Origin of the sequence: Jeotgalibacillus terrae, assembly GCF_016908195.1 — a bacterium.
GTDB classification, from domain to species: Bacteria; Bacillota; Bacilli; order Bacillales; family Jeotgalibacillaceae; genus Jeotgalibacillus; species Jeotgalibacillus terrae.
This window is the reverse complement of record NZ_JAFBDK010000001.1, coordinates 173015-230685: the sequence shown is the minus strand read 5'-3', so window position 1 is coordinate 230685 and position 57671 is coordinate 173015. Positions and strand designations below refer to the sequence as shown.

General features: G+C 40.6%; 68 protein-coding genes and 2 riboswitches (2 of these 70 running past the window's edge). Of the genes, 58 read left to right on the top strand and 10 right to left on the bottom strand.

Going from position 1 to position 57671, the window contains the following annotated elements; genetic code table 11:
- The 6 genes from JOD21_RS01270 to phoU form a co-directional block, all read left to right on the top strand.
- On the top strand, positions 1-490 hold the end of the coding sequence (locus JOD21_RS01270) for a peptidoglycan D,D-transpeptidase FtsI family protein (RefSeq protein ID WP_239581242.1). The gene continues 1694 nt to the left of window position 1, outside the view; 490 of the gene's 2184 nt are visible here — the last part of the coding sequence; its start codon lies off the left edge, out of view; it ends in the stop codon at positions 488-490.
- A 151-nt stretch (positions 491-641) separates the two neighbouring features.
- A complete protein-coding gene (locus JOD21_RS01265) occupies positions 642-1610 on the top strand; it encodes a PstS family phosphate ABC transporter substrate-binding protein (RefSeq protein WP_204727837.1) in 969 nt (322 codons plus the stop codon).
- A gap of 76 nt (positions 1611-1686) precedes the next feature.
- The gene (gene pstC / locus JOD21_RS01260) at positions 1687-2631 is read left to right on the top strand and encodes a phosphate ABC transporter permease subunit PstC (RefSeq protein ID WP_204727836.1); all 945 of its coding nucleotides are present in this window, start codon (positions 1687-1689) and stop codon (positions 2629-2631) included.
- Position 2632: 1 nt separating this feature from the next.
- Positions 2633-3511, top strand: a complete 879-nt coding sequence (pstA, locus tag JOD21_RS01255) for a phosphate ABC transporter permease PstA (RefSeq protein WP_204727835.1) — start codon at positions 2633-2635, stop codon at positions 3509-3511.
- A gap of 220 nt (positions 3512-3731) precedes the next feature.
- Positions 3732-4547, top strand: coding sequence for a phosphate ABC transporter ATP-binding protein PstB (pstB, locus tag JOD21_RS01250; RefSeq protein WP_204727834.1), 816 nt, complete (start codon positions 3732-3734; stop codon positions 4545-4547).
- Between the two features lie 12 nt (positions 4548-4559).
- Positions 4560-5219: a phosphate signaling complex protein PhoU gene (gene phoU / locus JOD21_RS01245; RefSeq protein ID WP_204727833.1), complete on the top strand. Its 660-nt coding sequence runs from the start codon at positions 4560-4562 to the stop codon at positions 5217-5219.
- A 25-nt stretch (positions 5220-5244) separates the two neighbouring features.
- Here phoU and JOD21_RS01240 read toward each other — a convergent pair whose 3' ends face one another.
- Both JOD21_RS01240 and JOD21_RS01235 read right to left on the bottom strand, forming a co-directional pair.
- Positions 5245-5715, bottom strand: a complete 471-nt coding sequence (locus JOD21_RS01240; RefSeq protein WP_204727832.1) for an endolytic transglycosylase MltG — start codon at positions 5713-5715, stop codon at positions 5245-5247.
- Between the two features lie 9 nt (positions 5716-5724).
- On the bottom strand, positions 5725-6069 hold the full coding sequence (locus tag JOD21_RS01235; RefSeq protein ID WP_204727831.1) for a hypothetical protein: 345 nt from the start codon (positions 6067-6069) through the stop codon (positions 5725-5727).
- Between the two features lie 167 nt (positions 6070-6236).
- On the opposite strand from JOD21_RS01235, the gene rpmG reads away from it, so the two are divergent.
- From rpmG to JOD21_RS01205, 6 genes are all read left to right on the top strand, one after another.
- Entirely contained in the window at positions 6237-6386 is a 150-nt protein-coding gene (gene rpmG / locus JOD21_RS01230) for a 50S ribosomal protein L33 (protein ID WP_039809691.1), read from the top strand.
- Between the two features lie 66 nt (positions 6387-6452).
- The gene (locus tag JOD21_RS01225; protein ID WP_204727830.1) at positions 6453-6995 is read left to right on the top strand and encodes a 5-formyltetrahydrofolate cyclo-ligase; all 543 of its coding nucleotides are present in this window, start codon (positions 6453-6455) and stop codon (positions 6993-6995) included.
- 32 nt (positions 6996-7027) lie between these two features.
- On the top strand, positions 7028-7234 hold the full coding sequence (locus JOD21_RS01220) for a YqgQ family protein (RefSeq protein WP_204727829.1): 207 nt from the start codon (positions 7028-7030) through the stop codon (positions 7232-7234).
- A 4-nt stretch (positions 7235-7238) separates the two neighbouring features.
- A complete protein-coding gene (locus JOD21_RS01215; RefSeq protein ID WP_204727828.1) occupies positions 7239-8207 on the top strand; it encodes an ROK family glucokinase in 969 nt (322 codons plus the stop codon).
- 335 nt (positions 8208-8542) lie between these two features.
- A complete protein-coding gene (locus JOD21_RS01210) occupies positions 8543-10450 on the top strand; it encodes an LTA synthase family protein (protein WP_204727827.1) in 1908 nt (635 codons plus the stop codon).
- A 58-nt stretch (positions 10451-10508) separates the two neighbouring features.
- Positions 10509-10835, top strand: coding sequence for an MTH1187 family thiamine-binding protein (locus JOD21_RS01205; RefSeq protein ID WP_204727826.1), 327 nt, complete (start codon positions 10509-10511; stop codon positions 10833-10835).
- An 18-nt stretch (positions 10836-10853) separates the two neighbouring features.
- On the opposite strand, the gene JOD21_RS01200 is transcribed toward JOD21_RS01205, so the two are convergent.
- On the bottom strand, positions 10854-11024 hold the full coding sequence (locus JOD21_RS01200) for a DUF2759 domain-containing protein (protein ID WP_204727825.1): 171 nt from the start codon (positions 11022-11024) through the stop codon (positions 10854-10856).
- Positions 11025-11202: 178 nt separating this feature from the next.
- Between JOD21_RS01200 and JOD21_RS01195 the strand changes: the two genes are divergently transcribed.
- Complete coding sequence (locus JOD21_RS01195) at positions 11203-11829, top strand: MBL fold metallo-hydrolase (protein WP_204727824.1); 627 nt, start codon at positions 11203-11205, stop codon at positions 11827-11829.
- 79 nt (positions 11830-11908) lie between these two features.
- Here the strand turns inward: JOD21_RS01195 and JOD21_RS01190 are convergent, their stop codons facing one another.
- On the bottom strand, positions 11909-12151 hold the full coding sequence (locus JOD21_RS01190; RefSeq protein ID WP_041122869.1) for a DUF2626 domain-containing protein: 243 nt from the start codon (positions 12149-12151) through the stop codon (positions 11909-11911).
- A gap of 366 nt (positions 12152-12517) precedes the next feature.
- Here JOD21_RS01190 and JOD21_RS01185 point away from each other — a divergent pair, with 366 nt between their 5' ends.
- The 9 genes from JOD21_RS01185 (at position 12518) to JOD21_RS01145 (ending at position 17271) form a co-directional block, all read left to right on the top strand.
- On the top strand, positions 12518-12898 hold the full coding sequence (locus tag JOD21_RS01185; RefSeq protein ID WP_204727823.1) for a Spx/MgsR family RNA polymerase-binding regulatory protein: 381 nt from the start codon (positions 12518-12520) through the stop codon (positions 12896-12898).
- Positions 12899-13057: 159 nt separating this feature from the next.
- Positions 13058-14125 (top strand): competence type IV pilus ATPase ComGA, encoded by a 1068-nt coding sequence (comGA, locus tag JOD21_RS01180; protein WP_204727822.1) that lies wholly within the window; start codon positions 13058-13060, stop codon positions 14123-14125.
- A complete protein-coding gene (comGB, locus tag JOD21_RS01175) occupies positions 14034-15092 on the top strand; it encodes a competence type IV pilus assembly protein ComGB (RefSeq protein WP_204727821.1) in 1059 nt (352 codons plus the stop codon). Before comGA ends, comGB begins: the two co-directional genes overlap by 92 nt.
- Before the next feature lie 17 nt (positions 15093-15109).
- Entirely contained in the window at positions 15110-15445 is a 336-nt protein-coding gene (gene comGC / locus JOD21_RS01170; RefSeq protein WP_204727820.1) for a competence type IV pilus major pilin ComGC, read from the top strand.
- Positions 15432-15878: a GspH/FimT family pseudopilin gene (locus JOD21_RS01165; RefSeq protein ID WP_380269827.1), complete on the top strand. Its 447-nt coding sequence runs from the start codon at positions 15432-15434 to the stop codon at positions 15876-15878. Before comGC ends, JOD21_RS01165 begins: the two co-directional genes overlap by 14 nt.
- A complete protein-coding gene (locus JOD21_RS01160; protein WP_204727818.1) occupies positions 15862-16158 on the top strand; it encodes a type II secretion system protein in 297 nt (98 codons plus the stop codon). The genes JOD21_RS01165 and JOD21_RS01160 overlap by 17 nt, the downstream gene beginning before the upstream one ends.
- Positions 16115-16567 (top strand): competence type IV pilus minor pilin ComGF, encoded by a 453-nt coding sequence (gene comGF / locus JOD21_RS01155; protein ID WP_338032844.1) that lies wholly within the window; start codon positions 16115-16117, stop codon positions 16565-16567. Before JOD21_RS01160 ends, comGF begins: the two co-directional genes overlap by 44 nt.
- Positions 16521-16742 carry a hypothetical protein gene (locus tag JOD21_RS01150; protein ID WP_204727817.1) on the top strand — a complete coding sequence of 74 codons (222 nt, stop codon included), beginning with the start codon at positions 16521-16523 and terminating at the stop codon, positions 16740-16742. The genes comGF and JOD21_RS01150 overlap by 47 nt, the downstream gene beginning before the upstream one ends.
- Positions 16743-16779: 37 nt before the next feature.
- Entirely contained in the window at positions 16780-17271 is a 492-nt protein-coding gene (locus JOD21_RS01145) for a shikimate kinase (RefSeq protein WP_204727816.1), read from the top strand.
- On the opposite strand, the gene JOD21_RS01140 is transcribed toward JOD21_RS01145, so the two are convergent.
- Positions 17255-17908: a YqhG family protein gene (locus JOD21_RS01140; RefSeq protein ID WP_204727815.1), complete on the bottom strand. Its 654-nt coding sequence runs from the start codon at positions 17906-17908 to the stop codon at positions 17255-17257. The two genes, JOD21_RS01145 and JOD21_RS01140, sit on opposite strands and share 17 nt — an antisense overlap.
- Positions 17877-19514: an SNF2-related protein gene (locus JOD21_RS01135; protein ID WP_204727814.1), complete on the bottom strand. Its 1638-nt coding sequence runs from the start codon at positions 19512-19514 to the stop codon at positions 17877-17879. Before JOD21_RS01135 ends, JOD21_RS01140 begins: the two co-directional genes overlap by 32 nt.
- Before the next feature lie 140 nt (positions 19515-19654).
- Positions 19655-19744: riboswitch (glycine riboswitch) on the top strand.
- A 3-nt stretch (positions 19745-19747) separates the two neighbouring features.
- A riboswitch (glycine riboswitch) is annotated at positions 19748-19823 on the top strand.
- A gap of 71 nt (positions 19824-19894) precedes the next feature.
- On the opposite strand from JOD21_RS01135, the gene gcvT reads away from it, so the two are divergent.
- The 3 genes from gcvT to gcvPB are packed head-to-tail and all read left to right on the top strand — an operon-like array spanning position 19895 to position 23824.
- A complete protein-coding gene (gcvT, locus tag JOD21_RS01130) occupies positions 19895-20992 on the top strand; it encodes a glycine cleavage system aminomethyltransferase GcvT (protein WP_204727813.1) in 1098 nt (365 codons plus the stop codon).
- Between the two features lie 20 nt (positions 20993-21012).
- Positions 21013-22356, top strand: coding sequence for an aminomethyl-transferring glycine dehydrogenase subunit GcvPA (gcvPA, locus tag JOD21_RS01125; protein WP_204727812.1), 1344 nt, complete (start codon positions 21013-21015; stop codon positions 22354-22356).
- Positions 22349-23824, top strand: coding sequence for an aminomethyl-transferring glycine dehydrogenase subunit GcvPB (gene gcvPB, locus JOD21_RS01120; RefSeq protein ID WP_204727811.1), 1476 nt, complete (start codon positions 22349-22351; stop codon positions 23822-23824). The genes gcvPA and gcvPB overlap by 8 nt, the downstream gene beginning before the upstream one ends.
- Before the next feature lie 48 nt (positions 23825-23872).
- Here gcvPB and JOD21_RS01115 read toward each other — a convergent pair whose 3' ends face one another.
- Positions 23873-24253, bottom strand: coding sequence for a rhodanese-like domain-containing protein (locus JOD21_RS01115; protein ID WP_204727810.1), 381 nt, complete (start codon positions 24251-24253; stop codon positions 23873-23875).
- Positions 24254-24637: 384 nt separating this feature from the next.
- Between JOD21_RS01115 and JOD21_RS01110 the strand changes: the two genes are divergently transcribed.
- Complete coding sequence (locus JOD21_RS01110) at positions 24638-27187, top strand: vitamin B12-dependent ribonucleotide reductase (RefSeq protein ID WP_204727969.1); 2550 nt, start codon at positions 24638-24640, stop codon at positions 27185-27187.
- A gap of 113 nt (positions 27188-27300) precedes the next feature.
- Here the strand turns inward: JOD21_RS01110 and JOD21_RS01105 are convergent, their stop codons facing one another.
- Positions 27301-27684, bottom strand: coding sequence for an SA1362 family protein (locus JOD21_RS01105; RefSeq protein WP_204727809.1), 384 nt, complete (start codon positions 27682-27684; stop codon positions 27301-27303).
- 35 nt (positions 27685-27719) lie between these two features.
- On the bottom strand, positions 27720-28664 hold the full coding sequence (locus JOD21_RS01100; RefSeq protein WP_204727808.1) for a DUF1385 domain-containing protein: 945 nt from the start codon (positions 28662-28664) through the stop codon (positions 27720-27722).
- A 168-nt stretch (positions 28665-28832) separates the two neighbouring features.
- Between JOD21_RS01100 and JOD21_RS01095 the strand changes: the two genes are divergently transcribed.
- The 28 genes from JOD21_RS01095 to JOD21_RS00960 all read left to right on the top strand — a co-directional run bounded on the left by JOD21_RS01095 (position 28833) and on the right by JOD21_RS00960 (position 52352).
- Complete coding sequence (locus JOD21_RS01095; protein ID WP_204727807.1) at positions 28833-29294, top strand: YqhR family membrane protein; 462 nt, start codon at positions 28833-28835, stop codon at positions 29292-29294.
- 62 nt (positions 29295-29356) lie between these two features.
- Positions 29357-29806, top strand: a complete 450-nt coding sequence (aroQ, locus tag JOD21_RS01090) for a type II 3-dehydroquinate dehydratase (RefSeq protein WP_204727806.1) — start codon at positions 29357-29359, stop codon at positions 29804-29806.
- Positions 29799-30857 (top strand): M24 family metallopeptidase, encoded by a 1059-nt coding sequence (locus JOD21_RS01085; protein ID WP_204727805.1) that lies wholly within the window; start codon positions 29799-29801, stop codon positions 30855-30857. Before aroQ ends, JOD21_RS01085 begins: the two co-directional genes overlap by 8 nt.
- A gap of 311 nt (positions 30858-31168) precedes the next feature.
- Entirely contained in the window at positions 31169-31729 is a 561-nt protein-coding gene (gene efp / locus JOD21_RS01080; protein WP_204727804.1) for an elongation factor P, read from the top strand.
- Between the two features lie 96 nt (positions 31730-31825).
- Entirely contained in the window at positions 31826-32695 is an 870-nt protein-coding gene (locus tag JOD21_RS01075) for an ATPase, T2SS/T4P/T4SS family (RefSeq protein WP_204727803.1), read from the top strand.
- Positions 32695-33198 (top strand): stage III sporulation protein AB, encoded by a 504-nt coding sequence (locus JOD21_RS01070; RefSeq protein ID WP_204727802.1) that lies wholly within the window; start codon positions 32695-32697, stop codon positions 33196-33198. Before JOD21_RS01075 ends, JOD21_RS01070 begins: the two co-directional genes overlap by 1 nt.
- Positions 33199-33216: 18 nt before the next feature.
- Positions 33217-33423 carry a stage III sporulation protein AC gene (gene spoIIIAC, locus JOD21_RS01065; protein WP_041122843.1) on the top strand — a complete coding sequence of 69 codons (207 nt, stop codon included), beginning with the start codon at positions 33217-33219 and terminating at the stop codon, positions 33421-33423.
- Positions 33424-33432: 9 nt separating this feature from the next.
- On the top strand, positions 33433-33846 hold the full coding sequence (locus tag JOD21_RS01060) for a stage III sporulation AC/AD family protein (protein ID WP_204727801.1): 414 nt from the start codon (positions 33433-33435) through the stop codon (positions 33844-33846).
- 1 nt (position 33847) lies between these two features.
- Positions 33848-34960 carry a stage III sporulation protein AE gene (locus JOD21_RS01055; protein WP_204727800.1) on the top strand — a complete coding sequence of 371 codons (1113 nt, stop codon included), beginning with the start codon at positions 33848-33850 and terminating at the stop codon, positions 34958-34960.
- A gap of 1 nt (position 34961) precedes the next feature.
- Positions 34962-35456, top strand: a complete 495-nt coding sequence (locus JOD21_RS01050) for a stage III sporulation protein AF (RefSeq protein ID WP_204727799.1) — start codon at positions 34962-34964, stop codon at positions 35454-35456.
- Positions 35457-35470: 14 nt separating this feature from the next.
- Complete coding sequence (locus JOD21_RS01045; protein ID WP_204727798.1) at positions 35471-36028, top strand: hypothetical protein; 558 nt, start codon at positions 35471-35473, stop codon at positions 36026-36028.
- 12 nt (positions 36029-36040) lie between these two features.
- Positions 36041-36583 (top strand): SpoIIIAH-like family protein, encoded by a 543-nt coding sequence (locus tag JOD21_RS01040; protein ID WP_204727797.1) that lies wholly within the window; start codon positions 36041-36043, stop codon positions 36581-36583.
- A gap of 217 nt (positions 36584-36800) precedes the next feature.
- Positions 36801-37298, top strand: coding sequence for an acetyl-CoA carboxylase biotin carboxyl carrier protein (gene accB / locus JOD21_RS01035; RefSeq protein ID WP_204727796.1), 498 nt, complete (start codon positions 36801-36803; stop codon positions 37296-37298).
- 16 nt (positions 37299-37314) lie between these two features.
- Entirely contained in the window at positions 37315-38673 is a 1359-nt protein-coding gene (gene accC / locus JOD21_RS01030; protein WP_204727795.1) for an acetyl-CoA carboxylase biotin carboxylase subunit, read from the top strand.
- Between the two features lie 16 nt (positions 38674-38689).
- Positions 38690-39109, top strand: a complete 420-nt coding sequence (locus JOD21_RS01025; protein WP_204727794.1) for an Asp23/Gls24 family envelope stress response protein — start codon at positions 38690-38692, stop codon at positions 39107-39109.
- 224 nt (positions 39110-39333) lie between these two features.
- Positions 39334-39735: a transcription antitermination factor NusB gene (gene nusB / locus JOD21_RS01020; RefSeq protein ID WP_204727793.1), complete on the top strand. Its 402-nt coding sequence runs from the start codon at positions 39334-39336 to the stop codon at positions 39733-39735.
- 20 nt (positions 39736-39755) lie between these two features.
- The gene (folD, locus tag JOD21_RS01015; protein WP_204727792.1) at positions 39756-40607 is read left to right on the top strand and encodes a bifunctional methylenetetrahydrofolate dehydrogenase/methenyltetrahydrofolate cyclohydrolase FolD; all 852 of its coding nucleotides are present in this window, start codon (positions 39756-39758) and stop codon (positions 40605-40607) included.
- A gap of 65 nt (positions 40608-40672) precedes the next feature.
- Positions 40673-42034 carry an exodeoxyribonuclease VII large subunit gene (gene xseA / locus JOD21_RS01010; RefSeq protein ID WP_204727791.1) on the top strand — a complete coding sequence of 454 codons (1362 nt, stop codon included), beginning with the start codon at positions 40673-40675 and terminating at the stop codon, positions 42032-42034.
- Positions 42021-42254, top strand: coding sequence for an exodeoxyribonuclease VII small subunit (gene xseB / locus JOD21_RS01005; RefSeq protein WP_204727790.1), 234 nt, complete (start codon positions 42021-42023; stop codon positions 42252-42254). Before xseA ends, xseB begins: the two co-directional genes overlap by 14 nt.
- Complete coding sequence (locus JOD21_RS01000; protein WP_204727789.1) at positions 42251-43129, top strand: polyprenyl synthetase family protein; 879 nt, start codon at positions 42251-42253, stop codon at positions 43127-43129. The genes xseB and JOD21_RS01000 overlap by 4 nt, the downstream gene beginning before the upstream one ends.
- Positions 43130-43784: 655 nt before the next feature.
- Complete coding sequence (locus JOD21_RS00995) at positions 43785-44378, top strand: hypothetical protein (protein WP_380269858.1); 594 nt, start codon at positions 43785-43787, stop codon at positions 44376-44378.
- 76 nt (positions 44379-44454) lie between these two features.
- Positions 44455-46344, top strand: coding sequence for a 1-deoxy-D-xylulose-5-phosphate synthase (dxs, locus tag JOD21_RS00990; RefSeq protein WP_204727787.1), 1890 nt, complete (start codon positions 44455-44457; stop codon positions 46342-46344).
- Between the two features lie 2 nt (positions 46345-46346).
- A complete protein-coding gene (locus tag JOD21_RS00985) occupies positions 46347-47189 on the top strand; it encodes a TlyA family RNA methyltransferase (protein ID WP_204727786.1) in 843 nt (280 codons plus the stop codon).
- Between the two features lie 122 nt (positions 47190-47311).
- On the top strand, positions 47312-47761 hold the full coding sequence (ahrC, locus tag JOD21_RS00980) for a transcriptional regulator AhrC/ArgR (RefSeq protein ID WP_041122826.1): 450 nt from the start codon (positions 47312-47314) through the stop codon (positions 47759-47761).
- Positions 47762-47777: 16 nt separating this feature from the next.
- Positions 47778-49472, top strand: a complete 1695-nt coding sequence (gene recN / locus JOD21_RS00975) for a DNA repair protein RecN (protein ID WP_204727785.1) — start codon at positions 47778-47780, stop codon at positions 49470-49472.
- Positions 49473-49568: 96 nt separating this feature from the next.
- The gene (gene spoIVB / locus JOD21_RS00970) at positions 49569-50564 is read left to right on the top strand and encodes a SpoIVB peptidase (protein ID WP_204727784.1); all 996 of its coding nucleotides are present in this window, start codon (positions 49569-49571) and stop codon (positions 50562-50564) included.
- Positions 50565-50789: 225 nt separating this feature from the next.
- Entirely contained in the window at positions 50790-51566 is a 777-nt protein-coding gene (gene spo0A / locus JOD21_RS00965; protein ID WP_204727783.1) for a sporulation transcription factor Spo0A, read from the top strand.
- Positions 51567-51635: 69 nt separating this feature from the next.
- Positions 51636-52352, top strand: a complete 717-nt coding sequence (locus JOD21_RS00960; protein ID WP_204727782.1) for a glycerophosphodiester phosphodiesterase family protein — start codon at positions 51636-51638, stop codon at positions 52350-52352.
- Between the two features lie 15 nt (positions 52353-52367).
- Here the strand turns inward: JOD21_RS00960 and JOD21_RS00955 are convergent, their stop codons facing one another.
- Positions 52368-52610: a DUF2627 domain-containing protein gene (locus JOD21_RS00955; protein ID WP_204727781.1), complete on the bottom strand. Its 243-nt coding sequence runs from the start codon at positions 52608-52610 to the stop codon at positions 52368-52370.
- A gap of 133 nt (positions 52611-52743) precedes the next feature.
- Here JOD21_RS00955 and JOD21_RS00950 point away from each other — a divergent pair, with 133 nt between their 5' ends.
- The 4 genes from JOD21_RS00950 to buk all read left to right on the top strand — a co-directional run.
- Positions 52744-54759 (top strand): sigma 54-interacting transcriptional regulator, encoded by a 2016-nt coding sequence (locus JOD21_RS00950; protein WP_204727780.1) that lies wholly within the window; start codon positions 52744-52746, stop codon positions 54757-54759.
- A 4-nt stretch (positions 54760-54763) separates the two neighbouring features.
- Entirely contained in the window at positions 54764-55663 is a 900-nt protein-coding gene (gene yqiS / locus JOD21_RS00945) for a phosphate butyryltransferase (RefSeq protein ID WP_338032854.1), read from the top strand.
- Positions 55664-55679: 16 nt separating this feature from the next.
- Positions 55680-56774, top strand: coding sequence for a branched-chain amino acid dehydrogenase (gene bcd, locus JOD21_RS00940; protein WP_041122792.1), 1095 nt, complete (start codon positions 55680-55682; stop codon positions 56772-56774).
- Between the two features lie 63 nt (positions 56775-56837).
- Positions 56838-57671, top strand: the 5' portion of a protein-coding gene (gene buk, locus JOD21_RS00935; protein WP_204727778.1) for a butyrate kinase. The gene runs 252 nt beyond the window's last position; the window shows 834 of its 1086 coding nt (coding positions 1-834); the start codon lies at positions 56838-56840; the stop codon falls past the right edge of the window.

Here is a 57671-nt window from a genome sequence, read left to right as displayed (position 1 = left end):
ATCACTTGGTCCACTCGTTAAGGCAATGAAACCGAGAGTACTTAACCGACTTGATAATACACAGGCAGAGCTTGATCATGTAAAAAAAGGCTTTTACCTTTCATTTAACGGCGCTGATGGAACAGGCCAGGACTTTAAAGGAAACGGATATGTTGCAGGCGGTAAAACTGGAACAGCCGAAGTTGTTTACTTCGGACCGAAGTATGACGAACTATATCGTTCTAAGGGAATTGCTCCACCTGAGACAACGAATTCTACTCTAGTCGGATTTGCGCCATATGATGAACCTGAAGTTGCGTTTTCTGTCATGGCGCCATGGGTATATCCAAACGTTGCAAACTCCCCTCTTCGTGAAGATGTCAATGAAAATCTGGGTACAGCAGCCCTTGATGTTTACTTTGATATTAGAGAAAAAAGAATGAATGAACAAAGTGCTGATCAGGAACAGCAGGTTGAAGTAACAGCAGAAGAAGCAGGGGAAGGACAATAAGAAATCTATCAAACTGAGTACTGCATATTGCAGTGCTCAGTTTTTTTATGGATTTACAAAACCTTTACACTTCATTTATATGAGATTAATAGAAGGGGTGTATTGTATTACCTGTAGGACAAATCACACAAACCACAGGGGGAATTACAGAATGAAAAGCGCAAAATTTTTAGCAATGTCAACCATCTTAGGATCAGCAGTATTTTTAGCTGCTTGCGGAGGAGAAGATGAAGCGAATGGTTCAGGTAATGAATCTGGAGGTTCAGGAGAAGAACTGAGCGGACAGGTTCAGGGCGACGGTTCATCAACTGTTGCACCTATTATGGAAGCAATTGTTGAAGAATATGCAGCTGCACAGCCGGGCGTTCAGGTATCATCTGGTGTATCCGGTACAGGTGGCGGCTTTGAAAAGTTTATTGCTGGAGAAACTTCATTCTCAAATGCATCCCGTCCAATTAAAGAAGAAGAAGCAGCTGGTCTTGAAGAGCAGGGTGTTGAATATACAGAAGTTGAACTTGGTTACGACGGATTATCAGTAGTAGTGAATCAGGAAAATGACTGGGTTGACTATCTGACAGTTGAAGAACTGAAAGAAATGTGGGTTGAAACAGGAGAAGAAAAGACATGGGCTGACATTCGTGAAGGTTGGCCTGAAGAGCCGATTGAATTCTACTCACCGGGAACTGATTCTGGAACTTACGATTACTTCAATGAAGTGATTCTTGAAGAAGAAGATATTGTACGTTCTGCAACACTTTCTGAAGATGACAACGTTCTAGTTCAGGGTGTAATGGGATCTCCTAACGCAATTGGATACTTCGGTTACGCTTATTACCTGGAAAATCAGGATAATATCAAGGTTGTTCCGATTGACAATGGAGAAGGTCCGGTTGAGCCGAACAATGAAACAATTGAGTCAGGTGAATATGCACCACTTTCACGTCCGCTATTCACATATGTAAGAAATGATGCAGTAGCTGAAGATCCGGCAGTAGCTGACTTTATGATGTTTGCGATTGAAAATGCAGGTGAACTTGCTGAAGCCGTTGGTTACGTAAGTGCACCACAGGAAGTATATGACGAAGATATGGCAACAATTAAAGAACTTGCAGGTGAATAAATAAACACAGCGGGAAGCGTGTTTGACACGCTTCTCGTATCATTATGTTCTTTGGATAAATGAGGAGGTTTTCATCATGGCAATGAATGAGCCACAGCAAATTTCGGTTCAGGAATTGATCGCCCAGAAAAGTAACAGGGGTCTTCTGGCGTTTACTGAAAAGCTGATACCAAAAATTTTATTTTTAATTGCATCGGTTTCAGTGCTTACTACAATTGGAATTGTTTTCACTTTAATTTTTGAGACAGTTACATTTTTTACTGAAGTAAATATTCTCAGCTTTTTAACAGGAACTGAGTGGTATCCTTTTGCGAATTCAACACCTGCCTACGGAATTCTTCCGCTGGTGGTAGGGACTTTGAAAATTACCGGAATAGCTATATTAGTGGCAGTTCCAATTGGAATCGCCACTGCCATTTTTTTGAGTGAGTATGCGAGTGACAGAGTAAGACGTTTTATCAAACCGATTCTTGAAGTTCTAGCAGGTGTGCCAACGATTGTGTACGGATTTTTTGCGTTAACGTTTGTTACACCGATTCTCCGCTCGATCTATCCGGACATTGCGATTTTTAATGCGCTCAGTCCGGGGATTGTTGTGGGGATCATGATTATTCCTATGATCGCTTCACTTTCAGAAGATGCAATGTCTTCTGTACCAAATGCTATGCGTGACGGTGCTTATGCACTTGGTGCAACTAAACTTGAAGTAGCTGTGAAAATTGTTCTGCCAGCTGCACTATCAGGTATTGTTGCTTCGACTGTACTTGCCATATCACGTGCAATTGGGGAGACAATGATCGTCGCAGTTGCAGCCGGTTCAACTCCTGGATTTAATTGGGATGTAACAGGCTCTATTCAGACAATGACAGCTTATATTGTACAGGTTACAACAGGTGATGCAGGATATGGTACGACGATTTATTACAGTATCTATGCTGTCGGTTTCACATTGTTCCTGTTTACACTTGCAATGAACATGCTGGCACAATTCATCTCTAAGCGTTTCAGGGAGGAATATTAATATGAAATACGTTAATCATGAGGAAGTGGCAGCAAAAACAAAAACCCGTTTAACTAAAAATACACTGTTAAAAGGCGTTTTTGCTGCTGCTACAGGGTTTGGTTTAATCGTTCTTGCGATTTTATTGTATCGTATTGTGACTCAAGGAAGTGACTATTTAAGCTTTGAATTTTTCACCAGCTTTGCATCCCGTATTCCGGAAAATTCAGGGATAAAGGCAGCAATTCTTGGCTCTGTCTATCTAATGCTTGTAGTAGCACCAGTATCAATGTTTCTTGGTGTGGGTACAGCGATTTATCTTGAGGAATACGCAAAGAGAAACAGATTTACAAATTTCATTAAAGTTAATATCTCAAATCTCGCGGGTGTTCCTTCAGTCGTATTTGGTCTGTTGGGTCTAACTATATTTGTCCGTTACTTTGATTTAGGTATTTCAATTCTGGCTGCAGGACTGACAATGAGTCTGCTGATCTTACCAATTATCATTGTTGCTTCTCAGGAAGCGATCCGTGCAGTGCCGAATGAACTGAGGGAAGCATCTTTTGCGATGGGAGCAACGAGATGGCAAACCATTTTAAGAGTTGTTCTTCCTGCGTCAATACCGGGAATTCTGACGGGTAGCATCCTGGCGTTATCCCGTGCGATTGGTGAAACAGCACCACTTGTCGTCATTGGTATTCCAACGATCTTAATGTTTACACCAGATGGAATCATGAGCACATTCACTGCGCTTCCTATGCAGATATTTGACTGGACGAAACGCCCTCAGGTTGAGTTTCATGATGTAGCAGCTGCGGGGATCATCGTTCTGATGGGGCTGCTGATTATTATGAATTCAATCGCTGTATTTATTAGAAATAAATACCAGAAGCGTTATTAATTTAACTTTGTTAAAAGACCATTGTTGTTTTAGCACAGCTGGTGATTGTAGCGGAAGGGGGACGACTCCAGCAGGAGAAGCGTGACAGTTGAGACCCCGCAGAAGCGTAGCTTCGAGGAGGCTCACCGCACGCCCTGCGGAAAGCGTTCCCCCTGCAGCGGAAATCAACAGCCGGATTTAACAGAGTCATTAATTTAAAGGATGAAGGGAGCTTTTCAACATGACAACGATTGTAAAGCCTGAAGTAAAAACAGCTGAAAAAGAAACAGTAAAAAAGAATAAATCATCAGTATACAAAACTGAACAGCTTAATCTATGGTATGGATCAAATCATGCGCTAAAAAACATCGACCTGGACATCAAAGAAAATGAAGTAACAGCCATTATTGGGCCTTCAGGTTGTGGTAAATCAACTTATATCAAAACGTTGAACAGAATGATCGAAACAATTCCATCGGTTAAAACATCGGGAGTCATAAATTACCGCGACAAAAATATATTTGATAAAGAATACCAGGTGGAAGAACTCCGGACTAAAGTCGGGATGGTATTCCAAAAGCCAAATCCATTTCCGAAGTCAATCTATGACAACATTGCTTATGGACCACGTATTCATGGCATTAAAAATAAAAAAATTCTTGATCAGATCGTAGAAAAAAGTCTTCGCGGAGCAGCAATCTGGGACGAAGTGAAAGACCGTCTTAGTGAAAATGCTTATGGACTTTCAGGCGGTCAGCAGCAGCGTATTTGTATCGCACGCTGTCTGGCAATTGAACCTGATGTTATTTTGATGGACGAACCTACTTCTGCACTTGACCCGATTTCTACGTTAAAGGTAGAAGAGCTTGTACAGGATCTGAAAAAAGATTACAGCATTATTATTGTCACACACAATATGCAGCAGGCAGCACGTATTTCAGATAAAACTGCTTTTTTCCTGAATGGGGAAGTAGTGGAGTTTGATGAGACGGATAAAATCTTTTCTAACCCGTCAGATGAAAGAACAGAGGATTATATCTCAGGAAGATTCGGATAAGGAGTGAAGAAATTGTCAGTAAGAGAGCGGTATGATACGGATTTAGCAACGTTGAATAATAAAATTGTGGAGCTCGGACAGTTTGCCCAGGCAGCGCTTAAAGATTCATTAACAGCACTTGATAATCGCGATATTGAAAAGTCATTGCTGATCATGGATGAGGATGTCAAAGCGAATAGAATCGAAGAGGAGATTAATGACCTGGCGATTTTATTAATCGCTAAGCAGCAGCCAGTCGCAACTGACCTGAGAAGAATTATTGTGGCGATTAAAATCGCTGCAGACCTTGAAAGAATTGCGGATTTCGCAGTCAACATTGCAAAGTCTACAATCAGAATCGGGAACGACAGCTTCGTCAGTTCAATTGATAATGTTCATAAAATGTATGACATTACAGAAGAGATGATTGAACTGGTCTTAGAAGCTTACAATGATGAAGATGTCGTAAAGGCAAAAAGAATTGCCGAACTTGACGATGGCGTAGATGAGCTATACGGTGAAACCATTAAGAATCTGCTTTCTTCAAGTGCATCACAGCCTGAAAAAATCGGGCAAATTACTCAACTTTCATTTGTCTGCCGTTATTTAGAACGTGCAGCAGACCATGTAACCAATATATCTGAAAACATCTTTTACCTAGTAAAAGGTAAGAGATATGATCTGAATAAATAAAAAAGGAGCCTTAAAGGCTTCTTTTTTAGTTCGTAATTAATTTTGCAATTTGTTCAACAGTCATCGTTGAATTAAGATCGTATTGCCCGATTTGAATTTTATCAGTAAGTGACTGTTCTGCAAGGTATTCATTAAAAGAGTCTTCATTATCAATTAAACCGTATGAGAATAATTGCTCACTGATCTCAGGCGACGTCATACCGGATTCTATCGTTAAAATCATACGGGTGATTTGTTCCCCTTCCTCATCCCCTTCATCTTCAGGCTCAGAAAGTTCTGCTGCTGCCTGCTCAAGTGAATTGACCCGTTCTTCCCATTCAAGCAGCTCCTGTTGCAGACTGTTATATTCCTCGGAAGAAAGTATGATTTCATTTCCGGTTGTATCAGTGGGTTCTGAGTGGGGAACACTATTGAAAAAATATCCAGCACTATATAAAACCAGTGCACTTGCCATCATTCCAAGACCGGTTGCCCGGACGGATCTTCGGTCGAACATAAGAATTCCTCACGATCTGTTTTTAATTAAATGCAATACATCACTTATATGTAATGAAGATAGATTTGATATCTGTTCAGGACTCATTCCCTGTTTATGAAGAGAAAGGACCTGATTGACCAGTATTTCATTGATCTGTTTTGGTTTAACCGGTTTATTTGAGGAAGATGAGTCAATCATCAGTTCTTCTTCAAGCAATTTTGTTCTTTTTTTAAGCTGTGAGAGTTCCTGATACAGGCTCATTGAAAGCTCCTGCAGCTCATCAGCTGTTTCGCTTGACCGGTCCTTTAAAAAGAAGGATATCATAAATAATATGAGTCCTGCCCCCCCAATTGCGAGCATAATCCAATCCATTTCTTCACCTCCTGTTTACTATGAATTATTGTATCACGTTCAATATAAGAAGAATCACAAACAGTTAAAAAAGATAGTAGATTTTTTTCTGTGTTAATGATATTATAAATAAGTCGTATGAATCGAAGTATGTAACAAACAGCATTTGAATGTTTGGAGGGATAAAGATGCGTGTAAACATTACTCTTGCTTGCACTGAAACTGGTGATCGTAACTACATCACTACTAAGAACAAGCGTAACAATCCAGATCGTATTGAACTTAAAAAATACAGTCCGCGCCTGAAGAAAGTGACGCTTCACCGCGAGACGAAATAATGTAAAAAAGGCCGAAAATGTATAGTGCATTTTCGGTTTTTTTATCATAAGGAGGGAGCATGTAAATTGAGAAAAAAAGAGATCCGGCAATTCATGCTTGAAAAGCTCATAAATCTTCCTGAAAAAAAGAAAATAGATTATACTGACAGCATACACAAAAAGCTCACTTCATCAGCAGAGTGGCAACAATCTGAAGTGATTGCGCTCACAATATCCAGAGGCGATGAAATTGATACCCATCATCTGATCAATCAGGCACTTTCTGATGGGAAAAAGGTATGCGTGCCAAGGTGTGAGCCTGAAGGTAAAAAACTAATTTTTCATTACATACAATCATTAAATGATGCAGTTCCTTCATTTTATGGTCTCCTTGAACCTGAGCCTCATTTACAGGTTGCACAGAAGAGTGAAATAGATCTGGTCATTGTACCAGGCCTGGCTTTTTCAAGTGAAGGATACCGGATAGGCTTCGGAGGAGGATATTATGACCGTTTTCTTGCAGATTACAGAGGAGACACCATCTCGATGGCTTACAGCTTTCAGTTGACTGCTGAAGAGTTTGAAGAGGAATATGATATTCCTGTTAAGAAAATTATGACTGAGCTTTAGGTTCAGCAGAATATATCAGGGAGTGGCATAAAATGGCCCTAAACAGTATGCATGATGTACAGCTGTTATTAAAGCGCTATGGCCAGTTTATTTACGGGCCCGGCAGACTGGCAACACTTGAATTAATGGAAATAGAAATAAAAGATTTGTATGAAGCCGGAATGATTGGCAGAGACGAATATTTACAGGCACTGCTTGTCTTAAAAGGTGAAATCAGAAAAGAAAGTAAAGGTGAATGAATTGATGAAGGCTGAATATATTTTCGGAGTAGATATTGGTGGAACGACAACTAAACTTGCGGTTATTACAGATGAAGGCCAGATTGTTCAAAAGTGGGAGATCCCGACGAATACCTCTAACCATGGTGTAAGTATTATTCCTGACATTGCTGCAGCTGTAAAACTGAAAATGACCCAGATGGAATTGACGAAAGAACAGGTGATCGGAATCGGCGTTGGTGCGCCCGGTCCGGTGAATATGCAGACTGGTATTTTATATACCGGCGTAAATATAGGCTGGGACAAGCCTGTCGCATTGAGGGATGAACTGTCAACACAGACTGGCTTACCTGTAGTCATTGAGAATGATGCGAATGCTGCTGCGCTTGGTGAAATGTGGAAAGGTGCCGGTGGTGGAGCAAGAGACGTAGTATGTGTAACACTTGGTACCGGCGTTGGCGGAGGCGTCATTGTGAACGGTGATATCGCCCACGGGATTAAAGGAGCAGCCGGTGAGATTGGTCATATAACAGCAGTACCTCAAGACGGATATCAGTGTAACTGCGGCAAAAAAGGCTGTCTTGAAACAGTGGCATCAGCAACAGGGGTAGTCAGGCTTGCAAAAGAAGAAATGGAACGTGCAGAAGGCCACACAGCTCTTCATAAAATAATGAATGAACACAATGCGATCACAGCAAAAGATGTATTTGATGAAGCGAAAAAAGGTGATTCAGCAGCTGTTTCTGCAGTAAATAGACTGACGTTTTATCTTGGACTGGCACTTGCAAACCTGGGTAGCGCACTGAATCCTGAAAGAATCGTAATAGGTGGAGGCGTTTCAAGAGCAGGTGATATATTACTTGATGGAATCAATGAAAGATTTAGAGAATTTGCATTTCCTACAGTTGCGGAATCTACTGAGATAAAGGTAGCAACACTTGGAAACGATGCAGGCGTGATCGGTGCTGCCTGGCTTATAAAATATAAACATTAAAACTTCGGGATTTCCTGTCTGACAGGAGATCTTTTTATTTTTTGTGCGAATTGTCGTGCTTTTACAATTTCGGGGTTTTTGCTTTACATTTCCCGTAAATACGTTAAAATTAAGGTTTAATCCAGCTTTTACTACGTGTGACTATAGGCTGATTTTTCATTAAAACACTAAAATCGGGAACTTTTCAGTGTTTAAAACGTCTATAAAGGTGGAATTGTAAATAAGATTTTAAAAGTGTAAATGACACGTTTGATTTTATTTACATTCAGGAGTATCATTATTTGAAGACATAACAATATCCACAAATTGTAATTGAAAGTGTAGGAGGAAATTTTATGAACAAAAAATGGTCAATGCCTAAGCTGTCGCTTGTCATTATTGCCATTGCGTTCCTTTGGATCAAAACGTTTATTGCATATCATGCAAGCTTTAATGTAGACACCGAAAACTTTATGCAGGATCTGATTCTATTTATTAACCCGCTCAGCTTCCTGTTATTAATATTTGGTGTGGGACTACTATTTAAAAAGGAAAAAACGCGGAACAACTATGTGATTATGACAAGTTTTATACTGACAGCCATATTGTTTGCCAACATGGTTTTCTATCGATTCTTTAATGATTTCATCACGCTTCCGGTTTTATTCCAGACAAATAACTTTGGTGATCTTGGCGGAAGCGCAATGGAAAATATTTATATGACAGATGCTTTATATTTTATTGATGTGCTGGTCCTGATTTTACTGGCAAAATATAAGCCGTCGTATATGTCGTTTAAAGCGCCTACTAAAGTCAGCAGAAGAGCTTTCTTTCTTGTGGCGATTGCAACGTTTTTCTTAAACCTCGGTCTGGCTGAGACAGAACGTCCTCAGCTTTTAACGAGAACGTTTGACCGTGAGATCCTGGTTAAAAATATCGGAATCAACAATTACCATCTCTATGATGTGTATTTGCAATCAAAACAGTCAGCTCAGCGTGCACTCGCTGATAGTGACGCACTCGTTGATGTAAGTAATTACGTACAGGCGAATAAAGCCGATGTGAACAATGAAATGCATGGAATTGGTGAAGGTAAAAATCTGATCGTTGTTAAGCTTGAATCTATGCAGAATTTCGTGATTAACAACGAAATGAATGGCGAAGTAATCACGCCGTTTTTAAATTCATTAACAGAAGATGAAAACACAGTATATATGGATAATTTCTATCATCAGACTGAACAGGGTAAAACATCAGATTCAGAGTTTCTGCTGGATAATTCCCTGTATCCACTAGGCCGTGGTGCTGTATTCTTTACACACAGCGGGAATGAATTCAATACACTTACGGACAGCTTGAATGAAGCCGGCTATTATACAAATGCGATGCATGCGAATAATAAAAGTTTCTGGAACCGTGATATTGTCTATAAAAACTTTGGCTATGACCGCTACTATTCACTGACAGATTACACAGTTGGGGAAGGTCAGGCAGTGAACTGGGGTATGAAAGATATTCCGTTCTTCGAACAGTCAGTTGAACATATGAAGGAAATGGAACAACCGTTTTATTCTAAAATGATCACACTGACAAATCACCACCCATTCTATCTGGATGAAGAAGATAAATTTATTAGTGAATTCGATTCGAATTCAGGAACACTTAACCGTTATTTCCAGACAGTCAGATATCAGGATGAAGCAATTGAACAATTTTTCACTTACCTGAAAGAAGCAGGGATCTATGAAAATTCTGTTATTGTGATGTATGGAGACCATTACGGAATTTCTGAAAATCACAATGCTGCTATGGCTCAATATCTGGAACAGGAAGAAATCACTGCGTTTGATTCAGCACAATTGCAGCGCGTTCCTATGTTTATCCATATCCCGGGTGAAAATATCGGTGATACAAATAGCAAGGTTGCTGGTCAAATTGACTTGAAGCCGACAATTCAAAACATTATGGGAATAGAAGGCAGCAACAGCATTCAGTTCGGTCAGGACATTTTCTCAGAAGAAAATGACAACACTGCGATTTTACGCGATGGCCGTGTCATTACTGAAGATCTTGTTTATGCCGGAGATACCTGCTGGGATAAAGAAACAGGTGAACCTGTTGAAAAAGAAAGCTGTCAGCCTATGATTGATAAAGCAACGGAAGAACTTGCATTTAATGACGAAATTATTTACGGGGATCTTCTCAGATTCTATGATTCAGAAACTGGTCGTCTCTTAGAAGACCCAAGCTTAAATAATGAATAAGATAAAAAGCTCCTGAGGGAGCTTTTTATCTTATCTTGAAACAAGTGGAGGGATAAAGATGGCAATTGCAGATATTACAATTATTCCAATCGGTACTGAGACACCCAGCGTCAGCAAGTATGTCGCGGGGATACAGGAGGTACTTGAAAAACGGTCAGTACAAGGTGACATTACCTATCAGTTAACGCCAATGAGTACTTTAATCGAAGGAGAACTTTCTGAGCTGTTTAATGTGATACAGGAGCTGCATGAATCTGTATTTTCAGAGGAGATACAAAGAGTGGCGACAAATATCAGAATTGATGAAAGAAGAGACAGGAAAGACCATTCTATGCAGAATAAGCTTGCTTCTGTTAAAAAACATTTATCCAATAAAAAAAGCTGACCGCGGTCAGCTTTTTTTTTAGTGAGGATACCCGTCAAATACAATTGTCATAACAGTAAACCAGCCGAAAACACCCAATGTAGCAATTGCAAAGAAAATACCCATAATGTTCTTTTCCTTAAAGGATGTGATCGTACCGATTACTGACAGAATCGTTACCAGTGCAAGGATAATTGTTAATCCATTCATTAAAAGCACCCCTTTCCATACGTCGGTTCATAAATAAAACGAGATTAGTGCATATATAAGCGTACTCTTAATATATTTTATAGTTAAATGTTAATAATGTCGAGTGTAATTCGTGACACTTTCGTGAGTATTCGTCTTTTATAATAATTCGTGCTAAACTTTGTCTGAGGTGATGATAATGGAATGGTTTCAGCTGCCGCTGGGTCCTATGCAAACAAATGCTTATATTTTATATAATGATCATAAGGAATGTTTGATCATCGATCCTGGCGAAGAGCCGGAAAAAATAAAGCAGTTTATTTCTAAAAAAGAACTTAATCCTGTTGCGATTTTACTTACACATGCTCACTTTGACCATATTGGGGCCTTGGAGGCAATAAGATCTCATTATAAAATCGATGTGTACATGCATATACAGGAAAAAAGCTGGCTGCAGGATCCTGATAAAAATGGTTCCGGTTTATTTCAGGGAATTACACCGATTACTGCTTCTCCTGCTGAAAATCTATGGGAGAGGGAAGAATCTTCACAGATCGGAAATTTTCGTTTTGAGCTGATGCACACGCCGGGACACTCACCGGGAAGTATCAGTTTTTACTTCAGGGAATCATCAATCCTGATATCCGGCGATGTACTGTTTAAGGGAAGTATAGGAAGAACAGATCTTCCGGGCGGAAATATGGATATACTCATGCAAAGTATTAAAAAATTACTTACACTTGATTCTCATACGTATGTGCTATCGGGACATGGACCGGTTACAACACTTTCTGATGAAAATCGTCAGAATCCATTTTTACAATAACAAAAGAGACGCTTCCTTCAAGGGAAGCGTCTCTTTTGTCAGTATCTGCTCATCATTCCTTCAGATAAAAAGAAGAGATTTAAAGCGGACCTTTAAGCGGCATCATAAATGTTGTCCAGTAAGTAAATCCAGCAAAGAAAATAGTTAAGTATACAAAGAATACATACACATACATGCGCTCAGATAATTTCATGTACCCTAAAAGGATGAAAAAGCCTGTCTGGGCCAGGAAAAGCAATGAAGTTTTTGGCATATGTCCCAAGTAAAATAATACAGAAAAAATTCCAGTCCAAAACCCCATAACGCGATACATTTTATCCATCCGAATCCCTCCTTTACGCAAACAATCCATCGAACCTATTATATAGGATACCATATTATAAAGTAAATATCCCATATGATTAAATGTGACGATTGAGTGATTTTTGTCATTGCAGTTATACAAGTATTAAACAGAGTCTGTTTTTCTGATGAAATAGAGTGATCAAACAGTTCATGTATTTTTCTACAATAATTAAATACCCTTATACCAGTCTACTATGAAACAAAATTGTGAACAATTAAAAATAATTTTATATTTACAAGTTTTATAGGTGTACAATTGTTATACACGTGGTATACAATAAATATAACTTATATGAAACCATTCCAAAAGTTAAACAAAATATAAACAAGTGGAGGTAATAACATGAACCAAATCACATTTTTCACTTATCCAAGTTGTACGTCTTGCAGAAAGACAAAAAAATGGTTGAAAGAAAATGAAGTAAATGTGAATGAGCGTCACATCTTCAGAGATACACCTGATTATGATGAGTTAATGAATCTGCTGTCTTTGACAACTGAAGGCTTAGATGAATTACTTGCTACAAGAAGTCAATCATTTAAAGCGCTGAACAAGGACGTTGAAGACATGCCATTATCTGAAGTGGTTAAGATGATTATTGAAGATCCAAAACTGTTAAAGCGTCCGATTCTGACTGATGGTAAATCACTGATCGTAGGATACAATCCTGAAGGCCTGAGAAGTCTTTCGAATAAAAAACAGATGTATAAAATGTCTGGCTGATCATTGTGATTATATTCATGTCGGTTCAGCAATCATTACACAAGTTGTAATGATTGCTGAACCGACATTTTTTGTAGATTCAAATGATTGAAAATATTTAAAGACATATATGGAAAAATGTTGTATAGTGAAAATAACTTTATGAAAGGATGTGAAAAAATGCCATATGGCACAGAATTGTTAGCACAAAATCTACTGAAAGAAGCATTCGAAAGCAAAGGGTCTGACATTCATTTCTTACCTGAATCGCAGCACGTTGTGGTTCATATCCGAGCACTTGGAGATCTGTCTATACTCAGGACCATATCATTAAATCAGGGTGAAAGACTGATATCGCACTTTAAGTATAGAGCTTCTCTAGATATCGGTGAAAAAAGAAAGCCTCAAAGCGGCGCCACAATGACCATCATTGATGGTGAGAAGATTTCCCTCAGAATTTCCACACTCCCTTCTTCAGAAGGAAAAGAAAGTCTTGTCATCAGACTTTTACCACAATCTTTTGCAGTACCCATTGAAAAACTATCATTATTTTCTAACTCCGCAAAAACATTGTCATCATTAGTACGTCAGCCACAGGGGTTGATCCTGTTTTCCGGACCAACCGGAAGCGGCAAATCCACCACACTCTATTCACTCATTCACTACTGCTCTACTGAACTTTATAGAAATATAATCACACTTGAAGACCCTGTCGAAAGAAATGAAGATCATGTGCTGCAGGTGCAGATTAATGAAAAAGCAGGGGTATCCTACGCACAAGGGTTAAAAGCTGTTCTCAGACATGACCCGGATATGATTATTATTGGAGAAATACGTGATGAAGAGACAGCGGATATTGCAGTAAAAGCTGCATTAAGCGGTCATCTTGTTCTATCCACGCTTCATGCTAAGGATTCGAAAGGAGCGATCAGAAGGATGATAGACCTCGGCATTCGAAAAGAAGACTTAAAACAGTCTTTAATAGGTGCTACGGGGCAAAGGCTTGTGAAAGTACAAATTAATGGTAAGGCGCAGTCGCGTACCTCAATCTATGAAATAATGACTTCTCAAGCGATCTGCGATTATCTGGATGAAATGCCTGTTCAGCCATACCAGACGCTTGAACAGCTATTCAGGAAAGGAGCGGCTCTAGGTTATGTATCTGCTCAGGAATATAACAGGTGGATCACACCGTCAACTTTATATCCCCAAAAAAGATCAGCCCGTTTTCCTTCACCGCTTAAGTGAACTGCGCGAGAATGGGTATCCGCTGGATCAATCCTTCAGTTTTTTATTTCTTCAATTTCCTTCACTCTCAGGAAGGGATGAACTTATAAAACTCCTGATAAATGGCTCTACTTTAAGTGAAACATTAAAATGCCTCGGTTATCCTTCTTACGTCTGTATGCATTTGTTTTTTGCAGAGCAGTCCGGCGAGACTGGACAAGCTCTCTCTGAAACTGCATCTTTGATGAAGCATCGGGAAAACCAGAAGAAAAAATTATTGACGATCCTTCAATACCCACTTTTTTTAATCCTTCTGTTTATTTTCGTATCTGCGATCTTAAACTTATACCTGCTGCCAAGAATGACGCGACTGTATGAAGCGGTAGGCAATGACCAGTCGGAGATGATTATGATTGCGCAATCTGCATTCAGGGTGATACCTGTATTAAGTTTAATCCTCATCGCTGTGATTTTCAGTGTCACCCTCATTACTTGTTTCATCCTCATGAAAAAGCAGCCGCTCGAGAGGTGGAAGGTGTTGTCCTCTCTACCCGGTGCGGGTTTTTACTTCAGACATTACCACAGTTATCTATTCTCAAGAGAAGCTTCAATGCTGCTAAAAAGCGGCTGTTCGTTTCAGCAAATGCTGCAGACATTTATTGAACAGCCTTATAGACCGCTCTTTAAAGAAATTGGCCGGTTTCTACATGATGAGCTTGAGAGGGGACAAAGTATTTATCACACGCTGCTTTTATTGCCGTATTTTACAGAAGACATGCTGCGGATTACGCAGCATGGTGAAATGAATGGAAACCTTGAAAAAGAGTGGGGATTTTACAGTAAATACTGTCTGACGGCTTTGGAAGAAAAATCAGGGAGGTATTTTAATTTTCTGCAGCCTGTAATTTTTACTTTTATTGGCCTCGCAGTAGTAGGCGCATACCTGATCATTTTATTACCTGTTTTTAATCTGCTGCAAAATATATAAATCATGGAGGAATTATAATGAGAAAAAAACTATTTAAAACGCTCAGGAACAACCAGGCTTTTACTCTGATTGAAATGGTCATCGTGTTATTGGTTATATCAGTATTGCTGATTGTCAGTCTTCCAAATATTTCTTCACAAAGTAAAGAAATTAACAGTAAAGGCTGTGAGGCTTTTGAGCAGATGGTACAAGCCCAGGTTGAGTCATTCAGAATGTCTGAAAAAAAGCTGCCCGCTGATATCAGTGAATTGCAGACAGGTGGTTATTTGAATCAGCATGAAACCACTTGTCCGGATGGAAGAGAACTGACGATCGGCGCCGATGGGCATGTGACGATTATTGAAGAGCCTTAAAAATAACAGTGGATTTACGATGATTGAAGTGATCATTGTGCTGTTAGTGCTTGGTATTCTAATTGCAATTTCTGTTTCGTTTTATCCCCGTTCAAAAGAAGCCTCAATCTCTTTCGAATCTCGCCTTATTCAAGATCTCCACAATGCCCAGTTAACCGCAGTATCAGGTAATAAGCAGGTAACCGTTTATTTTGATACCGGAAATCAATCTTACTCAATTGTCTCGGGTTACGTCCCTAATGAAAAGGTTTTGTCTGAAGTGAAGCTGCCTGAAAACGTGAAACTCCTGGGCAGCAGTTCACTGACGTTATTCAGATATAACCCTTCAGGAAACACGAATACTTTCGGAGTTGTAAAATTTGAGATTGATCAGGAACCGTTGAATATTCATTTTTATCTGGCAAGGGGCAGATTTTATGTTGAAAAACCATAGTGGGTTTACGCTGATTGAATCAATTATTGGGTTATATGTCTGTATTATTTTCTGTCTGTTTATTCTGCCTTTAGCCGTCACAATTGTGATAAAAGCAGATGAAGCCGAAGAACGTTACAGAATGTATGGTATTGCGTATGATCAGGTGAAGGTGTTTTATGCTAAAGAAACAATTGAACAGGATATTCACAAAGACGGGGGGAGATATTCAGTTGAGTTATCAGAGGACCGATTATGTGTGTCGAACGAAGAAAGCGACCGGATCTGTGTTACACCATAATCAAAAAGGGTTTACAATGCTCGAAGTCATTGTAAGTATCAGTGTTCTATCAATCATTGCTCCCCTGTTTGCGATGCTAATTTTCAGTTTTGAGCATTTGATGAATCAGCAGGAGCTGTCAAAAGAGTGGGATATATTTACGATACAATTTCAAAAGGAAGTTGAGCGGCTGAAGATTGAATCCTATTCATCTGAAACTGTTACATTAAAAAATGGAGAAGCATCAATTAAATTTTCGAGGCAAAGTTCTCTCCTGAGAAGAACAGTAGATGGGCAGGGCTATGAGATATTTCTGACCGGAATAGATACGATCAGATTTTCTGCAGAAGAAAACCTGATCTCACTGGAGGTGAAATTTTTAGATGGAATACAAAAAGAAGCAATCTTTTATACGTTATCTCCAAAATGAAAAAGGTTCAATTCTCTTACCCATTATATTATTTTTTATTTTACTCACTTCTTCAGCTGTTGTCATCACAACGCTGTCAATCGAGAAGGTCAGACACGCGGAGATGATGAGTGATTATTACTCAAAAGCAGCAAGTGAACTGTTTTCACTCGCGATCATACCTGACGAAGAGTAGAATAAGAATAAATGAAGCATTAAAGAGGGGATCTGCAATGAAAGTTTATTTAATCGGATTCATGGGAGCAGGTAAATCAACGGTTTCAAGACTGTTAAGCAGTAAAACTGGTGAATCCTACAGCGATCTAGACAGTCAGATCGAAGAAATAGCTGGTAAAAAAATCAGTGCAATCTTCAAGGAAGATGGAGAAGCTGCTTTCAGACAAATTGAAGTGTCAACACTTAAAGCAGCAGAGGCTTCAATCATTTCCACAGGTGGGGGAATTTTATATTTTGATGAAACAGGGCAATGGATGAGGCAGAATGGAATCGTTATTTATTTGCATGCTCCATTTAAAGAACTGTACAGCAGAATTAAAGGAGATCAGACAAGACCTGTTGCTGCAAAACCTTATAAGGAACTCGAAGCACTTTTTAACAAGAGAGATGCAGGATATGAAGAGGTAGCACATCACATGGTTTCAGTTTCTGACCGTACGCCGGAATCAACTGTAAAAGAGATTATATCGATTATTCGAAACTCCTGAGATAAATCAGTCCGGCAGAAATATGCTTAAAGCAAACTTGCACTGCCTGAACATCTTTTGTTTGATTTATAACTTCATTTTCGATCCCGTTATAAAGGATTGATATCGCTGTTGCAAACGGAAGTCTGTTAGGTTGAAGAATACTGCCATTTGGCCGTTTTTCGGAAAGTGACAGAGTGTCAGATGAAAGATTTGATGTGATATATTTTATTCCTGTTATTAATGAAATCCGGCTGTTGATCCTGATATCCGCTAAACCTGGAGGAGTAAATGAGGCCGTTAATTGAATAGTAATCCAGGGATAGAGCATACATGGTGTTTCAGACTTTTCAAATGCAGTGTAGAATTGATTTTCCTGTTGTGCTGATACCAATATACTTTGGAATATATGATGATCATAATGGATTGAGAGTAAATCATTTGCTTTTAGTTGCCCTGGTGTTTCCTGTACGATCAGGTGCATCGGATCTCCGGACTGATTCAGTGCATCCCTGTAATGCCAGTAAAAGGGCCTGTTCATAAATTTTCTGTCCAGCTGTTCAGTCAGCTGGACGACTGCTTTATTTGCAGATTCAGTCACAACGGCCCCATTACATTTCAAATATTCAATGACCAGCTTGTAAGCTTCCTTCATCATGATTTACGCCCTCATTTTCCAGATAATTTTCCAGTAAACTTAATTTTATCTTCATTTCTTCTTCGGATTTTGAGTTTAATAATGCATCTTTCAGATATTTTTCTGTTTCAGCTTTTACAGTCGACAACACCTGTTCATGTTCTCCGATAATTGTTTTAAATAAATGAACTTTACTCTCAAGCAGCTGCCAGATTCTTTCTTCAATTGTAGAGCGGTTTAATAAATAAATGATTTCAACATCTTTTTTCTGACCTAATCTGTGGACCCTGCCGATTCTCTGCTCTAATTTCATTGGGTTCCATGGTAAATCCGCGTGAATAATGCAGTGACAAAACTGAAGATTCAAGCCTTCTGAACCTGCTTCTGTAGCGATCATCACATCCGCTTGATCCCTGAATAGATCAGTCATCCATTTTTTCTTTCCTTTTTTAAAGCCTCCCCTGAACATAACTGATGAAATATTATGTTGCTTCAGATACCACTGCAAATACAGTTGCGTTGCACGGTATTGTGTGAAAATCAGAACTTTGTCTTTTCGTTCTCTGATGATTTTCAAAATTTCTTTCCCTTTTGAAGTCTCAAGGTGTTGTGGACTCACTTCAAGGATCGGTCCTAAAATATGACAGATATCCTGGTGCTGTTCCCTTCTTAGCGCTTTTAAGAGTGCAATGCTTGAACTACAGCCCTGCTTTAATAAAGTCAGATGAGTAAAGCGGTGAGTGTTTAATCTTTTCAGTTCTCTGAAAGCTTTCTCAACAGAAGTATACAGCTGCTTTTCGTAACCGGATTGATCAAGCCATCTGACGCTTATATTTCGTTTCGTCCATTTAATATCCGTTTCCTTTTTTCTCGTTCTGATCATGATTGAATGAATACGGTCATGAAATTCCTGACTATTTTCGCTTAGCATCTTCTTAAATTCTCTTTTATCTTTAAATAATGCAGGGTTAATCAATGTAGAAAGTATATACAGTTCTTCCGGTTTGTTCTGAACAGGTGTAGCAGTCAGCAGAAGTGTATAAGTTTTATTCAATGAAGAAACAAATTGATAGTTCAACGTTTTCGGGTTTGAGAGTCTGTGTGCTTCATCACTAATGACAAGATCAAATGAAAGGCTGTTGAACTGGGATTTCAATGGTTCTCTCTTTAAAAGATCAATAGATGCAATGATAACAGGGTGGTTTCTCCATTCTTTTTTTCCTCTGTGAATAATAGAAGGTATTCCAAGTTGAAATAACTCAGTCTGCCATTGTCCAGCGAGCGATGATGGAACGAGTATTAAAATCGAACGAGCCAGATGTCTGAGCTGAAGTTCTTTCATAATCATTGCAGCTTCAGCCGTTTTTCCAAGTCCAACTTCATCAGCAAGGATCGCAGAGCAGTTCATATCAAATACTGCTTTTTCTACTGCTTTGATCTGGTGTGCCAACGGTTTAAATGAAGGAAGAGCTTTAAGTGAAAGCAGCTCTCTGTGTGAAGCGGTAAAGCATGACTGTAATTGTTGCACACGCTGATTCAGGTGAAAACAGGAAGAATAATCGGAGTGAAGAGTTTGTAAAAATTTCTCTTTCCAATTTTCTTCTCCCGGTGCGACTGAAAATTTCACATTAATTCTCCCCTTCACTGTAATTAATGATTGTTGAAAAACAAAGATGATGGTACGATAAAGATGATTTTAGAATCAAGCTTTTTAGAAAATAGTAAACATATTGTTATTGTGTCCATTTATTAAACAAATATAAGCGAATGATAGCAGAGGGAGAGACTCTTTTATAAGAGCGCCGAAGGAGCAAACATATTTGTGAATCTCTCAGGCAAAAAGACTTCTGCTGGACGCAACTCTGGAGAGTGTTTCAATGATGAAACCACCAAAGGGGAAAGCCGTAAGGTAAACTTTCAGGTGAAAAGGACAGGGACCCGTTTTTAAAAAGGGGCTTCCCTGTCCTTTTTTGTGTGTAAATGGATGATTATAAGGAGGAAAGCCTGATGAATGACACTTTGAAAAAAACACCGCTTTATGACAGCTACAAAGCTTTAGGCGGAAAAGTAATTGATTTTGGCGGCTGGGCATTACCAGTGCAGTTTTCAAGTATCAAAGAAGAACATCACGCAGTCAGAAATCATGCAGGATTATTTGATGTTTCCCATATGGGTGAAGTGACTGTTAAAGGACCTTCAAGTCTTGCTTACCTTCAGAAGATGATGACAAATGATATTAGTAAAATTAAAACAGGTCAGGCTCAATATACAGCTATGTGTTATGAGAATGGCGGTACAGTTGATGATCTGCTCGTGTACAAAAAAGATGAAAATGATTATTTATTAGTGATTAATGCTTCAAATAATGACAAAGATACTGAATGGCTTTTAAGTCATCAAATGGATGGTGTGGAAATTGTAAATATTTCTGACCAGGTAGCGCAGCTTGCAATACAGGGACCGCGCGCTGAAAAAATTCTTCAAACATGTACAGAAGAAGATTTAAGCCTGATTACTTTTTTCAAGTTTAAAGATGATGTCAACATTAGCGGTTCATCCGTACTGGTATCAAGAACAGGATACACAGGAGAAGATGGGTTTGAGCTGTATTGCAGCCCTGAAGATGCCGAAAAATTATGGGCTAAATTACTTGAAGCTGGTAAAGAGGAAGGACTGCTTCCTTGTGGGCTTGGAGCACGTGATACATTAAGGTTTGAAGCGAAACTGGCACTTTACGGTCAGGAATTGACGGCTGATATTACTCCGATTGAAGCAGGTATCGGTTTTGCTGTGAAGCCGGATAAAGAAGCCGCATTTATTGGTCAGGAAGTATTGAAAGAACAAAAAGATCATGGTGCACCCCGTAAACTGGTCGGAATTGAAATGATCGATAAAGGCATCCCGCGTCACGGCTACAAAGTTTTTGCTGATGAAAAAGAAATCGGATTTGTCACTACCGGTACTCAATCACCGACGCTTGGAAAGAATGTAGGTTATATCCTGATTGAAAAAGATTATTCTTCAGTTGGTCAGGAAGTATATGTTGAAGTACGGAAAAAGAAGTTGAAAGCTGAAGTCGTGAAATCTCCATTTTATAAAAGGTAAATAAGAAGGGAGCAGCAAAAATGATGCATCGTTACTTACCCATGACAGAACAGGATCAAAAAGAAATGTTAAACACAATCGGAGTTTCTTCAGTTGAGGAACTGTTTGAAGATATTCCTGAAAAAGTCCGTTTTAAAGGCGAGTTGAATATTAAGCCTGCAAAAACGGAGTCAGCTCTAATGAAGGAACTTGCTCAGCTTGCTGACAAGAATGCTGATACACAGAAAAACACCTCGTTTCTTGGCGCAGGGGTATATGATCATTATTCGCCTGTCATCATGGATCATGTTATTTCAAGGTCTGAGTTTTATACAGCATATACGCCGTATCAGCCGGAAATTTCCCAGGGTGAACTTCAGGCCATTTTTGAATTTCAGACGATGATTGCTGAGCTGACTGGAATGGATGTAGCGAACTCATCTATGTACGACGGTGGGACTTCATTTGCAGAAGCCGCAATGCTCTCAGCAGGTCAGACGAAACGCAAAAAAGTATTAGTATCCGGCGCTGTTCATCCTGAATCTAAAGCAGTATTAGAAACTTATGCAGCTGGTCAGCATATTGAAGTCGTGACGATTCCGGAAAAAGACGGCAGAACTGATCTTGAGGAATTAGCATCATTAATGTCAGATGAGATTGCAGCGGTGATGGTGCAGTATCCTAACTTCTTCGGTCAAATTGAAAGACTCGATGAGATTGAAAAACTCACACATGCACAAAAGGCAATGTTTGTCGTATCTTCAAACCCGTTGTCACTCGGTGCACTGACACCTCCAGGAGCTTTTGGTGCTGATATCGTTGTGGGGGACGCGCAGCCGTTTGGACTTCCTCAGGCATTTGGCGGTCCGCACTGCGGATATTTTGCTGTGACAAAGAAACTGATGCGCAAAGTGCCGGGCCGTCTAGTAGGTGAAACAAATGATGAAGAAGGCCAACGCGGGTATGTACTGACACTGCAAGCGCGTGAACAGCATATCAGACGTGATAAAGCGACTTCAAATATCTGCTCTAATCAGGCACTTAATGCACTGGCGTCATCGGTTACCATGACAGCACTTGGTAAGCAGGGCATTCAGGATATTGCCCACCAGAACCTCCAGAAAGCAGCTTATGCGAAAAAGCAGCTTCAGGCTGCAGGCGTAAAAGTGATAAACGGCGGCTATACATTTAATGAATTTGTTGTAGAGCTTAATACACCAGTATCTGAGGTTAATAAAGAGCTGATGAAAAAGAAGATTATCGGTGGATTCGATCTTGGTAGAGATTTTGAAGGTCGCGCTAATCAAATGCTGATCGCAGTAACTGAACAGCGTACGAAAGAAGAAATTGACCTACTTGCAGAGGAGCTGAAACAATATGCGTAATGAAAACCAGCCGTTAATCTTTGAATTGTCACGTGAAGGAAGGATCGGATACAGCCTGCCGGAACTTGATGTACCGGAAATCGAGACTAAAGAACTGCTTCCGTCAGGGTTTGTACGTCAGGAGGCTCCGGAACTGCCGGAAGTCTCAGAACTGGATATTATGCGTCATTATACTGCGCTTTCAAAGAGAAACCATGGAGTGGACTCAGGGTTTTATCCGCTTGGCAGCTGTACGATGAAGTATAATCCTAAAGTAAATGAAGCGGTTGCCCGTTATGCAGGGTTTGCTCATATTCATCCGCTTCAGGATGAGAGCACAGTTCAGGGAGCAATGGAAATGATGTATGATCTCCAGGAGCACCTTGTGGAAATTACCGGAATGGATGAAGTCACACTTCAGCCGGCTGCAGGCGCACACGGTGAGTGGACAGGATTAATGATGATCAGAGCTTTTCATGAAGCAAATGGTGATTTTAACCGCACAAAAGTCATCGTACCTGATTCAGCTCACGGTACAAATCCTGCTTCAGCAACGGTTGCTGGTTTTGAAACAGTTACTGTAAAGTCGAATGAGAACGGACTTGTTGACCTCGAAGATCTGAAAAGAGTAGTAGATCATCAGACAGCTGCGCTTATGCTGACAAACCCGAATACGCTAGGACTGTTTGAAGAAGATATTCTTGAAATGGCTGCCATTATTCATGATGCAGGCGGCAAACTTTACTATGATGGTGCAAACCTGAATGCAGTACTTGCAAAGGCACGACCTGGCGATATGGGATTTGACGTTGTGCACCTGAACCTGCATAAAACGTTTACAGGTCCACACGGCGGTGGTGGTCCGGGATCCGGGCCGGTCGGTGTTAAAAAAGACCTGATTCCTTATTTGCCAAAACCGGTTTTAGTAAAGACTGAAGAAGGGTTTACATTTGATTATAACCGTCCGGAATCTATCGGAAGAGTAAAGCCTTATTACGGTAACTTCGGCATTAATGTACGTGCTTATACGTATATCAGAACCATGGGGCCGGACGGACTGAAAGCAGTCAGTGAAAATGCCGTGATTAATGCGAATTATATGATGAGAAGACTTGCTGAGTATTTTGATCTACCATATGACAGACACTGTAAGCACGAGTTTGTTATCAGCGGCAAGCGGCAGAAGAAGCTCGGCGTCCGCACACTGGATATCGCAAAACGCCTGCTTGATTTCGGCTTCCACCCGCCAACCATCTACTTCCCGATTAATGTTGAGGAATGTATGATGATTGAACCGACGGAAACAGAGTCTAAAGAAACGCTGGATTCGTTCATTGAAGCAATGATCCAGATTGCTAAAGAAGCTGAAGAAAAGCCTGAAATCGTTCAGGAAGCTCCGCATACAACGGTCATCAGCAGACTTGATGAAACCCAGGCAGCCAGAAAGCCTGTTCTGAGATATCAAAAGAAAGAAGCTGTGGAAGTATAAAATAGTGAAAACCTCCTGAAACATTCAGGAGGTTTTTTATCTGATTCATTATTTTCTTTTAATCTTGCCAGTCCATTTTTTAAATCCGCCCTGCAGCTGATACAGGTCCTTCACGCCTTTTTTATGCAGCAGCTGTGCTGCCCGGCCGCTTCTCATGCCATTTTGGCAATAGATATAAACTGGTTTATCTGCACGGATTTCCCCAAGTCTCATTTTGAGCTGGGAAAGTGGAATGTTTCTTGCTCCGAGGATATGCCCGCCATCATACTCTTTCTGTTCACGCACATCAATCAGCTGTGCTTTTCGGTATCCGCTTTTGAATTCTTCTTCAGTTAAAGTCTTCAGAATTTTTTTCTGTCGGAAATAAGTGAAAACTGAATAAAGAATAATTCCGGCAAGGACAATAATTAATACGTATAACGACTCCAAGTTGTTAACCCCTTTCTATCTCACACTATTCTTTATTATAGTAGTCGCCTTCAATAAGTTCAAAGGAAATAATCAGATTGAAGGAATGATTTTGACAAGTTAATGGACACGTATTGTGAAAAAAGAACAAGGGTGAAATCATTTCAATTCCTCAAATTAATAGATCATTTTCTCTTTTTTTCTCAGAATTCTTCTGTTTTTCGCTGTTTTCTACATTTGACAAAACTTTTCTAATTGACACAAAAAACTATATATTGTATGAGTATTAAAAATGCAAACACAATATGTTGTGTTTTTTAGTTTGAGGGTTTATATTATTGGTAATACATACAGTAGTTAAGTACTTAACATGCTGGTTAATAAAGATGTATGTCGAAAGGGGAAATGAAAGTGGCACAGCTATCAGCTTCAGCACCAGTATTGAATAAACAGAAACTTAATGAGGATATCAGTTTATTTGATGCTGTGCACCCGATTACAGAGGAGATGTCACTGACGCACAAAGGCGTTTCAAGGCTGGTTATGCTTGACCGGTATGCATATAAAGACACTGAGAAAAAGACGTTAACTGCAGGAGACTTTGTCGTGTTAACAATTAGGGAAGATCCTAAGTTCCCGGCACGCGGACTCGGTTTTGTAAAAGACATTGACTGGGAAAACGGAAATGCCTCTGTTCAGGTGGAAGAAGAGTTTAAAAATTCACTTGATACACCGAAAGAAGTGGAATCAGGAATTGTTGTCAGATCGCTTGATGTGATCGAAAAGCCGCTTGAAATTTTTTATGAGCAAATTGCGCTGAGAAATGCGACGGGACTTGCATCTGTTGAAAAGACAGAAGAGCTTCAAAAAGAATGGACAGAAAAGTTTTATAAAGAACTCTCAAGTATGCGTTTTGTTCCGGCTGGCCGTGTGTTGTACGGGGCAGGAGCGAACACTGATGTAACATTCTTTAATTGCTACGTTATGCCGTTTATTCAGGATTCAAGAGAAGGAATCTCTGATCATCGTAAGCAGGTGATGGAAATTATGAGCCGCGGCGGCGGTGTCGGGACGAACGGTTCAACACTCAGACCAAGAAACACACTTGCAAGGGGAGTAAACGGAAAGTCTTCAGGTTCTGTATCATGGCTTGATGATATTGCTAAGCTGACGCATCTTGTAGAACAGGGTGGGTCAAGACGTGGGGCACAAATGATTATGCTTTCGGATTGGCACCCTGACATTGTCGAATTTATTATCTCCAAAATGCAAAATCCGAGAATCCTGAGATTTCTGCTCGAAACAACAAACGATGACTTCATCAGAAAAATAGCGCAGGAGAAACTAAAATTCACTCCACTGACTGAACAGGAAGCTGCTATGTATCAAAGTATTGTAAATTACGAACAGATCGAAGGTTTTGGCGGATTCAATGAAGATATCATTAATGATGCGAAAGAAAAGCTGGCTGAGGGAGGAAATTATTCAGTTCACAATCCTGATTTCCTGACTGGCGCTAACATTTCAGTATGTCTGACAGACGACTTTATGAAAGCAGTTGAGGAAGATCAGGAATATGCACTGAGATTCCCTTATGTGGAAGCCTATTCAAAAGAAGAAATGGCTTATTATAATGAACAGTGGCATGAAGTAGGAGATGTCCGTAAGTGGGAAGAGCAGGGCCACAAAATCAGAACGTACCGTACAATCAAAGCAAAAGAACTCTGGAACCTGGTTAATATCTGTGCAACTTATTCTGCTGAGCCGGGCATTTTCTTTATTGATAATGCAAACGAGATGACCAATGCAAAAGCATACGGTCAGCAGGTAGTAGCAACCAACCCATGTGGAGAACAACCACTCGCACCATTTTCTGTCTGTAACTTAGCAGCTGTAAACCTTGCTGAGTTTGCAGACAAGAAAAATAAAACAGTTAACTATGAAAAGCTGAAAGAAACAGTCTCAGTTGGTGTAAGAATGCAGGACAACGTCATTGATGCTACACCTTATTTTCTTGAAGAAAATAAGAAACAGGCGCTTGGGGAGCGTCGTGTAGGTCTCGGTGTAATGGGTCTTGCAGATCTCTTGATTTACTGTGAAAAGGAATACGGTTCAGAAGAGGGAAATCAATTAGTAGATAAAATATTTGAAACAATTGCAGTGACGGCATATGAAACTTCAGTCGAGCTGTCAAAAGAACGCGGCTCATTCCCGTTCCTTGAAGGAGAAACCAAAGAGGAAACAATGAGACTGAGACAGGCGTTCATTAATTCAGGGTATATGAAGAAAATGCCTGAGAAGGTACGTGAAGGAATTCTTGAAAACGGTATTCGTAATTCGCACCTTCTGACGGTTGCACCAACCGGAAGTACAGGAACGATGGTAGGAGTCGCAACAGGTCTTGAGCCATACTTCTCTTACACTTATTACAGAAGCGGACGCCTTGGCAAATTTATTGAAGTAAAAGCTGATATTGTAAAAGAGTATCTTGAGCTGAATAATAAAACAGAAGAAGATGAACTGCCGGCATTCTTTGTGACTGCAATGGAACTGCCACCTGAAGCACATGCTGATACACAGTGTGTGATTCAGAAATGGATTGACAGTTCAATCTCAAAAACGGTTAATGCACCAAAAGGTTACTCAGTCGAACAGGTTGAAAGTGTGTATGAAAGACTTTACCGTGGCGGGGCTAAAGGTGGTACGGTTTACGTTGATGGAAGCCGTGACAGCCAGGTGCTGACGCTGAAGGCTGAAGAAAATAAAGAAGAAAAACCAAGACAGAAACAGAACGTCGTATTGATCGATACTATTCAGGATCTGCGTTCAACAAATGTGACAATCGGTTCTGAGATTGGCAACACTTGTCCTGTCTGCCGCAAAGGTACAGTCAAAGAAATTGGCGGCTGTAACACATGTACAAACTGTAATGCACAGTTGAAATGTGGACTATAAAAATTGTATATCAACATGTAAAAAGCTGAGACAACGTCTCAGCTTTTTTTATGAAAAGAGTTACTTGAACTGATACAGCCTATAGAAAAAACACCTGATTCCGATCAGGTGTTTTAAAGCGTCATACGTTTTTTCTTTTTACCTTTTTTACCTTCAATCACTGTCAGCTTAGGTCCATTCAATCTTGCAGCTGAAGCTTTTTTAGCAGGCTTTCTTTGCTGGGCTGCCGGCTGAATTCTCTTTACCTTTGAAGCAGAGGGTTTAGCCGGCTGATATTTCTTTTTAGATTGCCGTACTGCTTTTTTATAAGCACTGTTTTCACGGCTGTTCCCTCTCCGTGACATCACAAAGCGTACAATCCCATAAATAACTGCAGCAATTAATGCATAAGTAACAATCATTCTAAGCAGTGAACCTGGTTCTAAAACAATCATTGAAATTAATCCAAACGCTCCCAGACCAATAACGGCGTAGAAAACGAACTTTTTAACGTTCAATGCAGCCACCTCCCGCAGCAAGCCTTTTTATTAGTTTAGACAAGTGCAGCTTTTTTTAAACCTTTTTCAGCCTCTTCCTCAAGCTCAAGCATTTTATTGAATGATGCAATCGCTACTTCCACCTGATCATCTTTAGGTTCCTTTGTCGTAAGCAGCTGAAGCCAAAGGCCGGGATATCCAAGGAATTTAAGCACTGGAATATCACGTACTTTATTCGTCAGCTGAAGTACTTCAAAAGAAATACCAAGTACAACCGGAATCAATGCAATCCGGTTAAGAATACGTGCAGTCAGCGGTTCTGTCGGTACGAGGAGATACACAAACATTCCAACAATCACGGTGAATAAAATAAAGCTTGATCCACATCTGTAATGCAGTCTCGACTGCGACTGAACATTGTCTACTGTCAGTGGAAGGTTATTTTCATACGCGTTGATCACCTTGTGTTCTGCCCCATGATATTGAAACACCCGTTTGATCAGAGGGGTTAAAGAAATAAAGTAAATATATGCAAGCAGCAATACCACTTTAAATACACTTTCAAGTAAAACCTGTCCCACATCCCCTGGCACAGCAAAGCGGAAAAGCTCAGCAAGAAAAACGGGAATTAATGTGAATACAAATTTTCCGAATAAGAAGGACAGCACACCGATTGCTGCGATCCCGAAGATCATTTCAAGCTTTGAAGATTTTTGCTCCTCCTGAACTTTTTCATCATCCTCCGGCAGAACGTCAAAACGCTCACTGGAAAAGTTAAGGTGCTGAGTGCCATTTGCACTGGCTTCAATCAGTGCAATGATACCTCTCAAAAAAGGAACCTTCTTTAGTTTTTGAAATGTCGGGTTTTGCTTACGCGGGAGTTGAAAATACTCAATTGAGTCATCTTTTCTCCTGATTGCCGTGACAGTCTGCCGTTTTCCACCGAACATGACACCTTCCATTACTGCCTGGCCGCCGTAAGCGGGTTTTTGATTCGTCATATTTACACCAGCCTATTCCTTACATTCCTAATCTACAATCACCATTGGTTGATCATGAATAAGGTAATTACAGTTTACTAAAAAATCTGTCATTCTTCTACTGTCTGAGGTGCGAATAACCAATTTAATTGCGTGACATAATGATGACATGAAGGAGATGATGAAAAAATGAAGATCCCTACAATCAACAGGTTTCCACTTGCGCTCTATACTGCAGCGGCAGGAGCTGTGTTTTTTTACGTTGTATACCGGATTTATGTCTATTTGCACTTTATTGAAAAAGACTTTTTAAAGCCTGAATTTTCGTTTATTACAGCTGAATGGAGATCAGGTGCTGTCAGTGAGATTTTATTTGGCATCATGATTATCATGGTTTCATTCATTTGGACTGTTCTGTATTATATGTTTTTCAGAAACAGGTCATCAATTTATCCCGGTATTTTTTCAGGAATGATGGTCCTTATCTTACTTTTATTTGCAGGATGGGCTCTGGACTGGCGGTTATATGCTCCTGATTTTAAGATGCACACCTGGTTTTCACTCTTCTCACTATTTATTCTGTACGGACTGTTTACAGGGTATTCAGTTTCATATGACGAACCTTATTCAGCTAAACATAGAGATAATTAAACAGCTGATATGTTACACTTAATTTGTGTGTCGAAGTATCAGGTAAAGGGGAGTGTAGTGCGGTGAAAATATTATTGCTGAACGGACCAAACCTGAACAGGTTAGGAAAAAGGCAGCCTGAGATCTATGGAACTGAGACACTGGAGTCAATCGAACTTCGTCTCAGAGCTGTCGCCGGAGCTAAAAGCTGTGAATTATCAGCTAAACAATCTAATCATGAAGGCGAATTGATTGATGCTTTACATGAAGCGGCAGATGAAGGGTACGCTGGAGTTATCTTTAATCCGGCTGCATATACACATACAAGCATTGCACTCAGAGATGCAGTTGCCTCTATTTCAATTCCTGTATTGGAGGTACACTTATCCAACATTCATGCGCGGGAAACATTCAGACATACTTCTATGATTGCTGCTGAAGCAATCGGTCAGATTGCAGGCTTTGGATCTTATGGCTACGAAATGGCATTATATGCCCTAATACATTATGCAAAGGAGAATGATCATGAGTAAAATTGATAAATTGAGACAGGCGATTGCCGGTCAGGCAGATGGCATGTTAATTACCAGCCCTTATAACAGAAGATATATGACAAACTTTACAGGTTCAGCAGGAGCGGTTCTGATCTCAAATGATAAAGCTTTGTTTATTACAGATTTCCGTTATACAGAGCAGGCTGAAAAACAGGCTGAAGGGTATGAAGTTATTACACATAAAGCACCGATCACAAAGGAAATTGCTGATCAGTGTGAGAAGATGGGTATTAAAAAACTGGCGATTGAATCAGATCATTTAGTACTCTCTACATACAAGCAATACGAAGAGTATATTAAAGCAGAACTCGTACCGCTTTCAGGAACAATTGAAAAGCTGCGTATGATTAAAGCTGATCATGAAATTAAGATTATTAAAGAAGCGGCTGACATTGCTGATGCTGCATTTAAACATATTCTTGATTTTATCCAGCCGGGCAGAACTGAAATTGAAGTATCAAATGAACTTGAATTCTTCATGAGAAACGCAGGAGCAGTCTCATCATCTTTTGATATTATCGTTGCAAGCGGTAAGCGTTCAGCACTTCCGCATGGTGTAGCAAGTGAAAAGGTGATTGAAAAGGGCGACTTTGTGACACTTGATTACGGCGCGCTGCATAAGGGTTACGCATCAGATATGACTCGTACACTTTCAGTCGGTGAGCCTGAAGAAAAACTCAAAGAGATCTATCAGGTAACACTTGATGCCCAGCTAAAAGCTATGGATGAAATCAAGCCCGGTATGACTGGCAAAGAGGCAGATGCAATTGCAAGAGATTATATTGCATCCAAGGGATATGGAGAGTATTTCGGACACAGTCTCGGTCACGGACTGGGTATGGAAGTACATGAAGGTCCGGGGCTGTCATTCCGTTCAGAAACAACACTTGAAAAGAATATGGTTGTCACAGTAGAACCGGGGATTTATCTTCCTGGAATCGGCGGCGTTAGAATTGAAGACGATACTGTGATCACAGAAAACGGAAACGAAACCCTGACACACTCGACAAAAGATCTGATTATCCTATAATATTAAGCTATGTTAAAGTCCAATAATGTATAGAACAGCTGGTGATTGCAGCGTAAGGGGACGACTCCCAGCAGGAGAAGCGTGACAGGTGAAACCCCGCAGACGCACAGCGGCGAGGAAGTCATATTGAACCGGAGCCAAAAGACGGCTCATGCGGAAAGCGGTCCCCTGGAGCGGAAATCAACAGCCAAATTTTACAATGCTTATTATTTAAAGGGTCAATGTAAATTTACGTTTACTTTTTGCCGTAAAGTATATACAATTACTAGCGGTAAAACTGTGAGACACCTTATAAAACGGAGGAATTCAATATGATTTCAGTAAATGATTTTAAAACAGGCTTAACAATAGAAGTTGACGGCGGTATCTGGAGAGTCATGGACTTCCAGCACGTTAAACCTGGTAAAGGTGCAGCATTTGTTCGTTCAAAGCTGCGTAACCTTCGTACAGGAGCAGTACAGGAGAAAACATTCAGAGCAGGCGAGAAAGTAGCAAAAGCACAGATTGATAACAAGCGTATGCAATACCTTTATGCAAATGGTGATATGCACGTATTTATGGACAACGAATCATACGAGCAGATTGAACTGCCTGCAGCACAGATTGAATATGAATTAAAGTTTCTAAAAGAAAACATGGAAGTTCAGATTATGATGTATCAGACTGAAACACTTGGTCTTGAACTACCTAACACTGTAGAACTCGAGGTCACAGAAACTGAACCGGGTATCAAAGGCGATACATCAAGCGGTGGTTCTAAGCCGGCTACAGTTGAGACAGGATTGACAGTTAACGTGCCATTCTTCGTGAATGAAGGCGATAAACTTGTTATTAATACAACAGACGCTTCATATGTATCACGTGTACAGTAATTTTCCGGACTGCCCAAATCATTGGGCAGTTTTTTTTATGGGCATAAATCATATGTTCGTTCAATAGGATAGTCGTAAAACATGAAGGAGCCAAACATGCACCAGATTCTCTCATATCTCCCTGAACGGCTGGCTGAAATCATTGTAGAGTCAGCCGGTCCAGACCTTGATGGCGTAAATGAAATCAGAATCAGAAAAGGTAAAGTGCTGGTATTAAAAACAAAGACGGGACAAAAAGAAATTCAGTATTATCCCGGTGAAGAAGATTGCCACAGACTGCTTGAGCGTATTTCAGATCATTCCGTTTATTCAATTGCAAATGAACTTTCAGCGGGATTTATTACAGTTAAGGGTGGTCACAGAATAGGAGTAGCAGGGGAAATGATCGAAAGTATGAATCAGCTGCCGACATTTAAGTATATTTCATCCTTTTCAATCAGGATCGCCAGGGAATTCAAATATACATCAGATGAGCTGATGACTGAATGCTGGAAACAACACGGCAGATGGCCTCATATATTAATTTACGGTCCTCCGGGCAGCGGAAAGACTACCTTTATAAGAGATGCAGTCAGATTTATTTCATCAGGAACTGATGGTATTCCGTCAAAAACAGTTTCACTCATTGATGAACGTTCTGAGATTGCTGCCTGTTATAAAGGGGTCCCTCAGTTGACATTCGGTCCGCATATTGATGTGCTCGATAAATGTCCAAAGACCCGGGGGATGAAAATGATGCTCAGGTCAATGGGACCTGAGGTGATCGCTGTGGATGAAATAGGGGGACAGGCTGATGGGCAGGCAGCTGATGAGATTTTATCTGCCGGTGTAAAAATTATCGTCACCGCACATGCAGAATCAGTTGAAGAATTGCTGCAGAAAGATGAGCTGTCATCATTAATGGCACATAAAGATTTATGCTTAATCAGGTGCCGGGATTGCAGCTACCAGATTGATACACGCTGATGTTCTCATTCGGAGCAGCCTGTATTATTTTGAGCTTTACACTCGAAGGCATGAGGAGAGCAGGACTGCTGATCAGAAGAAGACAACTGCTCCTTGAGTTTGTGCGCTTATGTAAATGGATGGAGAGAGAAGCTGTAGATAGAAGGGCTACCATTTCAGAAATGGTCAACACCCAAAAGGATAGAGAGTCTTTATTAAATGAATTTCTAAAACATATTGAGAACGAAATTACAGTAAAACCATTTGATCAGGTATGGAAAGAAACAGTGTATACTCACTCTACTTTTTCATGTCTTAAAAAAGAAGACATAAAGTGGATTGAAAAGATCAGTCATGCATTTAATCATATTCATCTTGAATCTCTTGAAAAAGAATTGAAATTTATCACCTCAGGTTTGCAGTCAGCTTATGATGATGCTTGTGACAATGAAGGGAAGTACGTAAAAATATACAGGACTTTAGGTTTTATGACAGGATTGATTGCAGTTTTGCTGCTTATTTGAAACCAGGAGAGATCGCGGGTGTATATTGATGGGGAAACACTGTTTAAAATTGCCGGAGTCGGTCTTGCGGTGGCATTTTTATATACAGTTCTTGAACAGGCTGGGAAAAAAGACTATGCACAGTGGCTGGCATTTTTCGGTGCAATGTATGTCCTTTACATCGTCATTCAGGCACTTGGTGATTTTTTTGAAGCAGTCAGGTCAGTTCTTATGTTTTACGATTAGAGGATTCAGATGGAAGATTTACTGAGAACAGCCGGTATCAGCTTTATGATTGGTTTTTTAGCGCTTCTTTTAAAAGACAGATCCCCACAGTCCGCACTTATGCTGGCATTCTGCGGAAGTGTTTATTTAATTAATGAACTGGTCGTAAAGATGAGAGAAGCAGCCGGTTTTCTAACGCAGTTAACAGGTTATGTGCCCGGACTTCATCAGTACTCGCTAGTACTCCTGAAAGTGGTGGTTATCGCATTTGTCTCAGAAATCTGCATACATCTAGTGAAGCAGCTCGAGCAGCCGCTACTCTCCATGATTATTGAATGGACAGGCAAACTGCTGATCCTAACGATCGCATTTCCGGTTTTCATTGAATTGCTTGAACAGATCGTTCAGCTGATGCCTGAAAATATGCTTCAGGGAAGACAGTGACATGAAAGAAACAACAATCAATCATGAAATAGAAACAATTGTTCAGGAACAGCTGGATGCACAGGACCATTCAGAATGGACAAGGTATTGGGAAGAACTTACAAGAGAATACGGTGAGTGCCTTCCACTGTCAGAGAAAAAATCGGTCTTTGATGCGCTCTTGAATTTTGATGCTGGCATATATGGCTGGATAGAAGGTATTGTGAAATACTCGCTCTATGAAATTACTGATCATTTACAGCTGATCTTCTGGCTTATACTGCTGCTTTTGATCAGTTCTTTTATCCATTTAATCGAGCAGTCATTTGATCACCATAAAGTCGCTGCCATCAGTCCAATTGTTATTTTAGGCCTTGTATTACTCACGATTATATCAAGCATAAAGCTGTTTCTGGACGTGATTTTTGATTCTCTTCAGACTCTGTCAGCATTTATGAACGGGTTATTACCGCTCTACATAGCTTCCATCACACTTTCCGGCGGTCCGGCAACTTCTGCCGCTTCATTCCCGATTCTTCTGATTATGGTATATGCCATTACATTCCTGATGAAAACAGTCATCATTCCTCTATTTATTTTATCGATATTCTTTGATCAGCTGAATCTGCTCTCCGACCGTTTCAGTATGGGAAAATTCGCTGCACTCTGCAGACAGACAGGCCTATGGATACTCGGAGTGACAGCTGTTGCATCCTTATCAATCCTATCCATTCAGACAACAGCTGCTTCAGCTGCTGATGGTGTTGCTGCAAAATCTGTCAAAACACTTGCAGGAACAATGCTACCTTTCGTAGGAAAAGTTGTTTCTGACACCGCTGATTTAGTTATGGCATCATCCATGCTTGCAAAAAACGCAATTGGTGCTGCAGGAGGGTTAATTGTCATCCTGATTGTCATATTTCCGGCTATCAAAATGCTTGTGATTGCAGTGATGTACAGACTGACAGCAGTTCTGATGGAGCCTGTTGCAAGTACCAGGCTGACAGACGCAGTAGATGCAGCAAGTAAGGGTATGTTTCATCTGGCTGCATCTCTGTTACTCACAAGCTGTATTTTCTTTATATCTATTATCGTTGTCATGTTTATCAGCAATATTCCAATCATGATCAGGTGAGGTGGATCATATTCAGTACTTAACAGACTGGACAATCGGACTGGCAGTATTAATTCTGTTATTTCTGATTGCTGATATATTGACACCGTCAGATTCATGGAAACCATTTGTCAGATTTACAGCAGGGCTGATTTTTTTATTTTGGGTGCTGAGTCCAATCAAACAATTTTTTGGTGACCCTGGGGCGATCACGCTTTCATTAACAGATGAATTGGAAAAATGGGTGTCAGACGAAAAAAAGAATGCAGACGAATTAATTGAAAGCATGTCCACTGATCAATCTGCATACATATTAGAACAAAGCGAAGACACTGTGCTTAATTTGATAGAGGATTCATGCAACTGTGAGATCAACGAAGTGGTGATATCAGAAAAAGATCAGGCGTACTCAATCACTTTGTCTTTGAGTGAAAATAGTAAAAATCAGGAGGCGCTGCTTGAGAACACATCTGAGTTACTGGGCATTCCAACCTCTCAAATCACAATCCTATACTAACAATGGGGGTATCAATGAATAAAATAAAAGAAGCAATTTTTTCTTCCAGAGATCCTACATTTAACAAAAAGATCCCAATTATTCTTTTGCTTTTTGTGATCGGGTTGATCATGATCACGCAAAATGAGCCGTCTGTCGAGTTGCCAAAAGAAGAGGTGAAGGAAGATACGACTGAAATTTCCGTTCTTGAAAGACAGCTTGAGAACAAAATTACTGTGCTGCTAAAAAAATCTCTCGGCACTTCTAAGGTCGATGTGATGATCACACTTGGCAGTGGAGAGAGAATGGTTTATGAAAAAAATGAGCAGATTCAGCAGGATAATGGAGAAGAACAAAGGGACGATCACCAGTCTTTTTCAGGTAGAAAATCGACTTCCTCGGAAGTAGTTTTCGGACAGGCAGCCTCAAGCGGGGAGCCTGTTTTGAAATATATTGAAAAGCCTCCGGTTGCAGGCGTGTTAATTGCGGCTGAGGGGACAGAATCTGCAGGTGTAAAAAAGAAGGTCATCGAGGCAGTTTCGAGGGCACTTGATGTCTCAACACACAGAGTGGCAGTAATACCTTATCAATAAGGAGATGAAATCATGCTGAAAAAACAAACGGTCTGGTTAATGACGATGATCGGACTTGTGGTCCTGTTATCCGTATATTATGTGATGTCACCGACTGATCAGGCGGCAGTTACTTATGAGGATTCTGAAGTGGTAAGTGGAGAGACTGAAGATGAGTGGGTATTTGAAGATGAGGTGGATGTGACATCTGAAGGGAACGATGACCTGTTTAATGTATTACGGATGGAAGTTCAGGATGAGAGAAGCGCACTGAAAGAGCAGCTGACGTCAAAAGTAGCATCTGCAGATTTCACAGCTGCTGAAAAAGATGAAGCGTATGAAGCAATGGAGGAACTGAACAGACTTGAATCAAAAGAAAAACTGATTGAAACAATGATTAAAGCAATGGGCTATGAAGATGCGCTGGTAAGAACAGATGATCAAAGAGTGCTGATTACTGTAAAATCGATTGACAATGAACATTCAAAAGAAGCTGCGAATGAACTCGTACAGCTTGGACGCAGGGAAATGGGTGAAAATACATTTGTCTCTGTAATGTTTGAACCTGCAGAATAATATCAATTTAAAGCTTAACCCTGGAGGATTTCTACCTTCAGGGTTATTTATATTGTGAAAATATGCGTCGTTATACAGATTTCTTATTTGTGATACAATATGTTTTGTGAAAGCGTTTTAATTTATAAAATAGCAGTAATCTTGAATTTAGGCCTGCTGTTAGCGTATGATAATAGCAGCTGCTGCTAATTAATATGATGATCAGGGAGTGTAAATGATGCTAAAAGTACAAGAAATCAGAGAAATTATTAAGTTAATCGACAAATCCTCAATTGATGAATTTACATATGAACAGGATGGCGAAAAGCTTAAGCTTAAAAAACAATCTAGAAAGACTGTAGAAACAGCTGCTGAAGAAACTCCGGCGTCTGAAACTGTTGCAGAGCAGCCTGAAGTAAAGACAGAACCTGTTAAGGAAGAGAAGAAGCCTGAACCGGTGAAGGAAACACAGCCGGAACCTGCCGCTGACCTCGAAAATACAGTTGAAATTAAGTCTCCTATGGTTGGGACATTTTATGAATCATCTTCACCGGATGCAGAACCGTTTGTGAAGACGGGTTCAAAAGTTTCTTCAGATACAACAGTATGTATCGTTGAAGCCATGAAACTCTTTAACGAAATCGAAGCTGAAACAGAAGGGGAAATTGTTAAAATCCTTGTTGAAAACGGTCAGCTTGTTGAATACGGACAGCCTCTTTTTCTTGTTAAAAAGTAGTTAGGAGAGAATACGTATGATAAAAAAAATATTAATTGCTAATAGAGGAGAAATTGCAGTACGTGTAATCCGTGCCTGCAAAGAGCTCAATATCGAAACAGTCGCTGTATATTCTGAAGCTGATAAAGAAGCTTTACATGTTCAACTGGCTGATGAAGCAGTGTGTATCGGACCTAAACTGTCTAAAGACAGTTATCTTAACTTTACAAATGTAATATCTGCTGCAAAATTGACTGGTGCAGATGCTATTCATCCCGGTTACGGTTTTTTAGCAGAGAATGTGGATTTTGCTGAATTATGCAGAGACTGTAATGTTACTTTCATTGGCCCAAGTCCTGAAGCAATATCAAAAATGGGTACAAAAGATGTAGCGCGTGAAACAATGAGAGCTGCCGGTGTGCCGGTTGTTCCAGGTTCAAAAGGTATTATTTCTTCACCGGAGGACGGGCTGAAGCTTGCTGATGAGATGGGATACCCGGTTATCATCAAAGCGACTGCCGGTGGAGGCGGAAAAGGAATCCGTGTTGCACACGATCAAGCAGACCTTGAAAAAGGGATTAAAGCGACTCAAAGGGAAGCTGAAGCTGCTTTTGGCAATCCAGGTGTGTACATAGAAAAATTCATTGAAGATTTCCGTCACGTTGAAATTCAGGTAATGGCAGATACACACGGAAATACGATTCACCTGGGCGAACGTGACTGTTCAATTCAAAGAAGGCTCCAGAAATTACTTGAAGAAACACCTTCTCCAGCACTTGATCAAAAGGTTCGTGAACGTATGGGGGACGCAGCAGTTAAAGCCGCAGAAGCCGTAGGTTACACAGGTGCCGGGACAGTTGAATTCATTTATGACCATAATGAAAAATCATTTTATTTTATGGAAATGAATACAAGAATTCAGGTAGAGCATCCTGTTACTGAAATGGTTACAGGAGTAGACCTGATCAAAGAACAGATCAAAGTTGCTTCAGGAGAAAAGCTGAGCCTTACACAGGATGAAGTCACATTCTCAGGATGGTCGATGGAATGCAGAATTAATGCCGAAAACCCTGAGAAAAACTTTATGCCGTCTGCCGGAAAGATTACAATGTATCTTCCACCAGGCGGTCCGGGTGTCAGAATTGACTCAGCCGCATACACAGGTTATGAGATTCCGCCATATTATGATTCTATGATTGCCAAAGTCATTACTTACGGAGCTACACGTGATGAGGCGATTGCCAAGATGAGACGTGCATTATCTGAATTTGTGATTGAAGGCGTTCATACAACGATTCCATTCCATTTAAGATTATTAAGCCACGATGTTTTTAAGGGTGGAGACTTTAACACAAAATTTTTAGAGAAGTATGATATCATGTCAAAAAAGGCTTAAGTAAGAGGGGGATCATATGACTGCTGAAAATGAAAATAACCTGTTGCAAATGAGCAGCATTGAACAAAACCAGCTGGGAAAAGTTGAAATTGCTCCCGAGGTGATTGAAGTCATTGCCGGGATCGCTGCCTCAGAAGTCGATGGTATCGCACAAATGAGGGGCAACTTCGCTTCCGGTGTAGCCGAGAGACTTGGCAAAAAAAATCATGGCAAAGGCATCAAAGTAGAGCTTGCAGACGAAGGGATTGTACTTGATGTGTATTGTACTGTTAAGTTCGGTACCGCGATCCCAGAGGTTGCTCAGAAACTGCAGGACAATATCCGCCAGACGCTAATGAATATGACAGCACTTGAAGCTGATGAAGTGAATATCCATGTTGTTGGTATTCAGTTTGATTCAGCTAAAACTGAAGAAGAAGATAAAGAGCAAAACTGAATATGATGAACACTAAAAAATGCCGCTCATATCAGCGGCATTTTTTAGTGTTCGCTGTGACAAGTTTAACAAAGCCTGCATGTAAAAAGGAATGTAACTGAAAGCGCATACTGACCATGAATTTTCAAAAACTGCTCATGTTCAGTTAGTAGGAAGCTCACTTTTATGCTATGATCTTTTTATGACATGGATATTATGTAATTAGAGAAGGAGTTAAACCTGAAATGAAAAGAAGAACGGCCAGAGAGAAAGCGCTGCAGGCACTATTTCAAATGGAAATGAATGAAATGGAGCCGGAAACAGCGATCGAAAATATTCTGGAGGGCGAAAAAAATGATGATTATTTAACTGATCTGGTTAGTGGCGTACATGACCACTTAACAGAAATTGATCAGATTATACAAAATCATCTTGAAAAATGGAAAATCGAGCGCCTTGCAAGAGTAGACCGCAACATTCTGAGAGTTGCATTGTATGAATTATTATATAAAAAAGAAGATGTTCCTTCTAGCGTAGTACTGAATGAAGCGGTTGAAATATCAAAGCGTTTCGGTGATGAAAAATCAAGTAAATTCGTGAATGGAGTTCTTTCAAAAGCAGTGTCTAACCTTCATTCACGTGATTGAATCACGGGAGGAAGTCTTGAATGTCAGCAGAAATAATTGATGGTAAAAAAATTGCACAATCAATGAGAGAACAGCTTAAAGAAAGAATTACAAACCTGCAGGGTGTCACTCCGGGGCTTGCGGTTGTGCTGATTGGAGATAACCAGGCTTCACAAACTTATGTTTCAATGAAACAAAAAGCCTGCGAAAATCTAGGTATTTATTCCAGACTGATCAGGATGGCTGAATCCGTTGCAGAGTCAGAACTTCTCAGTACAATTAATGAACTGAATGAAGATCCATCTATACATGGAATTCTTGTTCAATTGCCACTGCCGGCCCATATTGATGAAACCTCAGTCATTGAAGCGATTACTCCTTCAAAGGACGTCGACGGTTTTCATCCGATCAATGTTGGACGATTACAGACTGGTGGGGAAGCTTTCTATCCCTGTACACCTAATGGAATTATGAAAATGTTTGAATTTCAGGGTATAGATTTAACCGGAAAACATGCAGTTGTAGTAGGAAGAAGTAACATTGTCGGGAAACCGATGGGACAGCTTTTACTTAAAGAAAGTGCAACAGTAACCTATTGCCATTCGAAAACTGCAGATTTGACGGCACATACAAAGCAGGCTGACATTGTTGTTGCTGCTGCCGGTATTCATAATCTGATCACGGCTGAGCATATTAAAGAAGGTGCTGTTGTGATCGATGTTGGAATGAATCGTGACAGTGAAGGGAAGTTGTGTGGTGATGCCGACTATGATTCCTGCAAAGCAAAGGCTTCAGCGATTACACCTGTACCCGGCGGCGTCGGTCCTATGACGATTACGATGCTGCTATTTAATACAGTTGAATCAGCTGAGCGGTTTTCTAAGGTAAAATAAAGCTTCAGCTGAGCGGTTCCGGTCATTTTAATCGGAACCGCTTTTGCTTATTTGGGAGTGTTCATATGTCTGAATTAAGATATTTAACAGTCAGCGCGCTGACTAAATACATAAAAAGAAAATTCGATGCAGATCCGCATCTCTCAAATGTTTTAATAAAAGGAGAAATTTCCAATTTAAAGCAGCCGGGAAGCGGACACTTTTACTTTACACTGAAGGATCAAAAAACAAGAATCAGTGCAGTCATGTTTTCCTCTTCTGCCGGTTCACTTAAGTTTCAGCCTGAAAACGGGATGGAGGTTCTCCTTAGTGCGGATGTTTCAGTATTTGAAGCCAGTGGCCAATACCAGCTGTACGTAAAAAAAATGGAGCCGGATGGTGTAGGGGCATTATATCTTGCCTATGAGCAGTTAAAAGAAAAGCTTTCTAAGGAAGGGCTGTTTGATCAAAATAAAAAAAGAAGTCTGCCGGCTTTTCCTGAGCATATTGGTGTGATCACATCAGCTACAGGTGCAGTCATAAAAGATATTATGACAACAGCACAGCGCAGATATCCAATTGCATCAATCCGTCTATATCCCTGCTCTGTCCAGGGGGAAAAGGCTGTCCCTTCCATATTAGCCTCTTTAAAAGCGGCAGGAGAAGATAAGCTGCTAGACGTCTTAATTATCGGGCGTGGCGGAGGGTCTATTGAAGAATTATGGGCTTTTAATGATGAACAGGTTGCACGCGAAATCGCTGCTTTTCCTGTCCCTGTTATATCAGCAGTGGGGCATGAAACTGATGTAACAATAGCAGATTTTGCTGCTGATCTGCGGGCACCTACCCCAACAGCAGCTGCTGAAATGGCCGTTCCACACATTGAGGAAGTTCGTGAACGTATCATGAGACTTGAAGTGAGGTCGCATCGCGCTGTTAATCAGCTGATTGAATTTCAAAAGCAGAAACTGAAACAGAACACTGATTCAATGGTCTTTAAAAAGCCGGGGAAGTTAGTTGAGCCCCATGCCCAGTATCTCGACAGACTTGATGAAAAACTGAATAGAGAAGGTTTAGCTATCATTCAGCAAGCTTCAATAAAAAGAGAGCGGCTTCAGGAAAGACTGTTCAGACTGAATCCCTCAAGTCAGATCGAAAGCAAAAAAAATAAGCTTTACCGTCTTACCGAAAGACTGGAAAATACAACATCAAAAAAAGTAAATATGAACAAGCAGAGATTTATTCAGGCCTCTGCATCGTTAGAAGCTTTAAGCCCTTTGAAAATAATGAATCGCGGCTATTCACTTATTTATGACGACTCAAATGAGCTCATTAAAACTGGCGAGCAGGTAAAGCCAGGAGATAAGATAACAGTATCAATGCAAACTGCAGATCTACACTGTACAGTGAATCAGAAGATGGAGCGTGAAACTGATGGAAAAGAATAACCAGTACTCTTTTGAAGAAGCGATGGAACAACTTGAAAATATTGTGAATAAGCTCGAAGAAGGTGATGTGCCGCTTGAGCAGGCAATTGATTACTATAAAAAAGGAGTAGAACTTTCAAAGATGTGTCATGACAAACTGCAAAGTGCCGAAAAACAAATCGCGGTTATGATGACAGAACGCGGTGAAACCCCTATTGATCCTGAGGAGCTGTCTGAATGAGTGCACTTGAACAATTCAGTCATACTTATAGACAAAAAGTTGAAGCCGAACTGAATGAAGCCATTCAATCTTTGAAGACACCTGAAAGTCTAAAGGAATCAATGCTTTATTCAATCAGCGCAGGAGGTAAAAGAATACGGCCTTTATTGATGCTCGCAGTCATTGATACATTCAGTGAGCATACGGATAGAGGATTGAAAGCTGCTGCAGCACTTGAAATGATTCATACATATTCTCTGATTCATGATGATCTTCCGAGTATGGATGATGATGATCTAAGAAGAGGCATGCCTACGAATCATAAAGTATATGGTGAAGCAGTTGCGATTCTTGCAGGTGATGCCCTTTTAACTAAAAGCTTTGAATTGATTGCTGACTCCCCGGTAGATGACCGTTCGAAAGTAAGGCTGATCTCTATGCTTGCAAAAGCTGCAGGTGCTGAAGGAATGGTAGGCGGACAGATCGCTGACATTGAAGGGGAAAATATGGCACTTACACTTGAAGAGCTTGAATATGTCCACCGCAGAAAAACCGGCAGGCTATTGGAATTTGCTGCTGCAGCAGGCGGACTGATCAGCGGGTTAAATGATGAAAAGCTGAATCAGCTGAGAGCGTTCGCTGAACATATAGGCCTCGCTTTTCAGATCAGGGATGACATACTCGATGTAGAAGGTGAAGAATCAGAAATCGGCAAACCGGTAGGCAGTGATGAGGGGCGCCAAAAAAGTACTTATCCTGCGATTTTAGGGATGAGCGAAGCGAAAGAAAAGCTTGAATATCATCTCCGTCAGGCCCGGATGATTTTAACAAACCTTCATCCTGAACCCCAGATCCTGCTCGACCTTACTAATCTAATCGGCAATCGAAAAAACTGAGTGTCTGACAAGACAGCGGAAAAATGAATATGTTATACTTCCCGTAAATGGGTGGTGCAGTATTCTAGTCAGTCCGCCGATTCCGAAGGTGGGCCTAAAAATCCACTAAAGGGCATATCGATGAAGTTCCTGGTTTCGGCTTGAGGCGCCCAGCCTTGGGCTGTTTCTGGGAGTAAGGTTTGCGGGCGATCCACAATGGCATGTGGGCGATGACCCGCTTACCGCGGAGGCTTTCATTTTCAGCTGGCATAAAGCATATGCAGGAGAATGATTGTATGAACCTGCGGAAGTGATGACAATCAGCCGCAGCGTAGCCTGCCTTGAGTGGAAGATGAGGGGATTATGGTTACAGGGAACACATTAGTTGGCCATTAATATGTTCTTTTCAGCCCATATGAAAGCACTTCTGCAAAAGAGGATAAGGAATCAGGAGCAGGGCTGCCGGGGAAATCCCCTAGACTGTATGTATCCGTGTTCAGGGGATTAGAGTGCGGACTAAGTGGCAATCCAGTCCGGCAGTGGGAAACCCTGTCGAATTCGATATAATGGGAAACCCCCAGTATGGCAACAGCTGGTATTGAATTGGGAAAACCTACTGGACCTAAGCCGTAATGTTAACCTTGAGCGCGACCACCCTTTATTTTTGATTGGTGTGATGATTTTGAAAAACTTTTTACATAAATCAATAAAGTGGAGTGTTACAATAGCCGTTATCACAGGTGTGTTAGCGGCTATTTTTTCACTTTTATCAACAAGTATACTTAATCAGGTAAACTGGACAATCGGTTTATTTGTCGTATTAGTGATTGTGATTATCGGCGTATTTTTTGATATGCTCGGAATCGCTGCAGCTGCAGGTGAAGAGAAACCATTCCATGCGATGGCAGCCAAAAAGGTATATGGAGCCAGGCATGCAATCAGAATCGTCAGAAACGCAGATCGGTTTGCAAGCTTCTGTAACGATGTGATCGGTGATATTGCCGGCATCATCAGCGGAGCCGCAGCTGCAATTGTTATTATCCAGCTCGCAAATGAATTGCAATTAGGCGAAGGATCACTTATTGAAAGCTCGATTAATATCGGTCTGACAAGCCTGATTGCTGCTTTAACTGTAGGCGGAAAAGCAATGGGCAAGTCACTGGCGATCACGTTTTCCAGAGATATCATATTCAGGGTGGGAAAAACCCTACAATTTCTTGAGGAAAAACTCAACATTGTTATAATTAAAGATACTAAGAAAACGAAATAGAATTCATTCAGGCAATACCGGATCTTTTGCGCTGCAATTGACCGTTATCGCCATATAAGGAAAGTGAGTGATCCGGGTGGATATGAATCACATTAAAGATCCTGGTTTTTTAAAGACACTTAATAAAGAAGAATTGATTGGACTCAGTGAAGAGATCCGTACATTTTTAATTGAAAAGCTATCAGCAACAGGTGGACATATCGGGCCAAACCTCGGTGTGGTAGAACTGACGCTTGCGCTGCACAAGCATTTTGACAGTCCGACAGATAAGTTTTTATGGGACGTAGGGCACCAGTCTTACGTTCACAAAATATTGACAGGCAGGGCAGATCAGTTTGACACGCTCAGACAGTATAAAGGTCTCTGCGGTTTTCCGAAAATGATTGAAAGTGAACATGATGTATGGGAAACCGGTCACAGCTCAACTTCACTCTCTGCTGCAATGGGAATGGCGATTGCGCGTGATATTAAAGGTGATAGTAATTATGTCGTACCAATCATCGGCGACGGCGCTTTAACAGGCGGAATGGCATTAGAAGCATTAAATCATATCGGTCATGAGAAAAAAGATATGATTGTGGTGTTAAATGACAATGAGATGTCAATCGCACCGAATGTCGGCGCGCTTCACAGTGTGCTTGGACGTATGAGAACAGCAGGGAAGTATAATAAAGCTAAAGATGACCTGGAGTACCTGATGAAAAAAGTGCCTGCAGTTGGCGGAAGACTTGCCTCAGCTGCTGAGAGGGTGAAAGACAGCCTCAAATACCTCCTTGTCTCAGGTATGTTCTTTGAAGAACTTGGATTCACTTATCTGGGACCGGTTGATGGACATAATTTCGATGAACTTGATGAAAATATAAAATATGCAAAAAAAACAGAGGGTCCTGTATTACTTCATGTCATCACAAAAAAAGGAAAAGGATTCCATCCTGCTGAAACCGATACAGTAGGTACATGGCATGGGACAGGTCCTTATAAAATTGATACAGGTGATTTAATTAAATCATCTGCTAAAGCACCAGGCTGGAGTGCACTGGTGGCAGAGACAGTCAGAAAAGAAGCAAGAACGGACAGCCGTATTGTAGCTGTAACTCCTGCAATGCCTGTAGGGTCCAAGCTTGAAGGATTTGCCAGTGAGTTTCCTGACCGTATGTTTGATGTGGGAATCGCAGAGCAGCACGCTACAACGTTATCGGCTGGTCTGGCTACGCAAAAAATGAAGCCGTTTCTTGCGATTTATTCAACTTTCCTGCAGAGGGCTTATGATCAGGTGGTACACGATATCTGCCGTCAGAATCTCAATGTTTTTATTGGGGTGGATCGCGCGGGTCTTGTTGGTGCCGATGGTGAAACCCATCAGGGCGTATTCGATGTATCATTTTTAAGAAGTCTGCCAAATATGGTTGTAATGATGCCAAAAGATGAAAATGAAGGACAGCATATGGTCCATACAGCCCTTACCTATGACGACGGGCCGATTGCAATGAGATATCCGAGAGGGAATGGACTTGGCGTTCCGATGGATGATGAACTAAAACAAATTCCTATCGGCAGCTGGGAAGTCATAAAAGAAGGAACAGATGCAGCGATCCTGACTTTTGGCACAACTATTCCAATGGCGCTCGAAGCGGCTGAACAGCTTGAACGTGAAGGTGTTTCAGTGAAAGTAGTAAATGCCCGATTTATTAAACCGCTTGATGAAGCAATGCTGAAAGATTTATTATCAGTCAATATGCCGATCCTGACAATTGAAGAAGCTATTCTTCAGGGAGGATTTGGCAGTGCAGTGCTGGAGTTTGCACATGATCATCAATTTACATCATCAATTAAACGGATGGGAATTCCGGATAAATTTATTGAACATGGAAATGTTGATCAGCTGTTAGAGGAAATTGACCTGACCGCTGAACAGGCTGTAAAAGTAATCCGTTCCATTGTGCCAATGAAGGAGAAAAGAGCCTGAGCATGAAAATAAAAAAGCAAAGAGTTGATATACTGCTTGTCGATCAGGGACTTGCAGAAACACGTGAAAAAGCAAAGAGAGCAATTATGGCGGGTCTGGTTTTCCATAATGAAACCAGACTTGATAAGCCAGGGGAGAAAATTCCGGAAGATGCAGAACTGACGATGAAGGGAAAAGTCATGCCCTATGTCAGCAGAGGCGGATTGAAGCTTGAAAAAGCACTGAAAGAGTTTCACATTGACATTAATGAGAAATGCATGATTGATGTAGGTTCTTCAACAGGCGGTTTCACTGACTGTGCGCTGCAAAATGGTGCTGTTAAATCATATGCGGTGGATGTAGGGTATAACCAGCTTGCCTGGAAACTGAGGCAGGATCCGCGTGTAGTGGTCATGGAGAGAACGAACTTCAGATACCTTAAGCCTGATAATCTCACAGAAGGTATCCCGGATTTTGCTTCAATCGATGTATCATTCATTTCGTTAAGAATTATCCTGCCTGTGCTTAAAACACTTTTAAAACCTGGCAGTGATGTACTGGCACTTGTAAAGCCACAGTTTGAAGCCGGTAGAGACCAGGTCGGAAAAAAAGGCATCGTCAGAGATCCTAAAGTTCATCATGAAGTGGTAAAGAAAATATCTGATTTTGCAGTTAATGAAGGATATGAGGTGCTTGCAGGCTCATATTCCCCTATAACAGGTGGAGATGGAAATATTGAATTTCTATTGCACCTGAAAACAACAGAAAAAGAAACTGGAATGATCGCTCCGGAATTAAATCTGGAACAGATTGTAAAGGAAGCACATGCCAATTTCAAAAAAGCTAAAGCAGAGAACAGCCACTAGGCTGCTCTCTCTTTTTTTGCAGTTGATACATGCTATGGACGTGAGTGTACAAATTGGATCATCTACGGTAAGATAACTGTATATTAGAGCATAAATATTCATACAGATGGAGTGAAATTATGATAAATAAAGGGCAAAGGCATATAAAAATCAGGGAAATTATTGTAAACAATGATATTGAAACACAGGACGAGCTTGTAGATGAATTGAAAAATGCTGGTTTTCCGGTAACGCAGGCAACAATCTCAAGAGATATCAAAGAGCTCCATCTTGTGAAAGTGCCTTTACATGATGGAAGGTACAAATATTCCCTGCCGGCTGACCAGAGGTTTAACCCTTTACAGAAATTGAAAAGAACTTTGACAGATGCGTTTGTCCGTATAGATGGTGCGGGGCATTTACTTGTGATGAAAACATTGCCTGGTAATGCAAATGCAATTGGTGCATTAATAGATAACCTGGACTGGGATGAGATTCTCGGCACGATTTGCGGGGATGATACGTGTTTAATTATTTGCAGAACGGAAGATGAAGCAGGCATTATTTCAAAACGCTTTATCGATATGCTGTAATCAGGGGTGATATTGTTTGTTACAGGACTTATCAATACGTAATTTTGCTATCATAGATGAATTATTTTTACCGCTTGAAGACGGTCTCACTGTTTTAACAGGCGAAACCGGTGCAGGAAAATCCATTATCATAGATGCTGTTCAGCTTTTAGTTGGGGCAAGAGGGTCTGCTGAATTTGTCAGGCATGGTGAGAAAAAAGCTGAAATTGAAGGCGTATTTTCAGCTCCTGAGGGGCATCCGGTACACGTGAAATGTGAAGAATTTGGTATTGACCTTGAAGATGAAATGGTTTTACTCAAAAGAGATATTTCCTCTTCAGGAAAAAGTACGTGCAGAATTAATGGGAAGCTTGTGACAATCTCAATTTTGAGAGAAGTCGGAAGTGCTTTAATTGATATTCACGGTCAGCATGAGAGTCAGGAATTAATGGATGAGTCAGCCCATGTTCATTTACTTGATCAGTTTGGCGGTAAAGAAATTAATGAAGCAAAAACAAATTATCAGGAAGTATACAGCAAATATGATGAGCTGAGAAAACAGATCCGATCGCTTTCAGAAAACGATCAGCAAATGGCTCATCGGCTTGATCTGATCCAGTTTCAGTATAAGGAAATTGAAGAAGCTGATCTTTCTTTAAATGAAGATGAAGAATTAATGGAAGAAAAAATCCGTCTGTCTAATTTTGAAAAGCTGTATGAATCTCTGCAGACTGCTTATGATGCGCTTCAGGGAGAACAGCGCGGTTTAGACTGGACAGGCCTCGCTATGTCGAACATCGAGCATGCTGCAGATATTGACAGTGAGTTAAAATCAATCAGTGATACTGTCAGCAGCCAGTTTTACCTTCTTGAGGATTCAGCAAGAGAGATCAGGCAGCATCTAGACAGTCTGGAATTTGATCCCGAAAGGCTGCAGATCATTGAAGACAGACTAAATGAAATCAACCAGCTCAAAAGAAAGTATGGCTCTTCAATTGAAGAAATCATGGAATACTTTTCAAAGATTGAAGAAGAAATTGAAGCCATTACAAATAAAGATTCTTCACTAGAGGAATTAAAATATAGAATGGAATCTGTTAAGAAAGACCTGAATGTTGAAGCAGAAAACTTAACTGCCGTCAGAAAAAAATGGGCAGATATCCTGACTGAAGCAATCCATGGTGAACTGAAGGCATTGTACATGGATAAAGCCGTATTTAATGTGCATTTTGCTGATGTTTTACCTGACCGTTACAAGCCTGATGGGACTGATGACATTGAATTTTACATTTCAACCAATCCCGGTGAGCCGTTAAAACCATTGATTAAAGTCGCTTCCGGCGGTGAAATTTCAAGAATGATGCTTGCTCTTAAGACAATTTTCTCGCAGCATCAAGGCATTACTTCCATTATTTTTGATGAAGTTGATACCGGCGTAAGCGGAAGAGTAGCACAGGCCATTGCAGAGAAAATATATTCGATTTCTTCTCATTCACAGGTGTTATGTATTTCACATCTTCCTCAGGTTGCAGCGATTAGTGACCGCCATTTATTTATTTCTAAAGAAGTTAAAAATGACCGGACTCATACAAGTGTACTGCCTCTTGATAAAGAAGACAGGGTGAAAGAAATCAGCAGAATGATTTCAGGCGTTGAGATTACTGATTTAACAATCAGTCATGCAGAGGAGCTGATTAACTTAGCTCACACAATTAAGAAGTCAGCTGTGTAAAAGCTATCCATTAACGGATAGCTTTTTTCATTTAAGTACGTGATATTTTTCGTACATTCGCCCACATTATTAATACAACGGAAAGGAGGCGAGTATATGATCAGAAGGCTGATTCTTGTCATAGTGATGGTGTGGATCATACCTGCAGAGCCTGGTACTGCAGCAGAACTGATACCCGGGGGGCAATCTATAGGGATTGTGCTTGAAACCGATGGCGTATTAGTGACAGGGTTTTATTCTACAGAAAATAACAGCTCACCATCTAAAAGCGCAGGAATTAAAATAGGTGACAGAATCAGCAGTGTAAATGGTATACGTGTTCGTACGGCAGATGAACTCAATAAAGTGGTTCATTCAATTAACAAGCAGGAAACAGTCAGCTTAGAAGTCATCCGTGATCATCAAACCCTGACAAAACAAGTACAGTTGATGAAAAGTGAAAATGGCCAGAACCAGCTCGGATTTTTTGCGAAGCATGAAATTTATGGTGTCGGAACACTGACTTTTATTAATCCTGACACGCTTCAATTCGGTGCATTGGGTCATGTAGTGTCAGAGCAGCATACAAAACTGCCGGTTGAGATGAAATCCGGTCATATTAAAGAAGCTGAAGTGAAAGATATCCAAAAAAGCAGAGCAGGCAGTCCCGGTGGAAAAATTGCATATTTTGATGATAAAACTAGGATGCTCGGTGACATAAAAAAGAATGCATCAAGCGGGATATTCGGTGAACTTTTCAAGAGCACAAGTGCACTCAGGAATCAAAAAACAATCAGTACAGCTGAAAGAGCTGACGTTCAAAAAGGAGCAGCAGAGATTTTGACAGTTGTCAGCGGTCATGAGATAGAATCATTTGAGATAGAAATTCTCGAAACTGAAACTGATCTTCCGACTGGAGGTAAAGGATTAAAAATCCGTTTATCCGACCCGGAATTGCTTGAAAGAACAGGCGGTATTATTCAAGGGATGAGTGGAAGCCCCATTATTCAGAAAAACCGTCTTGTAGGAGCAGTTTCTCATGTGCTGATTCATCAGCCAAATGAAGGCTACGCTTTATATATAGAGGATATGTTACATGAACAGGCTTCTTAGCCTGTTTTTTTGTCTGTCTTCTTTTGTGATTACAAAAGTTCCGTGATAAACTGTTTATAAATTCGACATTATGTCAGTTATTGTTGAAATATATCGAAAAGCAGAGTAAAAGTGAGCTTTCGAAAGAAAACTTGTTAATTTATAAAAAAAGTCTTAAAATAAAAAGGGGATGTATTCAACTTGTCGAATACATTAAGTGAGAAATCATGATGGGGAGGAATATGAGTGGAGAAGATGAAGGTTTGCATTATCGATGATAATCGGGAATTGGTGTCAACACTTGAAACGTTTATTAACAACCAGCCGGATATGGAGGTAGTAGGTACAGCATTTAATGGACGGGAATTTCTTGATATGGTGGAAGAAATTTCAGTAGATGTTTGTCTGCTTGATATTATTATGCCTCATATTGATGGGCTGAATGCGCTGGAGAAAATGAAAGAGCTTGAACTCGAAAAAAATCCCCATGTGATTATGCTGACTGCATTCGGCCAGGAAGATGTCACAACGAAAGCACTCGAACTCGGTGCTTCATACTTTATTTTAAAGCCTTTTGATATGGAAAACCTGCTCCAGGTGATTCGTCAGGTACTTGGTAAAAAAGATCGGCCATTAATGAATGGACCAAAAAAAGAAAAAAATAAAAAACCAAATCTGGATGCAAGTATCACCAGTGTGATCCATGAAATAGGTGTACCGGCACACATAAAAGGGTACATGTATTTAAGAGAAGCGATCTCAATGGTTTATCATGATATTGAGCTGCTTGGGTCCATTACAAAAATTCTTTATCCTGATATTGCTAAGAAATTTAATACAACTTCTTCCCGCGTTGAGAGAGCGATTCGTCATGCAATAGAGGTTGCATGGAATCGTGGTAATGTAGATGCGATCACAAATATGTTTGGCTATACGGTTTCTGCAGCGAGGTCAAAACCGACAAATAGTGAGTTTATTGCGATGGTTGCTGATAAGCTGAGACTTGAACATAAAGCAAGCTGAAAACAACAGACTGAAGCGCCGGTAACTGCACTGGCGTTTTTTTCATACATATAATGAGAGGTGATTGCTGTGTCGCACATATTCGCCCACCGTGGCAGTTCCGGTACATACCCGGAAAATACTATGCTTGCTTTCAAAAAGGCTGAGAAAACCGGTTGTTACGGTTTGGAGTTCGATGTTCATATGACAAAGGACCTTGAAGTTGTCGTCATTCATGATGAAACTGTTAATCGCACCACAAATGGGAGAGGGGCAGTTAAAGACATGACCCTGGAAGAGTTAAAAAAGCTTTCTATTAAAAGCGGCTGGCTCAGGAAAGAGAAGATCCCATCACTTGATGACGTACTCGAATGGGCACAGGGAAATGAGATGATCATTAATATTGAATTAAAAAATGATAAAGTGTTTTACAAAGGGCTTGAAGAATTAGTTGTGCAAAAAGTTGCAAAATATCAGCTGGAAGGTCGTATTATATATTCAACGTTTAACCATGAAAGTGTGAAAATACTCAAAAAGATTACGACATGTGAGGTTGCTGCACTCTATTCAAGAAAAGGTATCAACCCTGTTTTGCTGGCACAATCATTAAATGCAGACGCGATCCATGCGAATTACAGAGTCATGACCCCGCAGTTGATGAGAGACTGTCAGCGTCATGGGATACCTGTGAGGTTGTATACGTTAAATAGGCCTCCGCTTATTCAAAAGTGGATGAATGAAGGACTCAGTGGTGTGATAACCGATTATCCGGATCTCGCTCAGAAATTTAAAGATAAAAAGGAGTAAAAGCAAATCATGCTTTTACTCCTTTTTTTTAATAAATCGCTGCTGTACCTTATTCTTCTTACGGTCTCTGTGCAGAAGAAATCCGCCAATAAAACTTAAGCCTGCTAGAAACATTAAAAGTCCCAAAAAGAACTGCAGTGCAAGGGAAGGCATCCAGGAAGCCTGTATGCCAAAAAACATATCCCTCATCAATTTAATACCGTAAGCAGCAATAACACCCGGTATCAGCAGGATAATAAGTGCAATAATTCGTGCCATAACTAAACTCCTTATATCAATCATTATGTACAAACTATGCGATGTATAAAAATCATTGTCAAGGAAAAGGCTTTCATGTACAATGTAAGAGGTTGCAAGATATTGCGTGAACATAAGGGAAGGATGAAATATATTGCAAAAAGTGCTGATAGTCGGAGCTGGGCGTGGAGGTGTCGCCCTGCTGCAAGTGATGGCTGAAAGTGATGCTTTTCAAGTGTATGCAGTTGTCGATCACGATCCGCAAGCGCCGGGTCTGATATTGGCACAATCTATGGGCATTCAGACAGGCCAACACTGGGAAAAGTTTTTAAGCATCGAAACAGATATCATAATTGATGTAACTGGGGATGAAGAAACTTTTAATCATTTGAGAGAAGCCAGATCTAAAAGGACAGTATTAATACCAGGAAGTGTAGCTTCACTTATTTTTCAACTGTTGACAGAAAAAGAATCGCTTATTTCACATTTAGAACATGATTCTTACATACGGGAACTTGCAATGAATTCCACACATGACGGCATGATCGGAATTGATTGTGATCACAGAATTATCTTATTTAATGACCGGGCTGCTGACATGATTGGCATTGAAAAAAAGAAAGCACTTCACCAGTCTATCTATCAGGTTGTGCCTCTCAGCGGTCTGCCAAGAATTATTGAAACCGGCAGAGCTGAAAACAATCAGGAGCTCATGCTCGATAATGGAACTAAAGTCGTAACTACAAGAATCCCGATGGTAAATGAATCGGGCGATATTATAGGTGCATTTGCAGTTTTTAAAGACATTACTGAAGTCGTTAACCTGGCTGAAGAGATGACGAATCTGAAAGAAATTCAAACGATGCTAGAGGCGATCATCCAGTCAAGTGATGATGCAATCTCAGTTGTTGATGAGCAGGGTCGCGGTATTATGATCAACCGTGCATATACGAGGTTAACCGGGCTTACAGAAGCTGAAGTGATTAACCAGCCGGCAGAAGCAGATATTTCTGAAGGTGAAAGTATGCATATGAAGGTACTTAAAACCAGACGTGCAGTCCGCGGTGTCAAAATGGTTGTCGGACCAAATAAAAAAGAAGTGGCTGTTAACGTAGCTCCGATCATCGTGAATGGGCAATTAAAAGGAAGCGTTGGTGTCATACATGATTTGTCAGAAATACATCAGTTGACGAGTGAGCTAGACAGGGCCAGAAGGATTATCCGGTCACTTGAAGCAAAATATACGTTTGAAGATATTTTAGGCAGTTCTGATGAAATGATGCTCGTTACTGAACAGGCAAAAGTTGCTTCCAAGACCGGGACCACCGTTCTTTTAAGAGGAGAACAGGGAAGCGGGAAAGAACTTTTTGCTAATGCGATCCACAACGGAAGTGACCGGAAGTATAACTCATTTATCAGAGTGAACTGCGGCAGTATGCCATCAGTATTCCTGCAGGAGACGCTTTTTGGCAACGGCTCCTCACCAGGGGTATTCGAGAAAGCGGGAGATGGAACTGTTTTTCTTGATGAGATTGGAGAACTGAGTCTTGATGCACAGGAAATGATTCTTAAAGCACTCAAAACAAAGAATCTCCCTGCAAACAATGGCAACTCATCAAAGAAGTTACATGCAAGGGTGATCACGGCTTCCCATATTAATCTGGAGCGGGCAATCGCAAAAGGTAAGTTTATGGAAGAGCTCTACTATTATTTATCAAGGCTGACGCTTCAGCTGCCTGCACTCAGAACGCATAAGGAAGATATTCCTGCCATCTGTGAAAGGTTAATTTTGAAGCTGAATCAATCATTTGGCAGAACGGTAAGAGGAATTTCAGAATCAGCGCTTGATCAGTTAATCCATCATGACTGGCCCGGAAATGTACGGGAGCTTGAAAATGTATTAAGCAGAGCAATGATATTTATGGATCCTAAAGAAGAACTGATTGAGCATAAGCACTTAATACCACTTCAGACCGAGCAGTCGTTTAAGCGGGAGATGAATGGGCCACTGGCAGAACAGCTGGAAAACGTTGAAAAAGAAATTATAGAACAGACCTTAAGAAAGCATAGCGGCAATAAAACAGCAACAGCAAAGGAACTTGATATTTCAATCCGGAATTTATATTACAAAATTGAGAAATACCAGGTTGAAATTGAAAGGAGTGGATAGATTGATACGTTTTGAAGATATTTTCAGAAAAGCTGAATCGGCTGCGGGAGCAACGGTAGCTGTTGCAGCTGCAGAAGACCAGGAAGTACTGAAAGCGGTGGAGATGGCGATTGAAAAAAAGCTGGGCCGTTTCATACTGGTTGGTGATAAACAGTCCATTAACGCTATAATCAGACAATCATTTCCCGCTCTTGATCAGCACGAGGCAATAGAATTTCATCATACAGAACATAGCCAGGCTGCACTTGAGGCTGTAAAGCTCGTTAGTTCAGGACGCGCAGGTGTGCTGATGAAAGGGCATGTCGAAACGTCTGTTTTATTAAAAGCAGTGTTGAATAAAGAAGTAGGGCTCAGAACAGGAAGCGTTCTTTCACACGTTGCTTTATTCGAAGTTCCTTCTATTGGAAGAAGTATCTTTGTCACTGATGCTGCAATGAATATTGCACCTGATCTGAATCAGAAAGTGCAAATCGTTAACAATGCGGTAAAAATTGCACACGGGACAGGTCTTAAAAACCCTTCAGTCGCACCACTTGCAGCTGTAGAGACGATTAACCCTGCTATGCAGGCAACACTTGATGCTGCAGCGTTAACGCAAATGAACAGAAGGGGACAGATAAAAGGCTGTCTCATTGATGGTCCACTTGCACTTGATAATGCAGTTTCAGAGACAGCAGCCGCTCATAAAGGGATTACAGGTCCTGCAGCAGGAAATGCAGATATTCTGCTCGTCCCATCAATAGAATCAGGCAATATTTTATATAAGTCTTTAATGTATTTTGGTAACAGTAAAGTAGGAGCAGTCATTTCCGGTGCCAAAGCGCCGATTGTTCTGACATCAAGAGCTGATACAGCTGAAAGCAAGCTCTATTCATTAGCACTTGCGATTTGTACATCATATTAATTAGGGGGAAATTACGATGGAACTATTTACTTATATGGAGCAATACGATTATGAGCAGCTGGTATTCTGCCAGGACAAAAATTCAGGTTTGAAAGCAATTATCGCCATTCATGATACAACGCTTGGACCTGCATTGGGCGGTACGAGAATGTGGACTTACGATTCAGAAGAAGCAGCTATTGAGGATGCGCTTCGCCTGGCAAAAGGAATGACCTATAAAAACGCAGCAGCAGGACTGAATCTGGGCGGCGGTAAAACAGTTATCATCGGAGATCCTCTTAAAGATAAAAATGATGAGATGTTCCGTGCGTTCGGCCGTTATATCCAGGGTCTTGCAGGCCGCTATATTACAGCTGAAGATGTAGGAACGACAGTGAAGGACATGGATCTGATCCATGAAGAAACTGACTACGTCACAGGTATTTCACCTGCATTCGGCTCATCCGGTAACCCTTCACCTGTAACAGCTTATGGCGTATATCGCGGCATTAAAGCTGCAGCGAAGGAAGCTTACGGCAGCGATTCACTTGAAGGTAAAACAATTGCCGTTCAGGGAGTAGGGAATGTAGCCTTCACACTTTGCCGTCACTTACATGAAGAAGGAGCAAACCTGATTGTAACAGATATTAACAAAGAATCTGTTCAGCGTGCTGTTGAGGAGTTTGGTGCAAAGGCTGTTGAACCAAACGAAATTTACGGCGTGGAATGTGATATCTTTGCACCTTGTGCTCTTGGCGCGATTATTAACGACCAAACGCTTGAAGTCCTAAAAGCCGATGTGATCGCAGGGGCAGCTAATAACCAGTTAAGAGAAACAAAGCACGGAGATATTCTTCATGAGCGTGGCATTGTTTATGCACCTGATTATGTTATTAATGCAGGTGGAGTAATCAATGTAGCTGATGAATTATACGGCTATAACCGTGAACGTGCGATGAAAAATGTAGAAAAAGTTTATGATAACGTAGCGCGTGTTTTTGAGATTGCAAAGCGTGACGGGGTGCCTAGCTACCTTGCTGCTGATCGAATGGCAGAAGAGCGTATTGCGAGTATGGCGAAATCAAGAAGTCAATTTCTTCGCAGTGAACACAATATTTTAAGCAGAAGATAATTTTTGAATAAACTGATGCACCTGCAAAGCGGGTGCATTGGTCTGTAGGTTGGAGGGAATAACGTGCAGGATCAACAATACCGTATATTAGTAATCAATCCAGGATCCACATCTACAAAAATAGGGATCTTTGACAATGAAACTGCCATTTTGGAAAAAACAATTCGCCATGAAACTGCTGAGATTGATCAATTCGAAAAAATTATTGACCAGTATCAGTTCAGAAAAAAAACAATTCTTGAAGCACTTGATGAAGAAGGAATGAATGTCTCCAAACTCAATGCTGTATGTGGCCGCGGGGGTCTCCTAAGACCGATCGAAGGGGGTACTTACAGCGTAAATGATGCAATGCTTAAAGATCTGAGACAGGGGTACTCCGGTCAGCATGCATCAAATCTTGGCGGCATTATTGCGTTTGAGATTGCTGAAGGGCTGAATATTCCTTCGTTTATCGTGGATCCTGTTGTAGTAGATGAACTGTCAGATACTGCAAGGGTTTCAGGATTTTCATTAATTGAACGAAAAAGTATTTTTCATGCGCTGAATCAAAAAGCAGTTGCCCGCCGTGTAGCAAAAGAAATCGGTAAGCCATACAGTGAATCGACCTTTATCGTGACACACATGGGCGGAGGTATTACTGTAGGTGTTCATCAAAATGGACGGGTGATTGATGTGAATAACGGACTGCACGGGGATGGGCCATTCAGTCCGGAGCGGGCAGGTACCGTACCGGCTGGAGACCTTGTTGAGTTATGTTTTTCAGGAAATTATTATAGAGAAGAAATTATGAAAATGCTTGTTGGCCAGGGGGGTCTTGTAGGCTATCTGGGGACCAATGATGCAGTGAAAGTTGAGCAGATGATTCAAAAAGGGGACGCAAAAGCAAAACAGGTCTAT

Excerpts from the sequence above, each read along its gene's own strand:
- comGC (WP_204727820.1), top strand. The coding sequence starts at position 15,110 with ATGAGAAAAAAACTATTTAAAACGCTCAGGAACAACCAGGCTTTTACT.
- accB (WP_204727796.1), top strand. The coding sequence starts at position 36,801 with ATGCTAAAAGTACAAGAAATCAGAGAAATTATTAAGTTAATCGACAAA.
- JOD21_RS01195 (WP_204727824.1), top strand. The coding sequence starts at position 11,203 with ATGGAATGGTTTCAGCTGCCGCTGGGTCCTATGCAAACAAATGCTTAT.
- JOD21_RS01045 (WP_204727798.1), top strand. The coding sequence starts at position 35,471 with ATGAATAAAATAAAAGAAGCAATTTTTTCTTCCAGAGATCCTACATTT.
- JOD21_RS01265 (WP_204727837.1), top strand. The coding sequence starts at position 642 with ATGAAAAGCGCAAAATTTTTAGCAATGTCAACCATCTTAGGATCAGCA.
- JOD21_RS01200 (WP_204727825.1), bottom strand. The coding sequence starts at position 11,024 with ATGAATGGATTAACAATTATCCTTGCACTGGTAACGATTCTGTCAGTA.
- JOD21_RS01100 (WP_204727808.1), bottom strand. The coding sequence starts at position 28,664 with ATGACGAATCAAAAACCCGCTTACGGCGGCCAGGCAGTAATGGAAGGT.
- JOD21_RS01185 (WP_204727823.1), top strand. The coding sequence starts at position 12,518 with ATGAACCAAATCACATTTTTCACTTATCCAAGTTGTACGTCTTGCAGA.
- bcd (WP_041122792.1), top strand. The coding sequence starts at position 55,680 with ATGGAACTATTTACTTATATGGAGCAATACGATTATGAGCAGCTGGTA.
- nusB (WP_204727793.1), top strand. The coding sequence starts at position 39,334 with ATGAAAAGAAGAACGGCCAGAGAGAAAGCGCTGCAGGCACTATTTCAA.
- JOD21_RS01025 (WP_204727794.1), top strand. The coding sequence starts at position 38,690 with ATGACTGCTGAAAATGAAAATAACCTGTTGCAAATGAGCAGCATTGAA.
- JOD21_RS01075 (WP_204727803.1), top strand. The coding sequence starts at position 31,826 with ATGCACCAGATTCTCTCATATCTCCCTGAACGGCTGGCTGAAATCATT.
- JOD21_RS01205 (WP_204727826.1), top strand. The coding sequence starts at position 10,509 with ATGGCAATTGCAGATATTACAATTATTCCAATCGGTACTGAGACACCC.
- JOD21_RS01190 (WP_041122869.1), bottom strand. The coding sequence starts at position 12,151 with ATGGATAAAATGTATCGCGTTATGGGGTTTTGGACTGGAATTTTTTCT.
- xseA (WP_204727791.1), top strand. The coding sequence starts at position 40,673 with ATGTCTGAATTAAGATATTTAACAGTCAGCGCGCTGACTAAATACATA.
- JOD21_RS01215 (WP_204727828.1), top strand. The coding sequence starts at position 7,239 with ATGAAGGCTGAATATATTTTCGGAGTAGATATTGGTGGAACGACAACT.
- JOD21_RS01210 (WP_204727827.1), top strand. The coding sequence starts at position 8,543 with ATGAACAAAAAATGGTCAATGCCTAAGCTGTCGCTTGTCATTATTGCC.
- JOD21_RS01000 (WP_204727789.1), top strand. The coding sequence starts at position 42,251 with ATGAGTGCACTTGAACAATTCAGTCATACTTATAGACAAAAAGTTGAA.
- pstC (WP_204727836.1), top strand. The coding sequence starts at position 1,687 with ATGGCAATGAATGAGCCACAGCAAATTTCGGTTCAGGAATTGATCGCC.
- JOD21_RS00995 (WP_380269858.1), top strand. The coding sequence starts at position 43,785 with ATGATTTTGAAAAACTTTTTACATAAATCAATAAAGTGGAGTGTTACA.
- JOD21_RS01220 (WP_204727829.1), top strand. The coding sequence starts at position 7,028 with ATGGCCCTAAACAGTATGCATGATGTACAGCTGTTATTAAAGCGCTAT.
- JOD21_RS01150 (WP_204727817.1), top strand. The coding sequence starts at position 16,521 with ATGGAATACAAAAAGAAGCAATCTTTTATACGTTATCTCCAAAATGAA.
- JOD21_RS01095 (WP_204727807.1), top strand. The coding sequence starts at position 28,833 with ATGAAGATCCCTACAATCAACAGGTTTCCACTTGCGCTCTATACTGCA.
- folD (WP_204727792.1), top strand. The coding sequence starts at position 39,756 with ATGTCAGCAGAAATAATTGATGGTAAAAAAATTGCACAATCAATGAGA.
- accC (WP_204727795.1), top strand. The coding sequence starts at position 37,315 with ATGATAAAAAAAATATTAATTGCTAATAGAGGAGAAATTGCAGTACGT.
- JOD21_RS01235 (WP_204727831.1), bottom strand. The coding sequence starts at position 6,069 with ATGGATTGGATTATGCTCGCAATTGGGGGGGCAGGACTCATATTATTT.
- gcvPA (WP_204727812.1), top strand. The coding sequence starts at position 21,013 with ATGATGCATCGTTACTTACCCATGACAGAACAGGATCAAAAAGAAATG.
- JOD21_RS01085 (WP_204727805.1), top strand. The coding sequence starts at position 29,799 with ATGAGTAAAATTGATAAATTGAGACAGGCGATTGCCGGTCAGGCAGAT.
- xseB (WP_204727790.1), top strand. The coding sequence starts at position 42,021 with ATGGAAAAGAATAACCAGTACTCTTTTGAAGAAGCGATGGAACAACTT.
- JOD21_RS01060 (WP_204727801.1), top strand. The coding sequence starts at position 33,433 with ATGGAAGATTTACTGAGAACAGCCGGTATCAGCTTTATGATTGGTTTT.
- gcvT (WP_204727813.1), top strand. The coding sequence starts at position 19,895 with ATGAATGACACTTTGAAAAAAACACCGCTTTATGACAGCTACAAAGCT.
- JOD21_RS00955 (WP_204727781.1), bottom strand. The coding sequence starts at position 52,610 with ATGGCACGAATTATTGCACTTATTATCCTGCTGATACCGGGTGTTATT.
- rpmG (WP_039809691.1), top strand. The coding sequence starts at position 6,237 with ATGCGTGTAAACATTACTCTTGCTTGCACTGAAACTGGTGATCGTAAC.
- pstA (WP_204727835.1), top strand. The coding sequence starts at position 2,633 with ATGAAATACGTTAATCATGAGGAAGTGGCAGCAAAAACAAAAACCCGT.
- spoIVB (WP_204727784.1), top strand. The coding sequence starts at position 49,569 with ATGATCAGAAGGCTGATTCTTGTCATAGTGATGGTGTGGATCATACCT.
- JOD21_RS01055 (WP_204727800.1), top strand. The coding sequence starts at position 33,848 with ATGAAAGAAACAACAATCAATCATGAAATAGAAACAATTGTTCAGGAA.
- JOD21_RS01070 (WP_204727802.1), top strand. The coding sequence starts at position 32,695 with ATGTTCTCATTCGGAGCAGCCTGTATTATTTTGAGCTTTACACTCGAA.
- efp (WP_204727804.1), top strand. The coding sequence starts at position 31,169 with ATGATTTCAGTAAATGATTTTAAAACAGGCTTAACAATAGAAGTTGAC.
- JOD21_RS01160 (WP_204727818.1), top strand. The coding sequence starts at position 15,862 with ATGTTGAAAAACCATAGTGGGTTTACGCTGATTGAATCAATTATTGGG.
- JOD21_RS01110 (WP_204727969.1), top strand. The coding sequence starts at position 24,638 with ATGAAAGTGGCACAGCTATCAGCTTCAGCACCAGTATTGAATAAACAG.
- comGA (WP_204727822.1), top strand. The coding sequence starts at position 13,058 with ATGCCATATGGCACAGAATTGTTAGCACAAAATCTACTGAAAGAAGCA.
- JOD21_RS01040 (WP_204727797.1), top strand. The coding sequence starts at position 36,041 with ATGCTGAAAAAACAAACGGTCTGGTTAATGACGATGATCGGACTTGTG.
- JOD21_RS01145 (WP_204727816.1), top strand. The coding sequence starts at position 16,780 with ATGAAAGTTTATTTAATCGGATTCATGGGAGCAGGTAAATCAACGGTT.
- pstB (WP_204727834.1), top strand. The coding sequence starts at position 3,732 with ATGACAACGATTGTAAAGCCTGAAGTAAAAACAGCTGAAAAAGAAACA.
- JOD21_RS01240 (WP_204727832.1), bottom strand. The coding sequence starts at position 5,715 with ATGTTCGACCGAAGATCCGTCCGGGCAACCGGTCTTGGAATGATGGCA.
- JOD21_RS01140 (WP_204727815.1), bottom strand. The coding sequence starts at position 17,908 with ATGATGAAGGAAGCTTACAAGCTGGTCATTGAATATTTGAAATGTAAT.
- gcvPB (WP_204727811.1), top strand. The coding sequence starts at position 22,349 with ATGCGTAATGAAAACCAGCCGTTAATCTTTGAATTGTCACGTGAAGGA.
- JOD21_RS00985 (WP_204727786.1), top strand. The coding sequence starts at position 46,347 with ATGAAAATAAAAAAGCAAAGAGTTGATATACTGCTTGTCGATCAGGGA.
- comGB (WP_204727821.1), top strand. The coding sequence starts at position 14,034 with ATGTATCTGCTCAGGAATATAACAGGTGGATCACACCGTCAACTTTAT.